Annotated in this window: 72 protein-coding genes (1 of these 72 only partly in view); 44 read left to right on the forward strand and 28 right to left on the reverse strand. The window is 59.4% G+C overall.

The features are described 5' to 3' along the window. Positions 1–322: 322 nt before the first annotated feature. Positions 323–931 carry a type VI secretion system-associated protein TagO gene (locus PG896_RS05295; RefSeq protein WP_103243504.1) on the reverse strand — a complete coding sequence of 203 codons (609 nt, stop codon included), beginning with the start codon at positions 929–931 and terminating at the stop codon, positions 323–325. A gap of 260 nt (positions 932–1,191) precedes the next feature. On the opposite strand from PG896_RS05295, the gene PG896_RS05300 reads away from it, so the two are divergent. Next, a complete protein-coding gene (locus tag PG896_RS05300; protein ID WP_103243503.1) occupies positions 1,192–1,749 on the forward strand; it encodes a recombinase family protein in 558 nt (185 codons plus the stop codon). A gap of 154 nt (positions 1,750–1,903) precedes the next feature. Continuing rightward, positions 1,904–2,209, forward strand: a complete 306-nt coding sequence (locus PG896_RS05305) for a hypothetical protein (protein ID WP_158654839.1) — start codon at positions 1,904–1,906, stop codon at positions 2,207–2,209. Between the two features lie 81 nt (positions 2,210–2,290). Here the strand turns inward: PG896_RS05305 and istB are convergent, their stop codons facing one another. Then, complete coding sequence (gene istB, locus PG896_RS05310; protein ID WP_024945936.1) at positions 2,291–3,046, reverse strand: IS21-like element helper ATPase IstB; 756 nt, start codon at positions 3,044–3,046, stop codon at positions 2,291–2,293. Between the two features lie 25 nt (positions 3,047–3,071). Beyond that, positions 3,072–4,634, reverse strand: a complete 1,563-nt coding sequence (gene istA, locus PG896_RS05315; protein ID WP_024945937.1) for an IS21 family transposase — start codon at positions 4,632–4,634, stop codon at positions 3,072–3,074. A 204-nt stretch (positions 4,635–4,838) separates the two neighbouring features. Between istA and PG896_RS05320 the strand changes: the two genes are divergently transcribed. The 3 genes from PG896_RS05320 to PG896_RS05325 all read left to right on the forward strand — a co-directional run bounded on the left by PG896_RS05320 (position 4,839) and on the right by PG896_RS05325 (position 6,967). Then, entirely contained in the window at positions 4,839–5,330 is a 492-nt protein-coding gene (locus PG896_RS05320) for a hypothetical protein (RefSeq protein ID WP_069651784.1), read from the forward strand. 168 nt (positions 5,331–5,498) lie between these two features. Further along, a complete protein-coding gene (locus PG896_RS21180; RefSeq protein ID WP_103243501.1) occupies positions 5,499–5,741 on the forward strand; it encodes a helix-turn-helix domain-containing protein in 243 nt (80 codons plus the stop codon). Between the two features lie 63 nt (positions 5,742–5,804). After that, positions 5,805–6,967 (forward strand): IS3 family transposase gene (locus PG896_RS05325; protein ID WP_103243192.1). Its coding sequence is split into 2 segments (ribosomal slippage): positions 5,805–6,060 and positions 6,060–6,967, totalling 1,164 coding nucleotides; the frame shifts between segments, so codons are not numbered across the junction. Between the two features lie 3 nt (positions 6,968–6,970). On the opposite strand, the gene PG896_RS05330 is transcribed toward PG896_RS05325, so the two are convergent. The 25 genes from PG896_RS05330 to PG896_RS05450 all read right to left on the reverse strand — a co-directional run bounded on the left by PG896_RS05330 (position 6,971) and on the right by PG896_RS05450 (position 23,583). Further along, positions 6,971–7,831, reverse strand: a complete 861-nt coding sequence (locus tag PG896_RS05330) for a hypothetical protein (protein ID WP_270835466.1) — start codon at positions 7,829–7,831, stop codon at positions 6,971–6,973. A 139-nt stretch (positions 7,832–7,970) separates the two neighbouring features. Further along, positions 7,971–9,146, reverse strand: a complete 1,176-nt coding sequence (locus PG896_RS05335) for a site-specific integrase (protein WP_270807455.1) — start codon at positions 9,144–9,146, stop codon at positions 7,971–7,973. Continuing rightward, on the reverse strand, positions 9,113–9,310 hold the full coding sequence (locus PG896_RS05340) for a hypothetical protein (RefSeq protein ID WP_042642185.1): 198 nt from the start codon (positions 9,308–9,310) through the stop codon (positions 9,113–9,115). The genes PG896_RS05335 and PG896_RS05340 overlap by 34 nt, the downstream gene beginning before the upstream one ends. Continuing rightward, complete coding sequence (locus PG896_RS05345; protein WP_109422297.1) at positions 9,303–9,740, reverse strand: hypothetical protein; 438 nt, start codon at positions 9,738–9,740, stop codon at positions 9,303–9,305. Before PG896_RS05345 ends, PG896_RS05340 begins: the two co-directional genes overlap by 8 nt. 56 nt (positions 9,741–9,796) lie before the next feature. Further along, entirely contained in the window at positions 9,797–10,399 is a 603-nt protein-coding gene (locus PG896_RS05350) for a hypothetical protein (RefSeq protein ID WP_216823891.1), read from the reverse strand. Positions 10,400–10,412: 13 nt separating this feature from the next. Next, positions 10,413–10,601 carry a hypothetical protein gene (locus PG896_RS05355; protein WP_109422296.1) on the reverse strand — a complete coding sequence of 63 codons (189 nt, stop codon included), beginning with the start codon at positions 10,599–10,601 and terminating at the stop codon, positions 10,413–10,415. An 88-nt stretch (positions 10,602–10,689) separates the two neighbouring features. Continuing rightward, positions 10,690–11,001, reverse strand: coding sequence for a DUF4406 domain-containing protein (locus PG896_RS05360; protein ID WP_270835468.1), 312 nt, complete (start codon positions 10,999–11,001; stop codon positions 10,690–10,692). 3 nt (positions 11,002–11,004) lie between these two features. After that, positions 11,005–11,565: a hypothetical protein gene (locus PG896_RS05365; protein WP_270835469.1), complete on the reverse strand. Its 561-nt coding sequence runs from the start codon at positions 11,563–11,565 to the stop codon at positions 11,005–11,007. A 43-nt stretch (positions 11,566–11,608) separates the two neighbouring features. Next, entirely contained in the window at positions 11,609–11,827 is a 219-nt protein-coding gene (locus PG896_RS05370) for a hypothetical protein (protein WP_143237264.1), read from the reverse strand. Next, entirely contained in the window at positions 11,791–12,723 is a 933-nt protein-coding gene (locus PG896_RS05375; RefSeq protein ID WP_270835470.1) for a hypothetical protein, read from the reverse strand. The genes PG896_RS05370 and PG896_RS05375 overlap by 37 nt, the downstream gene beginning before the upstream one ends. After that, a complete protein-coding gene (locus tag PG896_RS05380; protein WP_114522618.1) occupies positions 12,720–13,352 on the reverse strand; it encodes a hypothetical protein in 633 nt (210 codons plus the stop codon). The genes PG896_RS05375 and PG896_RS05380 overlap by 4 nt, the downstream gene beginning before the upstream one ends. Next, positions 13,349–14,287, reverse strand: a complete 939-nt coding sequence (gene rdgC, locus PG896_RS05385) for a recombination-associated protein RdgC (protein ID WP_270835471.1) — start codon at positions 14,285–14,287, stop codon at positions 13,349–13,351. Before rdgC ends, PG896_RS05380 begins: the two co-directional genes overlap by 4 nt. Before the next feature lie 22 nt (positions 14,288–14,309). Further along, a complete protein-coding gene (locus tag PG896_RS05390; RefSeq protein ID WP_182954176.1) occupies positions 14,310–14,486 on the reverse strand; it encodes a hypothetical protein in 177 nt (58 codons plus the stop codon). 58 nt (positions 14,487–14,544) lie between these two features. Next, positions 14,545–15,123, reverse strand: coding sequence for a phage N-6-adenine-methyltransferase (locus tag PG896_RS05395; protein ID WP_270835472.1), 579 nt, complete (start codon positions 15,121–15,123; stop codon positions 14,545–14,547). Further along, entirely contained in the window at positions 15,120–15,524 is a 405-nt protein-coding gene (locus tag PG896_RS05400) for a hypothetical protein (RefSeq protein ID WP_270835473.1), read from the reverse strand. The genes PG896_RS05395 and PG896_RS05400 overlap by 4 nt, the downstream gene beginning before the upstream one ends. Continuing rightward, positions 15,521–16,738 (reverse strand): hypothetical protein, encoded by a 1,218-nt coding sequence (locus PG896_RS05405; RefSeq protein WP_270835474.1) that lies wholly within the window; start codon positions 16,736–16,738, stop codon positions 15,521–15,523. The genes PG896_RS05400 and PG896_RS05405 overlap by 4 nt, the downstream gene beginning before the upstream one ends. A gap of 49 nt (positions 16,739–16,787) precedes the next feature. Next, positions 16,788–17,678 carry a hypothetical protein gene (locus tag PG896_RS05410; protein ID WP_270835475.1) on the reverse strand — a complete coding sequence of 297 codons (891 nt, stop codon included), beginning with the start codon at positions 17,676–17,678 and terminating at the stop codon, positions 16,788–16,790. Positions 17,679–17,687: 9 nt separating this feature from the next. Beyond that, entirely contained in the window at positions 17,688–18,710 is a 1,023-nt protein-coding gene (locus PG896_RS05415) for a YqaJ viral recombinase family nuclease (protein WP_270835476.1), read from the reverse strand. Beyond that, positions 18,707–19,075: a hypothetical protein gene (locus PG896_RS05420; protein WP_270835477.1), complete on the reverse strand. Its 369-nt coding sequence runs from the start codon at positions 19,073–19,075 to the stop codon at positions 18,707–18,709. Before PG896_RS05420 ends, PG896_RS05415 begins: the two co-directional genes overlap by 4 nt. A 2-nt stretch (positions 19,076–19,077) precedes the next feature. Continuing rightward, positions 19,078–19,269, reverse strand: coding sequence for a PA3496 family putative envelope integrity protein (locus PG896_RS05425; RefSeq protein WP_270835478.1), 192 nt, complete (start codon positions 19,267–19,269; stop codon positions 19,078–19,080). 75 nt (positions 19,270–19,344) lie between these two features. Then, the gene (locus tag PG896_RS05430; RefSeq protein ID WP_270835479.1) at positions 19,345–20,031 is read right to left on the reverse strand and encodes a KilA-N domain-containing protein; all 687 of its coding nucleotides are present in this window, start codon (positions 20,029–20,031) and stop codon (positions 19,345–19,347) included. 332 nt (positions 20,032–20,363) lie between these two features. Beyond that, positions 20,364–21,143: a tetratricopeptide repeat protein gene (locus PG896_RS05435; RefSeq protein ID WP_171269027.1), complete on the reverse strand. Its 780-nt coding sequence runs from the start codon at positions 21,141–21,143 to the stop codon at positions 20,364–20,366. A 312-nt stretch (positions 21,144–21,455) separates the two neighbouring features. Further along, complete coding sequence (locus tag PG896_RS05440; RefSeq protein ID WP_237671881.1) at positions 21,456–21,707, reverse strand: hypothetical protein; 252 nt, start codon at positions 21,705–21,707, stop codon at positions 21,456–21,458. Between the two features lie 508 nt (positions 21,708–22,215). Next, positions 22,216–22,869, reverse strand: coding sequence for a hypothetical protein (locus PG896_RS05445; protein WP_005310210.1), 654 nt, complete (start codon positions 22,867–22,869; stop codon positions 22,216–22,218). A gap of 15 nt (positions 22,870–22,884) precedes the next feature. Beyond that, entirely contained in the window at positions 22,885–23,583 is a 699-nt protein-coding gene (locus tag PG896_RS05450; protein WP_234925412.1) for a helix-turn-helix domain-containing protein, read from the reverse strand. Positions 23,584–23,636: 53 nt separating this feature from the next. Between PG896_RS05450 and PG896_RS05455 the strand changes: the two genes are divergently transcribed. From PG896_RS05455 to PG896_RS05645, 39 genes are all read left to right on the forward strand, one after another. Then, a complete protein-coding gene (locus PG896_RS05455; RefSeq protein ID WP_005310214.1) occupies positions 23,637–23,852 on the forward strand; it encodes a Cro/CI family transcriptional regulator in 216 nt (71 codons plus the stop codon). A 41-nt stretch (positions 23,853–23,893) separates the two neighbouring features. Next, positions 23,894–24,283 carry a hypothetical protein gene (locus PG896_RS05460; protein ID WP_064339873.1) on the forward strand — a complete coding sequence of 130 codons (390 nt, stop codon included), beginning with the start codon at positions 23,894–23,896 and terminating at the stop codon, positions 24,281–24,283. Positions 24,284–24,287: 4 nt separating this feature from the next. After that, positions 24,288–24,506, forward strand: a complete 219-nt coding sequence (locus PG896_RS05465; RefSeq protein ID WP_201035342.1) for a hypothetical protein — start codon at positions 24,288–24,290, stop codon at positions 24,504–24,506. A 53-nt stretch (positions 24,507–24,559) separates the two neighbouring features. Continuing rightward, positions 24,560–24,724 carry a hypothetical protein gene (locus PG896_RS05470; protein ID WP_270835481.1) on the forward strand — a complete coding sequence of 55 codons (165 nt, stop codon included), beginning with the start codon at positions 24,560–24,562 and terminating at the stop codon, positions 24,722–24,724. Further along, on the forward strand, positions 24,721–25,635 hold the full coding sequence (locus PG896_RS05475) for a DNA cytosine methyltransferase (protein WP_270835482.1): 915 nt from the start codon (positions 24,721–24,723) through the stop codon (positions 25,633–25,635). Before PG896_RS05470 ends, PG896_RS05475 begins: the two co-directional genes overlap by 4 nt. After that, positions 25,632–26,666, forward strand: coding sequence for a conserved phage C-terminal domain-containing protein (locus PG896_RS05480; protein ID WP_005310225.1), 1,035 nt, complete (start codon positions 25,632–25,634; stop codon positions 26,664–26,666). Before PG896_RS05475 ends, PG896_RS05480 begins: the two co-directional genes overlap by 4 nt. Before the next feature lie 37 nt (positions 26,667–26,703). Then, a complete protein-coding gene (locus PG896_RS05485) occupies positions 26,704–27,132 on the forward strand; it encodes a hypothetical protein (protein ID WP_103858385.1) in 429 nt (142 codons plus the stop codon). Positions 27,133–27,134: 2 nt separating this feature from the next. After that, a complete protein-coding gene (locus tag PG896_RS05490) occupies positions 27,135–27,437 on the forward strand; it encodes a hypothetical protein (protein WP_270835483.1) in 303 nt (100 codons plus the stop codon). 76 nt (positions 27,438–27,513) lie between these two features. Then, the gene (locus tag PG896_RS05495; RefSeq protein ID WP_219143841.1) at positions 27,514–27,807 is read left to right on the forward strand and encodes a hypothetical protein; all 294 of its coding nucleotides are present in this window, start codon (positions 27,514–27,516) and stop codon (positions 27,805–27,807) included. Further along, on the forward strand, positions 27,804–27,983 hold the full coding sequence (locus tag PG896_RS05500; RefSeq protein WP_270835484.1) for a hypothetical protein: 180 nt from the start codon (positions 27,804–27,806) through the stop codon (positions 27,981–27,983). The genes PG896_RS05495 and PG896_RS05500 overlap by 4 nt, the downstream gene beginning before the upstream one ends. Positions 27,984–27,985: 2 nt before the next feature. Continuing rightward, entirely contained in the window at positions 27,986–28,579 is a 594-nt protein-coding gene (locus tag PG896_RS05505) for a DUF1367 family protein (RefSeq protein WP_270835485.1), read from the forward strand. Then, positions 28,576–28,905, forward strand: coding sequence for a nuclease domain-containing protein (locus PG896_RS05510; protein ID WP_042062766.1), 330 nt, complete (start codon positions 28,576–28,578; stop codon positions 28,903–28,905). The genes PG896_RS05505 and PG896_RS05510 overlap by 4 nt, the downstream gene beginning before the upstream one ends. Beyond that, positions 28,902–29,324 (forward strand): hypothetical protein, encoded by a 423-nt coding sequence (locus PG896_RS05515; protein WP_270835486.1) that lies wholly within the window; start codon positions 28,902–28,904, stop codon positions 29,322–29,324. The genes PG896_RS05510 and PG896_RS05515 overlap by 4 nt, the downstream gene beginning before the upstream one ends. Then, a complete protein-coding gene (locus tag PG896_RS05520; protein WP_270835487.1) occupies positions 29,321–30,022 on the forward strand; it encodes a TIGR02642 family protein in 702 nt (233 codons plus the stop codon). The genes PG896_RS05515 and PG896_RS05520 overlap by 4 nt, the downstream gene beginning before the upstream one ends. A 168-nt stretch (positions 30,023–30,190) precedes the next feature. Beyond that, a complete protein-coding gene (locus tag PG896_RS05525) occupies positions 30,191–30,508 on the forward strand; it encodes a phage holin family protein (RefSeq protein WP_270835488.1) in 318 nt (105 codons plus the stop codon). Next, positions 30,508–31,056 (forward strand): glycoside hydrolase family 108 protein, encoded by a 549-nt coding sequence (locus tag PG896_RS05530; protein ID WP_210538421.1) that lies wholly within the window; start codon positions 30,508–30,510, stop codon positions 31,054–31,056. Before PG896_RS05525 ends, PG896_RS05530 begins: the two co-directional genes overlap by 1 nt. A 7-nt stretch (positions 31,057–31,063) precedes the next feature. After that, on the forward strand, positions 31,064–31,288 hold the full coding sequence (locus PG896_RS05535) for a hypothetical protein (protein ID WP_042880547.1): 225 nt from the start codon (positions 31,064–31,066) through the stop codon (positions 31,286–31,288). 1 nt (position 31,289) lies between these two features. Continuing rightward, positions 31,290–31,520: a hypothetical protein gene (locus PG896_RS05540; protein ID WP_096119258.1), complete on the forward strand. Its 231-nt coding sequence runs from the start codon at positions 31,290–31,292 to the stop codon at positions 31,518–31,520. Between the two features lie 71 nt (positions 31,521–31,591). Beyond that, positions 31,592–31,753 carry a hypothetical protein gene (locus tag PG896_RS05545; RefSeq protein WP_223945640.1) on the forward strand — a complete coding sequence of 54 codons (162 nt, stop codon included), beginning with the start codon at positions 31,592–31,594 and terminating at the stop codon, positions 31,751–31,753. A gap of 336 nt (positions 31,754–32,089) precedes the next feature. Then, complete coding sequence (locus PG896_RS05550) at positions 32,090–32,650, forward strand: hypothetical protein (protein WP_246876668.1); 561 nt, start codon at positions 32,090–32,092, stop codon at positions 32,648–32,650. A gap of 43 nt (positions 32,651–32,693) precedes the next feature. Next, entirely contained in the window at positions 32,694–32,891 is a 198-nt protein-coding gene (locus PG896_RS05555) for a DUF6835 domain-containing protein (RefSeq protein WP_043129239.1), read from the forward strand. Positions 32,892–32,981: 90 nt separating this feature from the next. Beyond that, entirely contained in the window at positions 32,982–34,679 is a 1,698-nt protein-coding gene (locus PG896_RS05560; protein ID WP_270835489.1) for a terminase, read from the forward strand. Then, positions 34,679–36,805, forward strand: a complete 2,127-nt coding sequence (locus tag PG896_RS05565; protein ID WP_270835490.1) for a portal protein — start codon at positions 34,679–34,681, stop codon at positions 36,803–36,805. The genes PG896_RS05560 and PG896_RS05565 overlap by 1 nt, the downstream gene beginning before the upstream one ends. 120 nt (positions 36,806–36,925) lie before the next feature. Then, complete coding sequence (locus PG896_RS05570; RefSeq protein ID WP_270835491.1) at positions 36,926–37,603, forward strand: Gp49 family protein; 678 nt, start codon at positions 36,926–36,928, stop codon at positions 37,601–37,603. Between the two features lie 131 nt (positions 37,604–37,734). Beyond that, entirely contained in the window at positions 37,735–38,661 is a 927-nt protein-coding gene (locus PG896_RS05575; RefSeq protein WP_270835492.1) for a hypothetical protein, read from the forward strand. Between the two features lie 71 nt (positions 38,662–38,732). After that, positions 38,733–39,950, forward strand: coding sequence for a phage capsid family protein (locus PG896_RS05580; protein WP_270835493.1), 1,218 nt, complete (start codon positions 38,733–38,735; stop codon positions 39,948–39,950). Between the two features lie 65 nt (positions 39,951–40,015). Continuing rightward, positions 40,016–40,405, forward strand: coding sequence for a hypothetical protein (locus tag PG896_RS05585; RefSeq protein WP_201955778.1), 390 nt, complete (start codon positions 40,016–40,018; stop codon positions 40,403–40,405). A gap of 66 nt (positions 40,406–40,471) precedes the next feature. Continuing rightward, positions 40,472–40,909, forward strand: coding sequence for a hypothetical protein (locus tag PG896_RS05590; protein ID WP_270835494.1), 438 nt, complete (start codon positions 40,472–40,474; stop codon positions 40,907–40,909). A 1-nt stretch (position 40,910) separates the two neighbouring features. Further along, the gene (locus tag PG896_RS05595) at positions 40,911–41,492 is read left to right on the forward strand and encodes a hypothetical protein (RefSeq protein WP_270835495.1); all 582 of its coding nucleotides are present in this window, start codon (positions 40,911–40,913) and stop codon (positions 41,490–41,492) included. Positions 41,493–41,504: 12 nt separating this feature from the next. After that, entirely contained in the window at positions 41,505–42,182 is a 678-nt protein-coding gene (locus tag PG896_RS05600) for a phage adaptor protein (RefSeq protein WP_171269001.1), read from the forward strand. A 9-nt stretch (positions 42,183–42,191) separates the two neighbouring features. Continuing rightward, on the forward strand, positions 42,192–43,757 hold the full coding sequence (locus PG896_RS05605; protein WP_270835496.1) for a hypothetical protein: 1,566 nt from the start codon (positions 42,192–42,194) through the stop codon (positions 43,755–43,757). An 84-nt stretch (positions 43,758–43,841) separates the two neighbouring features. Next, entirely contained in the window at positions 43,842–44,123 is a 282-nt protein-coding gene (locus tag PG896_RS05610; RefSeq protein WP_270835497.1) for a hypothetical protein, read from the forward strand. Between the two features lie 217 nt (positions 44,124–44,340). Continuing rightward, on the forward strand, positions 44,341–45,888 hold the full coding sequence (locus PG896_RS05615) for a hypothetical protein (RefSeq protein WP_270835498.1): 1,548 nt from the start codon (positions 44,341–44,343) through the stop codon (positions 45,886–45,888). Then, on the forward strand, positions 45,888–50,987 hold the full coding sequence (locus PG896_RS05620; protein WP_270835499.1) for a phage tail tip fiber protein: 5,100 nt from the start codon (positions 45,888–45,890) through the stop codon (positions 50,985–50,987). The genes PG896_RS05615 and PG896_RS05620 overlap by 1 nt, the downstream gene beginning before the upstream one ends. Next, positions 50,980–51,348, forward strand: coding sequence for a hypothetical protein (locus tag PG896_RS05625; RefSeq protein ID WP_270835500.1), 369 nt, complete (start codon positions 50,980–50,982; stop codon positions 51,346–51,348). Before PG896_RS05620 ends, PG896_RS05625 begins: the two co-directional genes overlap by 8 nt. Positions 51,349–51,358: 10 nt before the next feature. Beyond that, positions 51,359–51,940: a hypothetical protein gene (locus PG896_RS05630; protein ID WP_270835502.1), complete on the forward strand. Its 582-nt coding sequence runs from the start codon at positions 51,359–51,361 to the stop codon at positions 51,938–51,940. A gap of 60 nt (positions 51,941–52,000) precedes the next feature. Then, the gene (locus PG896_RS05635) at positions 52,001–52,381 is read left to right on the forward strand and encodes a hypothetical protein (RefSeq protein WP_270835503.1); all 381 of its coding nucleotides are present in this window, start codon (positions 52,001–52,003) and stop codon (positions 52,379–52,381) included. Continuing rightward, positions 52,381–52,638: a bacteriocin gene (locus PG896_RS05640; RefSeq protein ID WP_270835504.1), complete on the forward strand. Its 258-nt coding sequence runs from the start codon at positions 52,381–52,383 to the stop codon at positions 52,636–52,638. The genes PG896_RS05635 and PG896_RS05640 overlap by 1 nt, the downstream gene beginning before the upstream one ends. Before the next feature lie 6 nt (positions 52,639–52,644). Further along, positions 52,645–53,622, forward strand: partial view of a hypothetical protein gene (locus tag PG896_RS05645; protein ID WP_270835505.1) — the 5' portion only. It continues 426 nt past the right edge of the window; only the first 978 of its 1,404 coding nucleotides appear in the window; its start codon is at positions 52,645–52,647; its stop codon lies off the right edge, out of view.

The raw sequence follows: 53,622 nt of genomic DNA on the forward strand, positions 1-53,622 counted from the left end.
GCAGGATGATGGAGGGTCAGACCCCCTACAGCATGTTCAAGAAGGGTCTGAAATTGATACCGAAGGAAGTGCGCACTTAAAGTAGCGTAAACAAGACACCGGTTTGAGGCCGGTGTCAGGTGATAACTAGATCTGTACAGCTGGGGGGAGGTGACAACCAATCTTTAGTTTATCATTTCAGATCAATCGGTTAGATGACCTGTTCCAGCGAATCATTTCTGTGACCCTTCACTATGACACCAAATTTTGGACGCCAGTTCAACTCCCTAATTGTCATTTGAATTATGTGGCTTAGAATTCAGCGAATCCAAATCACATATTATTACCATTTACAAATTTCCCTGAGGGGTTTAATTGCATTTTCTAAGCCTGAAGTATCAAAAATAGCCGTTACTGGGTTTTCATTGTACGGTGTTATTTGGGCTACAAGCTTGTTTGATGTGAACATTTCTTTTAAGAATTGAACTGGCCTTGGATGAAAGGACGCTTTACTATCACTGGACAGACTCCATTCCTGAGTAACAGCTTTATTGTTACCTACTCTAGTTAGAACATAGGCATCACCCCCGAGATAGTCGTCCCAGGCAATATATAAATCTGTACTGTTACTTTGGCATCTTGCAATAATGGAAATGGGACTTCCTGAGCGACTAACGCCGGAGTCCGCATCCAAAATCAAAGTCACAGTTTTGGAGTCATCAACTGGATTTTCCTTAACCGATACATACCACTTACCCTTGTCAGCTATAGCTGTAGGAACTACCTGCGGGCCTTCAAGTTTATTATTTTTTGCCAGTTGATCAAAGCACTCCAGTCGGTGTAAATCCCCCTCAAGAGCTGCACATTTTGCAAACTCTTTTTCATCTAAAGCTGCATAAGAATTCGTTGCTAAAAGTAATAAAACTGTTAAGTGAATAGGTTTGCTATCCATGCCATCACATCTCCTATTTATGAAAATAGCTAATTATACGTAGAGCTTTGCTCAGTAACTTTGCGCAATCTAACATTTTGCACGCATTTATCGGCATCAGATAGTAGCTAGTGAACAGCACGACTTGTGCGGCTCATAAATTGTACCTTTTGAGCCACCCAAACACCCCATCGAAAAGAGTGGCTCAAAAGTGTTGATTTCAATATGAGCTATCACTACATTGTGAGCTATAGTTTTTGAGCTATCAGTGGGGAATTGTTATGGCGGTTATCGGGTATCTGAGGGTGAGCACTGGCGAGCAAAGCGTAGAGGCTCAGCGACACAGCATTGAGCAGATTCACAAGGTAGAAACGTGGTTCGCAGACGAGGGCATATCTGGCGCAGTGAAGGCATTAGAGCGCCCGGAATTCTCCGAGCTGTTCAAGTTTGTGCGGAAGGGGGATACGCTAATTGTTCCCGCTGTTGACCGTCTTGGGCGTGACACCATCGACGTTCTATACACGGTTGAAGCGCTGCAAGCCAAGGGCGTGTCGATTATCAGCTTGCGGGAGGGGTTCGACCTATCCACGCCAATCGGTAAGGCAATGCTGACCATGCTGGCCGCTGTCGCAGAGCTGGAACGCTCAAATATCAAGGCCCGTCAGATGGCCGGGATCGCTAAGGCCAAGGCAGAGGGCAAAGCATTAGGGCGTGAGAAGACCATCGACGATACCGCCGTTGCTATCTGGCGGAAGGAAAACAGCGCAAGCATCCAGGCGACCGCCGAACATTTTGGGATTTCACCCGCCAGTGTGAAGCGAGCCTGCAAAGCAGCGTAATGACGACCCAAGCAGCACGCGAATAAAGCAACAACATACCGGCCAAGCGCCGGTATTTTTTTGTCTCGAATATGGTGATCGGTCATCTGTTTGTGTAACATGAAATCATTGTAACTTATTGAGATTTATAGGCTTATACATGAAGGTTTCAATATTGAAGCGTCAGCTCGCAGAGCGGATGGGTGAGGATGCGCACTATCTGGAAGGTAGGGACAAAGCGTTTTTAGCAGAGCTTGCCGGTATACCGGTTGAGCAGATTGAAGACGACGAGATCATCACTGGTGAAGGGGAAACCGGCTGGATTGAAGAGCGTGAGACCCATCTAGATTTGGCGGACAGGATGCGCATGGAAGTTAAGGAGGAAATCGAGAAGCAGCGTCAGCGCACTATTGAGCGTGGAAGCCTTGGCGGCTCGTATCGTATAGCGGCGGCATTGGCCCGCAATGGAGGTAAAGCATGATTGGCTAATAACATCATGTCGATCAGCCAATAACATCATGCCGATCACCATTTTTCTACCCGCAGGAACTGCGTCTTTCTTTTACTCTGCCTGATCGGCATCGGTCAAGTTGATGCCCTGTTTTCGCATCGACTCACCTGTCAAACCTACTCGTACCGCTCTGTGGATCAGCCGGTCCAGGATCGCTTCTGCGAATGTGGCCTCTCCGATCATCCCATACCATTTCTCTACCGGCAGTTGGCTCGCAACCACTGTCGAGACCCTCCCGTAACGGGTATCGATGATCTCCAGCAAATTACTGCGCTCGGCCGCATCCAGCATCTCCATGCCCCAGTCATCCAGGATCAGCAAGCCCACATTATTCACCTGCTCCAGCAGCTTCGGATAACTGCCATCCGCCTGCGCCAGTCTCATCTCTTCCAGCAGGGTTTTCAGCCGGTAGTAGCGCACCGCTACGCCTTGCCGGATAAAATAGCGGCCCAACGCACAGGCCAGGTAACTCTTCCCACAGCCTGCCGCCCCCGTCAGCAGCAGGTTTTGCTGATGAGCCAGCCACTGCCCTTCCAGTAGCTGGCGGATCTGCGCTTTGCTTATTCCCCGGCTGGCACGGTAGTCCAGCTGCTCAATTTGACCGGACAATCGAAACCGCGCTTGCTTCTCCAACCGGTTAACTTTGCGCTGCTCCCGTTGCACCAGCTCATGACTCAGCAGCAGTTGCAGCCGCTCTTCAAAGCTCATGTCCTGATACAACGCGCTCTGTGTCTGTTGCTGACTCAGCGCCTGTTTCACACCGCCCAGACGCAGGGTGCTCAGTTGTTCATCGAGATGTAATTGCATGCTCTTTTCCTTGTTGAGTGATGGATTAGTGGAAGTAGTGTTCGCCGTGGACATTGTCATGATGGATGTCTTGCAACGGATCCTGGCGTGAGGTGGCAACTGGTTGTTGTTCCAGCCCGTGTTTGAGCATGTTGCGGATGTGGTGCAGCCGGTTGGCGCCGGTCAGATAGCCACGTAGACAGGCGGCCTCCAGCCGCGCCTTGCCATACTTTTTGCTCTGTCCCAGCAGGGCCTGACAAGGTCGCACGGCTTGGGCCGGATGCGCTGCCTGGCGGATAAAACTATCCACCCAATGCGTGGTATAGGGCCCGATGGACGCGGCCCAGCTCAGTAGGCGTTCAGGTGAGCACTCCAGCAGTGCCTGGTGATGCGCTGGCATATGGGCGGGCAGACTGCTGTGCTGGCCTTTGCGATGACTGCGTGGGTGCTGAGCGACGACCTTACCCGCGTGATACAGGGTGACCGTACGCTCCGCCAGATGGGCTTCCAGCCGCTTGCCCTGCAAGGCATAAGGGACCGAGTAATAGTGCTTCTCCAGGTCGACGTGGTAATCCTTGCCGACCAGCACCGACACCACTTTGGTGTACTGGTAGGGGTACGCTGGCAAGGGCTTGAGTGCTGGCGCATCGAGCTCGGCAAACATGGATGCGCGGCAACCGGGCAGCTTCTGGAAGGGTTTCTCATTGAGCCGGGTCAGTAACCCGGATATCCGTTGGTTAAGCTGAGCCAGGCTATGGAAGGTCTCATGGCGCAGTACCGCCAGGATCCAGCGGGTGACGATCTGTACCCCCACCTCGGCCTTGGATTTATCTTTCGGCTTGCGCGGCCTGGCGGGCATGATCGCTGTGCCGAAGTGAGCGGCCAGCATCTGGTAGGTGGGATTGAGATCCGGGTCAGTATTGCGTGCCACGCTGACCGCACTCTTCAAGCAATCAGGCACCACCAGTTGCGGGACGCCGCCGAAAAACTCAAAGGCCCGCTTGTGGCTCATCACCCAATCCTCAAGCTGTTGGGAGCGGGTGGCTTCAGCAAAGGTGTAGTTGGAGGCCCCGAGCACCGCGACGAAGACCTGGGCCCGATAGAGGATCTCACCGGTATGAGGATCCACGATGGGCATGGTCTGGCCACAGTAATCGACAAAGAGTTTTTCGCCCGCGATATGGGTCTGGCGCATCGACGGTTGCAGCACCGATGCCCACTCCTTATAGAGCCGACAGAAATGGTTGTAGCTGTAGTGGGCACCGTTATTGCGCTCGGCATACTCCTGCCACAGTAGCTCCAGCGTTACCCCTTTTTGACCGGGCTGTTTGAGCTCCTGATGGAGCACGGCCCAGTCAGGGAGCGGTTTGTGGCGGGTTTTGGACACCGCGCGGGTGCTGAGGAAGGCACGCTCCAGGGTGACATCATCCCAGCGCTCACAGAGCGGCCAGGTAGTGATATCCAACTGAGCAGCGCGATTGAGGTAATAGGAGACGGTGCTGGATGAGATATGCAGGCTGAGGGCGATCTGACGATGCGCCAGTTGAGCCTGATATTTGAGACGAAGGATTTCTTTGAGTTTTCTCACGGTGATAGGCCTCGCAGACATGCACTTTCCTCTTTTGGGTCCAGTTGGAAAGTGCGGGTTTAACGAAGCGGGGAGAAGAAGTCATCAATAACATTCATGCCGATCATGGTTTCCCATAGAGGAAAAAAGTGATCGGCCTGGGATGTTATTGGGCGATCGGCATGGATGTTATTGAGTGATCGGCATGAATGTTATTGAGCGATCGCCATGCGTGGGAATACGCACATGATCCCGGAAACGCGTTTCGAACAGGCGCATGGTGTGACAGCGGGCAAGCTCTCATACGCTTTGGAACTGATGGATAAGGGGGACGTTGTGGCGGCTCGCGATGTAATCCTTGAGGTTCAAAAGACCAATGAAGAGCAGGCCCGGGTTATTGATACCCGGCTTTATGGGGCTGTTCGTAATCTATGCGAGGCGAGGCGTATGGATAGCCGGAGATTTTTCGCATTGCAGCAGGTGTTAGGGTTGCGCGAGATCGTCCGCTCCTTGCTCGTATCACCTGCCGGGGTGGATCTGATCTCTATGCATGTGCCAGTAGAAAATGATTTTTTCGTCTCCATGCTGTCTAGGATCCCACAATCGGCGGCAGTAGCCCCCATAGCCAATGACAATGAGCGGGCGGCAACCCTGACATATCAAAATGGGAATGCGCGTTTATGGACGATGTTCTGCGAACAGCAGCAGGGTTTGGAGCATGGAGAGGGGAAAGCATGAAGCCGCAAAAAACAGTCCAAGTAATACGGCTATCCCGTCCAGTCGCGGAACGTGTGGCGATATGGGCCAGTGCTCTGAATATGTCGCCTACGCAAATTGTGGAGCTAGCAATCACCCGATGGGAACAATTGACCCCGTGTGATGCGCTCGGAATAGAGGGGGGCCGCGATGCGTCGCACCTCCCCCGCCCTTGAAGCGCAGGTCGCCGCAGCTCTCGCGGCAGGATGGCCTATTGTTGCTATCGCCGAGCAGACGGGAATCAGCCTATCCACAGTGAAACGGATCAGGGGGCGTTCAGGTGTTCGCCCCGACTCGATGCGGGAGGAGTTGATAGAGGAGGCCCGCGCCGGATTGCGGGCCTCATTGTCTTCTGAGTTCGCAGCCTCGGAGGGCGCTCGCCTCGTCCTGTAGTGGTCTAATCATCCCGGACACCGTTTTAGGTGGTACAGTCGCCACCATTATTTGAGGTGTTCAATGACAAGATTACGTCGCTCATTTACTGCCGAGTTCAAGCTGGAAGCCGCATCCCTGGTGCTCGACCAAGGCTATTCAGTCCCCGAAGCCAGCCGTTCACTGGATGTCGGCGAAACCGTGCTGCGTCGATGGGTTCAGCAACTTCAATCAGAACGAAGTGGCGCTACACCTGCTAACCGGGCGCTGACCCCTGAGCAGCAAAAAATTCAGGAGTTGGAAGCCCGCATCAACCGGCTTGAACGCGAAAAGGCCATTCTAAAAAAGGCTACTGCTCTCTTGATGGCGGACGAACTCGAACGTACGCGCTGATAGACCGATTAAGGGAGCAAGCCCCCACCACCCTGGTCTGTTGCGCTTTCGGTATACCAACCGCCTGTTTTTACGACTATCTGGCTCGCAGGCGCACAATTAACCGTGAACGGGTGCAGCAGAGAAGTGAGTTACGGTGTTTGTTCAAAGAGAGTAGAGGCTCAGCTGGCAGCCGGGCCTTGATGTCAATGATGCGGGCACTGGGGCATCAGATTGGTCGGTTCAAGGTGCGTCGCCTGATGAAGGAGGCCGGGCTGGTCTCCAAACAACCGGGAGCTCATCGTTATCAGGTCGCGCGGTCTGAACGACCGGATATTCCTAATCTTCTGGCGCGTGAATTTGATGTCCAGCAACCCAATCAGGTGTGGTGCGGCGACATCACTTACGTATGGGCAGGTGGCCGCTGGCATTACCTGGCCGCGGTGCTCGACCTCCACACCCGACGGGTCGTGGGCTGGGCGATGTCCGGCAGGCCTGATGCTGAGTTGGCCGTGAAAGCGCTCGACATGGCGTATCAGCAACGGGGCTGCCCGTCTGGCGTGCTGTTTCACTCCGACCAGGGCAGCCAATACGGCAGCCGGGTATTTCGGCAACGGCTGTGGCGCTATCGCATGACCCAGAGCATGAGTCGGCGTGGCAACTGCTGGGATAACGCGCCGATGGAGCGGCTGTTCAGGAGCCTCAAGACGGAATGGCTTCCGACCACGGGGTACATGAGCCTGCGGGAAGCCAAGCGGGATATCAGCTACTACCTGATGGATTACTACAACTGGCGGCGCCCGCATCAACACAATGATGGGATACCGCCAGCAGAGGCCGAAAATCGGCTTAACTGTGTGTCCGGATTTAGTTGACCACTACAGCCCCTGCTCGGACAGGGAGGGCAGGCCCCGCTTGCCTAAGCCCAGATACCAGTTACGCCGCAGCACGGGATCCTCGGGGCGCTCTTTCCAAATTGACAATTTCGGGAGATTCTTAGGGATCGTGCGAATAACCTCTCGATAGTGGGCAATATCGGCGGCACTAAGCGCCGCGCTGCCCAGCGGGCCGAGAACATCGAGGAAACGGGCAAGATTGCTCTGGCGTTGGCTCAGGGTCTTGGGTTTGAGCTTTTCCACATGTTCGCTGTGCTCGTTGAATCGGGCCACCAGCCATTCCAACGATTGACTGCACGCAGAGGGGGCAACCAAGGCTCCACCGACGGGCACCGGCTCGGCGTTGATCGTTGTTGGCAACGTGGCGAGAGCGTCAGCCATCCGCCGGGATTCTATGAGCTGGCCTTGTGTCCGTTGGGCAATGCCAACCGCTGTACGGGCCAGCTCCTTCGCCTTCTGAGTCACTGTCTGAGCAGTCGCCAGCTCTTTGCGAGAGCGTAGTGCTGCAAGGCGTTGCTCGTTAATCTGGTCTTGCAGTGCGGCCAACTGTTCCCCGAGCCGGATTTGTTCTCTTTTCGCGGCGATCTTCGCCTTCATGATTTCTGAGATTTCAGCCATGTCTACTTCCTGATCGGCTTCCTGAACTAATGCCAATAATTCGTCGAGCAGGAGCCTGCCAAGTTGGAAAGCATGGATCCACAATTCTCCCGTTTTAGCGCGACTTTTTGTGCCAAGTGAGAAACGGGTCTCACGAGGAGCGCCGTACTGGCGGAGGGAAGGGGGGAAGATCAGGCGGTAGCAGTAGACACCACAGCGGTTTTTGATGAGACCGGGATAGAGCATATGTGACACCTCAGTGTGCCACTCCCTGACCAGCCATAAAGAAAAAGCCCTGACGAATCAGGGCTTTAGAAGGTGGTGGAGCTGGGGGGATTTGAACCCCCGGACCGTGCAGCTTTACCAATTGAACTATAAGGCTTTTTTATTTTCCAGTTGGATTTTGGATCAGGATTGGCGCTTTTGCAGTCTGGCCGTCGTACTCGGCAAGGTAGGATCCGTAGTGCCGAAACAGCATTTCTGGCCCCTTGTGTCCCATCTGGGTGGAGAGCCAAAACAGGTTGCAGCCGCGGCTGATGTTGGCGGTGGCGAAGGTGTGGCGGGTTTGGTAGAGGTGGCGGTAGCGAACGCCGGACCGCTTGAGGGTGTAGAGCCAGGCTTTCTTCCTGATGGCGTCGGCCCCGGCCCAGGGCTGGTTGAGCTTGGGGTCGTCAAAGACATACTCCCCCCGCATGAAGGTGAAGCGCTTCTGGCTGGTCAGCGCCGCCAGCGCCTCGCTGGTCAGCTCGATGGTGCGAGTCCCGGCCCTGGTCTTGGTGGTCTTGATGACCCCGACCACTTTGGCGCGCGACACCTGCACGGTGTTACCGACCCAGTCGATCTCCTCCCAGCGCAGGGCGCACAGCTCTGACGGCCGCATCCCGGTTGCGAAAGCGAAGGAGAACAGGTTGGCCCACTGCTCATTGATGCCGTGGGCTGTTGAGATGATGGCGGCCACTTCCTCCGGGGTGAAGGGGTCCACGTCCTTGGCTCCTTGTTCGGGAACTGAACTCCCGTCCAAATATCGGGAAACGGTCACCAGCGAAACAGGGTTTGATGCGAGCAAACCATCCGTGACCGCCTCGTCTATGGCGCTGCGCAGGAACGACAGCCGGTTGCGGGCCGTCTTCGCGGTAGTGCCTCCCCTGATCAGCCAGTTTTTCACCTGGGCGGGGGTCAGCTCCGAGACGGTGATCCCGTGCAGATCGGCCAGCGCCTTGTGGCATTTGCGGTATCCAACCATCGTGGATGGGCTCAGCCCCCGGCGCTCGCAACGCTGCAGGTACTCGTCCAGGTAGTCGGCCACCTTGGCGGCGATCGAGGCGCCGCCGAACATCCGCAGCTTCTTGGATTTCGGGAAGTAGTCGGCATAGGCGAATTGGCCCCGCTCTATCTTGCCCTGGATCTCCCCGAGCAGGCGGGAGGCGTAGCGCACGTTGGCGGTGGTGTTCGGCAAGTTGGACAGGGGCTCACGACAGCGAACCCCCTTGAACGTGAAGGTGATATTGATCGTATCCCCGCGGACCGTTACGCCGCGTGGGAGCTGTTTTTCATTGCCCACTTGGTTACCTCCGCGATGTTGACCCAACGCTCCTTCACCCCGTCCACGTTGACGATGTGCACCCCCAGCTGCCAGATACCGCGCTGGATCCGCTTGTTGATGGTGTCCCGGTCGGTGAGCTCGATGGTGCTCAGGTAGGTGCTGAGCGGGATGGCGTCAGGCATTCTCATTATGATGAGCTGGCCCTGAATGTGGCTTTGCGCCGGGTCTGCTGCTGTTCCCATGGTTGTTGGTCCTCGTCAGTCTGGTGATTTCATCCCGGCCCGCTCGGTTGTAGAGGAAGCATTCGACCTGCTTCCTGCTGCTGGCCGCCTGGTCAAGGCGGTACTCCCCGAACGCCGGGCGTTTGAGTTGGTGCTGGTTGGCCAGCCGGCCAATGGCCTGGGCGCTGACCCCCAGCTCCTTGCCCAGCTCGGTGGCGCTCCAGAGCTGGCCAGCAACCCGGGGCGCTTCGATGGGCAGATCGAAGTGCGCCAGGATGCGGCCGATCTCGGCGAGCTTGGCCGATCGGGAAAGGGTGGGGGAGCGCACGGCGCTGACCAGCTCGTTGAGAAGCTGGCTGTCCTGGTCGATGGTCAGTTGAAGTTGCTGCATGGCGTGGCCCTCCTGTCCCAGAGGATGGGGCGCCGGTTGTATTGAAGGAAGGGCCGCTATTTGGCTGGCTCACCAACCACCAGATCATAAGTGGCTGAGAAAATGTCAGGCTTGCATGGGTAGAACTCCCCAGCAACCCCCTTGATAATGAAGTCTCCTTTGGACGCGACCATGGTTCCTTCTGGGGTGTGAATTTTTAACTCATACGATTCGTTGTCCCACTCACCACCACGTCCCATCCATGACAGGATTTCTGTTGCATCACCAGTCCACTCACCATTGAACTGCATCGCCTCCACAACTACAGGCTTTTTTCGATACATTGCCATCGTTTTTTCTCGATTAGTCGCTGCGGAAGCGACCACGTCAGCAGCCATGGCGTTAGCCAGTTCTGGAGCCAATACTGTCGTGGCGCTGATCAGCCTGTACTCGCCAGCCTCATGCTCGCTCGGCCAGCCGACCAGTTCGGCATGAACCTTGATGAGGCCGGACTTTGGCAGGCCAGAGCCGAGAGCATCAATAAACTCCTTGTCGCCATCCTCGGCTATATCATCAAGAACCATCTTCCGCACATCTGCTTCATGTGCTGACACCTCAAGAACGGCACCAGCCGACCAGCTCACACCAAGGGCTATCAGGGCTTTGAAAGTCATATCCATGGTCTATTTCCCCTTAACTTTGCAGCGGTTGCTGCTTTGGTTCGATTGTCACCACCCCGAGATCGCACTCGAACTGGATTGGCTGGCCGTGGTCTGCTGCGACCCAGCACATCACCCGACTCATGCAGCTCAGGGCCTCCTCGGTACCGAGCGCCACCATGGCGGCGGCGATCTGCTCGGCGAATTCCTTGTTGTCAGCCATCAGCCACCTTTCACAAACAGGTCGGCCGCCACGATGACGGCCAGAATGTTAATGGCCAGGATTGCGAGCCCGGCGGCCCGCTGTCTGGTCATGCCGCCACCTCGTCAGCCAAGTGCGGCACGGGGAGGATTATGGTCTTGCCGAGCTTGATGGCCAGAGCGTGCTCTGCTCTGGCGCCGGCGCTGCGCTCCCAGCCAGGCAGCATGACCAGCTGATCTGCCATCTTGACCATCTCGATGCAGATGGCCATGTATTCGTGTTGCTCCAGCCCATCCGGCAGGATCGCCGGGTTGAGAGCGACATGCCCGAGGGCGCGTAGGCGCTCTGCTTCCAGGTTGAAGGCGTCGCGGTTGAAGTTGGGCAGGCCTGACATAGGCCCGGCGATGTAGATTTTCGCCATGAATTACTCTGCCTCCCCATACTTGGCCGCTGGCACCGTCTCACCTACTGGCTCGCCACAGCTGCACTGGTCGCGCACCACGCGGCCAAAGATGCCCTCAATGGAGATCCCGGTGCGGGCAGCGATGCGCTCCTGAATGCCCTTCTTGGTGATGGACACGGCCATGCGCATCATCTGGATCAGGCTCTGCTCGTCCTTGGTTTCGATGCACTGGCGGATGTGCGCCATCAACTCGTGCGGGACCTCTCCCGGGAATTCTGGCTCAGCCTGCACGTCGGCAATGCAGGAGGTGGTGGATGCCTTTACCATGCTCACCAGCTCGGTGACCGTGGCGGGGTTGGCGGCGGCGATGAAGTGGGCGTTGGCGCGGAACATCTCACCGTAGTGCCCGCCTTTTTTGGCAGACGGAAGAGAACAGATCAGCTGGTAGCCACTGCCATTCCAGTCAGCAGGATCCTGCCTGACGCTCCAGTCTCCGAATTGCGGGGTTTCAGCGGATACCGCCCAAGGCCCAGGCGTTGAGGCTTTGGCCAGCTCCAGCAGCTTTTCCAAGTCAATATTCATGGTTGGTCCTCATTGAAAAGCCCCGGACTTGCCGGGGCTATGGTTATGCCCGCCAGCCCCGGTACCCGATAAAGCCGGGATCCATGACTTGCCTGAACGGCAGGACGGGGAGGTGGGCTATCAGGGTCTTGAGCTGGGGGTTATCGGGTTGGCTGTCGATGGTGACCCGGGCGCCGGGGTTGATGCGGAGGTATCTGGCGCGGGTCTCTTCGGCTTCGGTGCGGGTCAGGCCGGGCTGGATGATGGGGGCTCTATAGCGCACGGCTCACCTCCTTCCGGCTTGGGGGCGGCAGCGAGCAGAGCATCGCGGCAGTCAGCAATGAACTCTTCGCGTGGGCGCCGATAGTTCGCATGCAAAGAGGAAAATCCCTTGCGCTTGCTGCACAACATGCCGCTTGTCCACCCAGCGTCCAGCTCCGCCTCGATCTCTGTGATTGCAGTATCCACATCATCGCTCAAGCGCTTGAATGTGTGGTTGTCGCGCATGTAATAGACCGGTTCCGGCACATGGCCAGCCAGCAGCGCGTCGATGCGCTGGAGTTTCCCAGTCCAGTTGTTTACACCCTCCTCGTTCTTGCAAATCTTGCAGTTGTGCAGGTGAATCTCGGCACCTTCACGCAGTTCATGCAGCAGATCCAATGCCCCCTTGAGTCGGCTCTGCAGCTGGTCGTTCTGCTCCTGCAGTTCGCGGTAGTCGGCGGCGACCGGTGAGGTAGTGGCATCAGTCCATTCGGTGTCAGGACGATCCTGATGCAGGCCGGCCAGCACTCTGTCGCGAGCACCCTTAACCTGATCCCACGCTTCCGCGCCGTTCTGCGCACCTCCAGGTGCGTCTAACCCTACGCAGATGTCGTGCAGCTCATCCATCATCATGGCGAGTGCGTTGCTGCCGATGCGCTCCAGCGCCTGGCCTGCCAGTGCCGCCTCGATGCGCTCAAGGAAGGCATCAACAGCCGGCAGATCGTCGATTGCCACCCCTATCGCCGGCACTATTTGGGTTACCTCTCGCAACAGGTCGGCCAGCAACTGGCAGCGGTCGCCCATCTTCATGACCGTATCAGCCAGCCCGCTTACTTCGGAAAAGGGGACAAATGCCCCCTCTTTGCGTTCTTCCATAACCGGCCCTGTGGCGGTCAGCTCAAGGTCGTATCGCTTCACGATTGCTCTCCTTCCACAAATTCGAGGGCGGTGGCCACCTCCGGCAGCAGCTCGTCCCAGGTGGCGATGTCGCCGTTCATGTGCCAGCCGGCCACGCCCTGGCTGTTGTTCATCACGCCCACCACGCCATTCAGCGCTTCGCGCAGCACATCCCGCTGCTTGGTCATGGCGGCCAGCTTCTGCGCCGGGGTGAGGCCATGGGTGCGCTGCATGGTGATGGTGAAGGGGCCTGTTTCCGGATGGCTGCCGCTCAGCTCCAGGTAGTTGGTGGCGCCGTTGGCCTTGAACTGTCCGGCGAACGATGCCGCCACCATCTGCAGCGCCATGCCTGACATGGAGATGTTGAGCCCGTCATTGGTGGTCATCTCGTTGAGGTAAGCCTGCTTGGCCACAAACTCGGCCAGGCTCACGCCCTCCAGCTCCTTGGTGTCGTAGCCGTCCAGCAGGTTGTAACAAGCAACCAGACGCCCTGCGAAGGCTACCAATTCAGGGGAGTCCTCTGTATGCCCTTCCATCCTGACCACCACCTCGGCAATCGCGCTGTGCCCATCAACATCGATGGTAGCGTTGCAGTCGTTCAGGTCGTGACGCTGATCCAATCGCAGCACGGCGTTCTTGAAGTCGCTCATGCCGCCTTCTCCTCTGCAGGGGCTTGGTAGTCCATCATGGTGCAGAGGTCGGTGATGGCCTTCGACAGCAGGATGAGGTTTGCAGCGTTGCACTGGCGCCAGTGGTGGGCGTAGTCATCGGCGTCATCGTCCGAGTCGTAATCCGGCATGGCGATGGCTCGCAGGCTGAAATCACTGTTCAGCTTGAAGCTGATGGGTTCGTGCCACAGCTCCAGCTCTTCCACCTGGTAGCCAGCTTCCAGCAGGGAAACCACATCGGATGCGCGATCCCCGTTGAGATCCATGCCCTTGAAGGTCACCATCTCTTGCGCGGTGTCGGCAGACTTGAGCTTGACGAACTGGAGCGGGGAGAAGGGGCCGAGCGCTTCCGGGCGCTCTGCACTATCGGTCAGGTAGTCTTTCAGGCGGTTGCTGATCCCCATCTTGATGTCGTCGATGTGGATGGTCTGGGTCTTGAGGGAGCCCATGCACTTCACCAGCAGGTGCATGACCACCTTGAGCGGGCGCTTGGTGGTGGTGTTGAGGTACAGCAACTCGTTGCTCTGGTCGTACAAGGCGTGAGTGAGCGTGGTTTCATATTCAGCCGTGGCGGCCATCTCAACAATCAATTGGTCCTTCATGGCCAGTTTCTCTTTGCGGGTAACCTTCTCACGCAGACCGGAGGTGACCAGCGCATCAACACGCTCTTTAAGCTTGCGGTTGACGATCTTGGTCGGGATGAGCTTGTTGTCTTGGCGCACAACGAATGAGAAGCCAACGCCTGGCAGGTTGGTAACCAGCTCGCCGGTCACCTGATTGTTCTCGAACCCGGCGCAGCTGAGCTGGTTTTCAGTGAGCGGGGTGAAGGCAAGCTCGGCCAGGTGTTCGCGCATGGCGTTGATGGCGGGGAGCTTGGCGCTGTAGACACTGGCAGATTTGAGTACGGAGTGATTCATGGTCAGGGATCCTTTTGGTTGGTTAGGTGCGGGCTTTTGCCAGCAGGTCGTGGATCTTCTTGGCTGCGGCCTCGGCGGTTTGCCTGTCGCAGGTGATGCCGCCTGGCAGAACGAACTTGCCTGGCTGCTTGGGATCGGGCATGACGACGCCCAACCCGATGACTACTGCACCGCAGTAGGGGTTTTCCGTGGCTTTCATGGGGTTCCTCGACTTGCCCACCGTTTCTGTGGGGATGGCGGTGGATGGGTTGGGGGTATCAGGCGGCAGCGCTGATGGGCTCTGCTCCTGCCAGCAGCAGTGTCAGCTTGCTGACATCGCGGATCCGGCATTCGCCGCGCCAGTTTGGGGCGAAGATGAGGAGCATGGAGCCCTTGGGGTTGCCCTTCATCTCCTCGCCGGTGGCCTTGTTGATGAAGCTCACCCGGCCGTTGCGCCACTTGCCATTGGCATCGTGGTAGCCGGTGATGTGCCGCACCTCGCTGGCGCGCATACCGGGATACCATTCGGTGCTGGTGTCCTGGGGGACCAGCATGACGGTGCCGATGCCGCACCCATGCTGCTCGATGGCCTTTTCCACCCACGGCCCGATATCGGAGTAGGGCGGATTGAGCCATGCCCAAGGCGAGCGCACTGACGGGCTGATAAAGTCGCCCCAGTCCACGCTCAGGGCGTCGATATCCGGTGTCAGGAACTTCTCGCAGAGCGCCGTTTCCGGCAGGGCGGCGGCATCGAGGGCGAAGTTGAACTCCCGATCCAGCGCCCGGAACAGCCAGAGCGGGGTCTGGGTCATGTCGCGGGTGGCTTCTGGAGTGGTAGAGCCGCGGTAGTCGCTCATGCTACCTCCCCTCCTGCTGCATTTACCTCAAGGAGCTCTCGGCCAAGTTTGGTGATGGTTGCCTTGGCGCGACCGTGCCGGATCCGAGCCTTCTTGCGCTGTTGGATCAGGGTGTGGGCCTTTCGGCAGTGCCCACAAATCCCGCTGCTCGCGATCTCGTCTAGGTATTCGGCAGCCTCCTCGCTGGTTAGCCGGCGCTCTGACTGGTGGCCGCCATAGTGATCCTCGGTGGTGGTCGCCGTGTAGGCTTCGATCAGATGCGGGCGTTTCGGGTAGTCGGCCTCCTGCGGGCACTGTCCCAGCTCAAAAGCGATCTCGTCGGTGAGCCTTTCGACTTCCTGTCGCGTCTCGCCATACCGGAGGATTGCCTGCATGGCTCGGTTCTCGATCTTCGGTTTCATGCTGCCTCCTGGTGTTGCTCTTCCTGCTTGCTGGCGGCGAACTGCTCCTCCCACAGCTTCACCTTGAGCTCGCAGGCATAGACGATCTGGCCGACCAGCTTCTGGCCGATCCCCTTCACCTTGTCCAGCTTGTTCCCCTGGTGGCTCATCACCTTGTAGAGGGTGTCGATCCCGGCCTCTTCCAGCGGCTTGATGGTGCGCGGCGGTAGGCCGCATTCATGGATGCTGACTGTCTTGGCCCATTCGGTGCGGGGTTGCAGGTGGGGGTGGCTCTGCTCCAGCGCCTCCTGCATGAAGGCGAAGATATCCCGGGTCATCTTGTCCGGTACCCCAGCACCATATGGAGTCGGGTAGATGGGGTTCATCCACTGGCTCAGCATGACCGAACAACCGGAGCCATCGGATTTCATGGCGTGCAGCTTCCAGTTGAGGTCATTGATGAGGTAGGGGAGGTTTGACTGCAGGCCGTGATCCACCAGGTAGACATTCCAGAGCGTGCCGTCCTCGCCCTTGTAGGTCTTGGCAAGGTGCTTGAACCAGACCAGCTTGGCATCACGGCAGATCTCGAGCTCCATGATGACGCCGTGGCGGCTTTCCAGCTCACGATCCTGCTCGTTGATGGCATCCAGCAGGTCTTTGATGCGGCGCTCGAGTTTCAGCACCTCGGCGCGGTAGGCGGCCTCATTGCTCTTGTGCTTGGCGATCGCGGTGCGCTGAAGCTCCAGCTGGTCGTTTTTCTCCTTGATGCGGCGCTTCATTCCTGCCGGGTCCATGGCCTTGAGGTCAGCCAGCTGGCGATCGGTCTGGCGGGAGGTGAATTGCAGGGCGCTGAATTTGGCCTCAATCTCGTTCAGGGCGCGCTGCGCCTTGTAGAGCTCGCCTGCTTTGGCTTCCAGCTCGGCGGCGCCTTCTTGCCGTGCGGCAACGATGCGCTGCTCGGCTTCGGCTACCTGCTGGCGCAGCTGGCTGACCAGGGCAGCCTGGGTGAGCAGCTCGCCATCCCGGCCTTCCAGCTCGCCGATCAGGGTGTTGAACTCGTCGATGTGGGCGTTGGCCGCCTCGCTGATCATGGTCAGGTTGGCAGTGAGCAGGGTTTCAAAGCTGCCAATGGCGGCTTTGGCCGGGCCATCCGGCATCAGCAGGATGTTGCGGATCTGGCTGGTGAGGGTGTGCAGGGCGAGACTGGTCGCCTCGCTGGGGTTCAGCGTGGTCATGGTTGGTCCTCTGGGATTGAAAAGGCCCGCAGTGAGCGGGCCTTGTTGGTTATTGCTGGGCGCTGTGCCCGGTACTGAGCTGCTTCTTGCGCTCGCCGGCGATCTGCTTGATACCTGCGATGATGTTCTGGTCGCCGGTTTCGTTGGCCCAGGTCCAGGCGGTGGTGTATGCCTGCTGCCATTCGGTGGTATCACATGCCCCCTCGATGGCGGCGCAGTGGTCGGCGTAGGCGTTGGCGTGGTCGGCCTCGTCCGACTGTGGTTCAGCGTCAATAACGGCCGGGGATGCCTGCTGCTCGGTGGGAGCTGTTTGGCGGGCTGACTTGATGCGATCCAGCACGGCGCTGGTGCGGCTGGCTGGTTTGGCTGCTGGGACGCCGGTAGGCGCAGAATTGAGTTCTTTCTCCACCGGGTAATCTTCGACCTCTTCGGCCACCTTGAGACCCCTGAGCACGTCGGCAAACACATCGCGCAGCGCAAAGGCTCGGGCGCGGATGGAGAGCATCCGCTGCAGGTTCTTCTTGTAGGTGTCCTTGTTGAGGTGGCCAGCGAGGCGCGCATCTTCTTCCGAGAAGGTGCGGGTCTCTTCCGGTTCGCCACGGCGTTTGACGCTACATATGGCTGTCTTGGTGGCAGCGTCCCAGTCCTGCTTGATGTACTCGCAAAGGCCGGAGCCGCGCACCAGTGCTACCAGGGCGTCACCCCATACCGCAGGCACGTTGTTGATGACGGCGATATTTTGCAGGGCTTGCAGCGGCTTCAGGCCAATTTCAGAGCCCCACTGGCAGGCGACCAGCACATCCCCGGCTTTCCCCTGATAGGACTTTGGCACAAGGTTGGAGTTGGCCAGCATATCTGCCAGCTGCATGGCCTCTTGCAGGTTCTGCGGCTCCATGAGGAATCCGCCCTTGTTTTGAGTGATGGTTGCAATGTTATTCATGGTTACCCCTTAATTGACCCGGAACGTGCGGGAAGTGGATGGCTTGGTGTATGCGGCATAAGTTGCCGGGTCTGCCTTTTTGAAGGCTGTGGAGTCAAAACGATTGGTGGTGACCGGCTTCCAAGTGGCCATGGTTGCGCCGTTGCGACTGAGCACCTGCGCCGAACCCATGAAGCCCTGGATCTGGCCGTCCACCTCCTTCCTCTGGCTTTCCAGCTCGGTAATCGCCTCGCTGAGCTCCTTGCGCTCGATGATGAGCGACATCACCTCGCTGTCAGCCTCAACTACTTCCGCTGCGGCATCTTGCTCCACAGCCTCAAGCTGAGCTGCCCCCTCCGGCGGCAGGTCGGCGATCACGCAGTCAAACCAGAAGTTGGTTGCTGCTTCAACCATTGCGGCGATCAGATCCTCATTGCGCGGAATGGTGTAAATCCGGTAGTCACGCCCATCGATGAGCACGGCCAAATCAGACTCTTGCCTTCCTGTCACCAGCATGTAGTGCTGGCACTGGAGCAGATAGCTCTCTGGCACTTCATCGCACGCTGTGATGAGGTTACCGCGCTCGTCGTAGACGTTGCCTGGGCCGAAACCAGCCTTCTTGGCGGCGAACCCGCTGGCGGTCTTGCACTCCAGTACCTTGTGCTCACCGACCATCCGATCAACGTTGCCTACCATCCAGGGGGCCACTTCTGCTTGGTAGTGGGTGTCATCGACTGTCACCAGCTGCCCGGTACGCTCGGCGTATTCATCGGCAACCACCGCTTCCAGTTTGTGCCCCCAGTGAATGGCGGGCTTGTCGGACAAGTCATCCGGGGTTTTGCGACCGGTCTTGATCAGCCAGAGGTCGAACGGTGTCTGATACTTGTTCAGGCCAAGGATGGTTCCGATCTCGGATCCTCCGATGCCGAGCCGGCGGCGCAGGTGCCACTGCTCGTCTGGACTCAGGGCTGCTTGGTCGATGTCTGCCAGCAGCTTCTCGCAGTAGGCTTGGTGTTGCTGGCGCATTGTCAGTGTGTTGGCGGGTGCGTTCATGCTGCATTCCTCCTGTCCTGGTACTGCTCCCACTGCTCCTCGCTCATGGCGGTTTGCAGGTCGGCGGTGTGACAACCCCATGCTTCCTCGGCCATGGCGGCCAGGGCAGCGTCCATCAACTGCTTGGTGAGCTGCATCAACGGGGCGGGCTCGACCTCGGTCATCAGCAGTAACATCGCCTGGTTGAGCTGCAGGTCCTGGTCGTGGTTCACCTCGCGCAGCAGGGTCGATAAGTCAGTTTCGAGCTGGCCAGCCAGCAGCAGAGGGCGGTTGGCTGCGGTCCACTCGGCGATCCACTCGGCCTTGGCGTTGGCCTCGGCTTCGCGGCTCTCCAGCAGGGCGAGCAGGGCGGTTTCGTTGGTCATGGCTACATCTCCATTTCCAGTCGCAGGGTGCGCCGTTCGTGATACTCCTCGATGGCGCGGCGGGTGGCGGCTTTGGTCTTGGCCATCCGCTTTTGCTCGGCGGATGGGGCGGCATCTACGTGGTACTTGCGGCGGGTGGGTGGCACCATTGCGCCGCGAAAGCCCATCACCTGGGCTTCGGTCAGATTTTTCATGGTCTGGGTCCTGTGGTGGTTAAAAACAAAAACCCCAGCACGAGGGCTGGGGTTGTTGGTTGAAACTGGCGCTGGTTAGCGTGGCTGCATCAGCGATTTGGTGCGCCGGGTGACGGAAGCCAGGGTCAGCTTCATCAGGTCGGCCAGGTCGTCATTGCTCATCAGGTCGAGCATGCGCTGCATGTCGCGCGGGTCGGTGGGGTCAATGACGTGGGCGCAGTCGGCAACCGGCCAGAGGGTGAGGCTATCCCCGCCGTGGCGGCCGCTCATGCTGCCGCTGTCTGGCTCGATGCTGAGCATGTAGCGGGTGGCGCCCAGCTTGTGGCAGAGGGCCTTGGCTAGTTGCTGCCCGCTGCATTTGTGCAGTTCGCTGGCAACGGGCGGGAAGGGGATGTCATTATCAGTCAGCTCGGCAAGCTGGCGGTGCAGCGCTTCGCTTTCGCTGCGGCGGGCGGCTTGAGCGGCAGCGTAAACATCGACTTCATAAGTGGTATCAATCCAGCCCGCATATTTCATGGCGACCAATTCAACAGCCCATGTGCCCGGCCTGTTACCACCCCTAGTGGTTACCAAAGCGGGCAGGCCCGCTTTGGCTTCTACCGCCGCAATAAAGTCGCTATGGAAGCGCTTGAACTCGCTGGGCTTGTGCGATGCGGTGGCCTTGCCTTGGGCGATGGCGGCTTTATGCAGGTCGTTGAGGTTGTACATGCCGTTGGCAGTAATAGATATGGAGTGATTGGCAACAGTGAGCTGAGTGTTCATAGTTGATTTCCTTCGGTTCAAAAATGAATCGCCACCGAAGAGACCAATCTTACTGGTGACGAACTGAGCAGGATTGGTCTTACCGGGAACCAAAGAAACCGGCGCCCCCTAAGGGGCTCCTGCCCAGCCCGTCATAACTGAAATTGCGGGTACTACTGGGCCGCACATAAAAAAACACGCTGGCGCGTGTTGTGCGCTTTAGTTCATCGGGAGACCAATCCCGGCAACGGATTTTGCCGTTGCTTTTATAGTATCTAGAAACATTGGCATGGTTGTCAATCCATGAAAAAGCCCAGCAGTTGCTGGGCTTGGTCTGGTGGTCGTTGTGGCGACTACTTTGGTTGGTATTTTTCGAAGTAGCTGGCGGCCAACTCTTGGCCTTTGGTGAGTTGGTCTGGGGTAAGGCGTTGTGCAGCATTGTCACGCGCTTCGCTGGATTGCTTGGAACCATTGGCTGCTGCTACGGAATACCAAGCATATGATTTAACAAAGTCCTGTGGAACGCCCTCCCCGCGAGAGTATATGGCGCCAAGGTTATGTTGCGCCATTTCATCACCACGCTCAGCAGCTTTGCGGAACCAGGTAACTGCTTGCTTATAATCTTGCGGCATTCCTCGACCTTCGCTGTACATCACCCCCAAGTTATACTGTGATCGCACGTGACCAAGTTCTGCGGCCTTGCGAAACCAAGATGCCGCTTGCTTATCGTCTTGTGAAACCCCTAACCCATTGACTGACATGAGACCCAGACTGAACAGTGATTCGAGCTCCCCTTGCGCGGCCGACTTGTTGTACCAGAATGCAGCTTGTTTATAATTTTTAGTGATACCTCTGCCATCTTCGTACATCCGCCCCAAGAAGTACTGAGCATCAGCATGGCCTAGATCTGCAGCCCTCTGGTACCAAATTACAGCTTGCTTATCGTCTTGTGGCACGCCTTTACCTATGTCATAGCTAAGCCCAAGGAAGTATTGATCCTCTCTGTTGCCAGCCTCAGCTTGTTTGATGACCCTTGCCATGTCAGCAGCACTGGGTTCTGCCTGCGCTACTGGCATCACCAGCAACGTCAACCCCAGCAACACCGCTCCGATCCAACCCCCGACTCGATTCATAACCCCTCCTTGTTTCGAAGGGGGCATTATGGATCTGTTTGGGGCGGCTGTCAGCCTGCAACCCCCTGATGCAAGGGGCTCCAGGCTGGCCACTGTTGCCAGTGGCCTGCGTTCACGTTCACGCACCGCCTTCCGGATTGAACGGGGTATCGGCGCATCCTTACCGGCATTGGGATTCGTGGTTGTGAGCCGGTTCCAGACTGTTAAAGAGCGTGCCCAGCCAAATTTGGCGTGAGCGAAGCCAAAGCCACCTTGCGGTGCTTGCGAAAGAGGCTTTGGCTACGGCGCTATGAGGGAAGCGCCAGACCCGGGTCAGATGGCGTTGCGGTGGAACTCGGCCCGCCAGTGGAGGAGGGCGCGGCATTTCATGGCGGTCAGGGTGCGCACCTTGGCAGACTGGGCGGCGCGGGCGGCGACGAGCTGGTGCCGCTCGGTGGCCATCATGGCAACCGCCAAGCGTTGCTTGATGGTTCGGCGGCGGGTGGCGTTGCCGTTCAGGCGGTCGGCGATGGCGGCAACGATCTGGTCGGCGCGTTTTGCGGCTCTGGAAATAGTGACTTTCATCATGTTATCCTTGCGTCTGTTGGCGAGTTGGTCCTCGCTAATTCCCAGTTGATTCGTCATGCTGGGTCCTGATTGCTGGGGTTGGTCCCTCGGCTTTCACTGACCGGGTGGTACCCGGTCCTTCGAAGCCCGCCTTGTGCGGGCTTTGTCGTTCTTACGCGCTGGTCAGGCGCTTCACTGCTGCCCTGGTTGGGGCTGGGTCCTGTTGCCGGGTGGTACTAAATTCTTTGCTGGCTTTTTACTCCGCCAGATCCGGAGGTTTGCCGGTTACGTCTCCGGCCCGGGCTCTCACCGTTCGTGTGGCATTACCCAAGACCTTCACCACGATTGGCCACCTTCCACGCTGCCCCTTGTTGTTTTGGTCTTGGTCGTTCTCTCAAGAGGACGATGAGAGAATCGTAATCTTTAGTGAACGGGCGGTCAACATCGATCTCTAAAATAAACGATATTTTTTTTGAGCAACAAAAAACCCGCCGAAGCGGGTTCATAAAGTGGTCTACATCATCGGTTACTTTTTAGATGCCGCCATACAGTAGCGACACCATTTTGTTAGCCCGTCAGGCTGATTGCTGTTCTTGTCAAAATTTGTTTTGAGCCTGCGCTTTTGGCAGTGGGGGCAGGTTTTATGGTGGCGGTCATCAGAATGTGAGAGATCCATACATGGCGAACACCACTTCGTCAGTCCATCACTACTGTTTGGGTTTGGTCTGAAATGTGAGCGCGATAGAGACTTGTTGCACTTCTGGCAAACCTTGCTCTGGCTGGTGATCTTGGTGACCTTCACCGCCTCTATGGTCACACCCCTTGGCGTGACGTCATGATAAGTGGTTGTCAGGTTATTGCCTGCCGCATTGGAAGGTGAGGAGGGCATAAGGGTCTTTTGTTGGGGCGTGTTGTCCGTTACAACCTTCTGGTTAATGTTTGGCGCTGAGCATGGTTGGCCTTTGTTGGCACTCATGAATCTATCAACCCCCTCTTTCTTCCAGTCCATGCTTCGCGAATCAGTTTCCCTAACCCTTTCGTAGGTGACTTGCCCAGTTGGAGTTTTTACTGTGTGACTCTCCCGTATGGTGGTCACATCCTTTGTTTTCGTCTTGTTGTTAAACCAAACGTAGGCACCTATTCCAAGTACGGCCAACAACAGCACATCAGAAACCTCCATGTCTGCAATTACTCCTTATTTTATTTCGCTGCGTCTCAGTTCTGACAACTTACCAAGCACGATAGCCTCACTGGATGTGACCGTGCCAAGCCTGGGATCATCTACACCGTAAACCCACCCATCAATTCCTGACATCGCCCTTAGCAGGCGTGCTTGGCCGCTCTTTTCCAGCCTAATCAGCATTACGGCGCCTTCTTCTGGGGTGCGATCGGCCAGGCTGAATATGCAGATATCACCGGCCACAATGCCTGATTTTGATAGGTGATCGTTTGTGGCCTCGATGGCAATGCTGTGGCTTTGGTTCTCTGCCACCACATACCGCCCGCTATTCATGTTCGGCAGCATATCTGTTGCCAGGTTCCCCACGTCATCCAAGGTCCAGACCGGCACTTTATCCGAATTGAACTGAATGTCGTTCAGCAGATCACCACTGCTGCGGCCGGTGTATAGCCATATGGGATCAACCTTCAGCACCCTGGCAATGGAAATCAGGGATGACACTCGCATTTCACGATTCGGGTTATTGATGGTGTTGCTAATCACGCTCTTTGATAAGCCGGTACGGCGCGCAAGCTCAGACATGCTGATGCCCAACTCTTGCAGCTTTTCCTCAAGGCGTTGCCCGAAAGTTTTCATCAATAACCTCTTGTTCTCTTTAGAGACTAAATTGTAATTCCTTGACTGATCACTTTGGGAGACGATGAAGATTGACATCGTTCTCTATAGAGGACATCATTTGCATGTCACCATGCACAGGACCCAGACCAATGAAGAAACATGAAGTAATCGGCTATTTCGGCAACATGGCCCGCGCCATGAAAGCGATTGGCATCTCCCGCAGCCTTGCCGTGAAGTGGGGGGAGGTAATTCCAGCCCAGCATGCAGTCAGCTTTGTCATTGCCAGCAATGGCGAGCTGCGGCTGGGACTGGAGGATTACCCCCTGATCAAGGAGCAAGACCATCCTACCCAGCAGGCCGCCTGACCACCGGCCAGCTTTTCTATCCAACATAGAGGACCAACCCCATGGGAAGAGTATCGCTCCCCGATCATGAAAATATGAGCACCCGCTCCCCGCTGCGGGTGCGCGGCACCCCAGCTCAGCGCCAGGTATGGCAGGAAGTAGGCGCCGAGTGTGGCATGACCGAAACCGCATTTGCCCGCACCTCGTTGCTGATCCTGCTCAAGGCCATATCTCAACATGAGCCACAAATCCTGGCGAGGGCCGTGAAACGGGCCAATCGGAGCTTGCTGGAGCAGGGTTTTCCGCCCGTGACCGTCGAGGAGATCCTGGAGGGCTCCGGCCTGCCCGAGCGCGGCCTGCTCCAGTTCAGCCAAGAAGACGAGGCCGCCTACAACGAGGAGCGCCCGCTGCGCCCCCTGCAAAAACTCATCAACTTTGTCCTCGGGAGGTAACCCCATGACTATGCAACACCGTCCGCCGCGCCCGGCATCCCAGCACGTCAGCGATCGCGACAACATCATCCTGAAGTCGGTCATGCACGAGCTGGCCCTAGCCCTCGACGAGCCGCTGATCTCGACCGCTCACGCAGCCGGCACCGACCGCCAGGCCGTCCGCCTGGCCCGCGAGCTGGAAGCCCGCACCCTGGAGCGTGCCGAGTCGCAGCCCAGCGCATAAGCAGCCCCTGCCCGCCTCACCAGCGGGCAGCTTAAACACCACAGGACCCAACAATGACCAATTCAACCATGGCCCATGGGGGCCACCCCTTGCCGCACTCTTTGCCGCATGACCTCAACCACTGCCCGCTGTGTGGCGGTGAACTGCAATCCGGTAACGATGACCGCGCCTTTGAGTGCCCGGCTTGCGCCTACACCGAGCAGGAGGTGGCGGCATGAAAGCAATCGACCTTTTTGCTGGCCTTGGTGGCTGGTCTACCGGCGCCGTTATGGCCGGTTGCGAAGTGCTTTGGGCTGCCAATCACTGGCAGGAAGCTGTGCACTGGCATAGTGAAAACCACCCAGACACCCAGCATATCTGCCAAGACCTGCACCAAGCTGACTGGACGCAGGTACCGAGCCATGACCTGTTACTCGCCTCGCCATGCTGCCAGGGGCACAGCAAAGCTCGCGGCAAGGCAAATGGAAATCCGCAGCACGACGCCAGTCGCTCAACGGCGTGGGCTGTGGTGTCCGCCCTTGAGTTTCACCGGCCGCAAGCCGCCATCGTCGAGAACGTTCCTGAGTTCCTTGATTGGTCGCTGTATCCGGCATGGGCTGCTGCCATGCAGGCGCTGGGTTATTCCTTGGCTCCGCATGTGGTCAACTGCGCCGATCTCGGGGTGCCACAAGAGCGGATCCGCATGTTTATCGTCTGTACTCGCTCAGCAAACCCATTAATCCTGAACCTGCCGAAGCTGGACCATGTTCCAGCGTCGCAGTTCATTGACTTCAACGCTGGGCGCTGGTCACCAATAGCCAAACCTGGGCGGGCGGAAGCAACGCTGGAGCGTGTTGCTAACGGTAGGGCAGTACACGGAGACCGGTTCGTGATGAGCTACTACGGCAACACTCGTACTGGGCGAAGCATTGAGCGCCCGATCGGCACCATCACCACCCGCGATCGCTGGGCTGTCGTGGACGGCGACCGTATGCGGATGCTCACGGCAGAAGAAAACCTGCTGGCAATGAGCTTCCCGCGCGATATCAAGCGCCCAGACAACCACCGGCTGACTGTTCATATGGCTGGCAACGCCGTGCCGCCACTGGCTGGCAAGCGGATCATTCAGGCTCTGGTGGAGGCAGCATGAACACCGTTATCCAATTCCCGGGGGCAGGCGCCCCCATTTCCAAACCTATCAGCAGAGGTAGCAACGTGAGCGAAAATGCCCGCAATGGCTTCCGCCTCGCTTACTCCTCGATGCTGAATGCCCCCTGGTACAAGGATGTAGCCAAGAAGTCCGTGTGGCTGCATTTGCTGCTGGATGCGGCCTACGAGAGCCGTGAAGTCACCTTCAATGGCAACCGCCTCACCATTCATCGTGGTCAGCTGGCTTGCTCTGCTCGTTCGCTCGGGAAAGCGTGTGGCGTATCTGAGGATCAGGCTCGCCGGGCGCTGGACTATTTCGAGGAGGAGGGAGCGATCAGCAGGACGACCAAGCAGGGCAAGAGTGGTTACACCATCATCAGCCTGCTGAATTTCGACGCTTATCAGCGCGGAGTTTCGCAACACTTTAGCGCGGAGTATGGTGCGGAGTTTGAGGGCGCGCCAGATATGGGGTTAGAGGGTGATCGCCAACTCAGCGGCGCGGAGTTAGGTGCGGAGTATCATGCCGAAGATCTTATCATTAATAACAATATAAACTCTGAAGATAATAAACAGATCTCTTGTTCTGTTTCTGACGAAACAAAACCGGCTAAAAAAACGGCAGAGCCATCAGCGGATTCTCTGGCTGTGCTGAACCACCTCAACGCCGCATGCAATCGCCGCTATCAGGCCAAGCCAACCACCCTGCAGAACATCAACGCCAGACTGGCGGAGGGCTACTCCGTGGCCGATCTGCAACTGGTGATCGACTTCAAGCGCGAGCACTGGTCCGCAAACCTGAAAATGGCCGAATACCTGCGGCCAATGACCCTGTTTGCGCCGCAGAAGTTCGCCGGGTACCTAGCTGGCGCCCAACGCTGGGTTCAGATCGGTCGCCCGCGCTGCCTGAACGGCGAGTGGGAGGGCTTCGAGGGTAAGCGCAAGCCGATGTCCAACATTGCCGCCGCCCAGCAGCAGGCGCGCAGTCTCATCGAATCGGGAGCTGTCAGCTATGACGACGACACTCCCCTCTAACGTGACCGCACTGCCAGCCAACCAGGATGCGCCCGCCATGAGCGCCCGCATGGCCGCATTCATCGCTGAGGAGCTGCTGCCGCTGATGGCCGGGAGCTGGCCTGCCAGCGCCAACCAGCTGGATGCCAATGCCCGCGGTGTGGCGTTGGCTTGGGGTGGCGTGCTGCGCGGGTTCACTCCAGCCCAGATCCGGGAGGTGGTGCAGGACATGGCGGCCGATGTGGAGCGCCAGTTCGCCCCGCGTCCGGCAGAAGTGCGGGCAGAGATACTGCGCCGGCAGCCAGCCACGGCCGCACCAACCAGGGCACCGCGGCTGGAGATGTCCATCAGGGCATGCGAGATGGAGGCGACCGTGATTGTGTTGCAGCGTGACGGCGACGTGACGAGCGAGGCGGTGCAGGTTGAGCTGGACAGGATACTCACCGAACGCCGCCAGCGCGGTTACACCATCACAGGGAGGATTTAGGGATGTTCAACCAAGACGTGATCGCCGCGGTCGTGGCCGCGAAATTCTGCCGGGTGGTGATCTATCCCGCCGTGCGGTGCTGGTGTGGGGAGCGGATGCAGCTCGAGGTGGCCGACGAGATCGATGCGCTGGGATACACCGACCAGCGGCGTGGCGCAGGGCATTGGCTGGTGCAGAGCACGACGCCGGAGCGAGTGGCGGAGGAAGCCGCACGGCTGAGAGCCGCGCCAGTGCTGGTGTTGCGGTGTGATGCTTCGTTTGGGGCTGTGGATAACTTCGAAGGGGAGGGCCTTGCCAACCAGTGACACAGGGGGTAGCGCCCCGTACCATTGCCAGTGCCGGACCTAGACCACCCGGCTGTTTAACCAAAGGACCTAGACCATGACCAAACCACATACCCGAGATCTATCCATCGCGACCCAGCTGGGGCGCGTGATATCCATCATGAGCGACGGCAAGGCCCGCACCCTGCGCGACATCGAGCGCGAGTGCTGGAGCCGCTACGGCCACGCCGACACCCAGGCCGCCATCAGCGCCAGACTGCGTGAAGTTTGCTGCTACGGCTGGGTGAAGCATTCCAGCAATCAGGTCATCGACGGCAAGCAGGTGTGGCATTACCGCATCGAGCTGTCTCCCACCACCGAGGCCGTAGCGGCTAAGGCGGTGGCAGCATGAGATTCACCCACGCTATCGCAACCGTTCTGGCCGCCACTGCTGCCCAATCGCCCTGGTTCAACCCGCTTGATTTCAAGCCTGGCCATGGCTTCTGCATCCCCAACCCGCGCAATGACCGGGCCGCACAGCGTCAGCGTGCCGCCTCCAAGCGCCGCAACAAAGCCAAGCGGGGGTGAGGATGGAACTTACCCTTCTGAAAATGTCCGGCGGGGTGCTCGCCCCGTCCACTCCGGCCGATGCTGAGGCCATCAAGTTGATGCCGATCGGTACCACCATTCTGGCCAAGGGCAAAGGGCGCCGCAATCTGGCGTTTCATCGCCGTTTCTTCGCTCTGCTCAACCTGACGTTCGATTACTGGGAGCCAACTGGCGGCATGGTCTCGCCAGCAGAGCAGGGGATCCTGTCCCGGTTCGTTCGCTACCTCGCCCAGTTCGGCGCCGGCAGCGTGTTGGACAAGGCCAAGGATGAGTTTATCGACCAGCTGGCCAGCAGTCGTGTTGAACGCCATGGCCCCCAGGCTGAGAAGTCGTTTGAGGTGATGCGCAAGTGGCTCACCGTCGAGGCCGGTTATTACACCGTGGTGATGCTGCCGGATGGCGGCATGCGCAAAGAGGCCAAGAGCGTCAGCTTCGCCAAGATGGAGCAGACTGAGTTCTCCGACCTGTACCGGGCTGTGTTCGGGGTCTGCTGGCGCTATGTGCTGAGCAAGCAGTTTGCCACCGAGGAGGAGGCTGAGAACGCCTGCGCCCAGCTGATGGGGTTTGCCGGATGAGATTCGAGACCAGCCCAATCCGCTCCAGCGACCTGCGCGATGGCGCTCGCGGCCAGCTCTGCAAGATCCAGCTTGCTGGGGTCTGCATCGGTGGCACCGAAACCACCGTGCTGGCTCACCTGCCAAGCGCCCCGCATGGGATGGCGCTCAAGGGGGATGATTTGGTGGCGGTTGAGGCGTGCTGCGCTTGCCATGACGCCATTGATGGCCGTATTGCCTACGACTGGCAGCCCGGGGAGCGTGAAGAGGTTACCTATAGCGCCCTGACCCGTCAGCTGCACAGCTGGGTGGTGCGGGGGCTTGTCAGTGTGAAGGGGGCGGCATGATCCACCTCTCTGCTATCGATGCCAGCCGCCTGCTCGGCAACAATCCGAAAGCCAAGGCCGTGGTGAACAAGGTCAAGAAGGCGCAGCAGGTGGACACCCTGCACAGCAAGGTGCTGGCCCAGCTGGTCGGCTTCCCTGACCCAGCCACCGAGCTGTTGTTTCACCCCAAGCACAAATGGCGCTTCGACTACGCCTGGGAGGAGCAGAAGCTCGCCCTTGAGGTCCACGGCGGGATCCACTCCGGTGGCCGGCATACCCGGGGGAAGGGGTTCGTAGAGGACCGGGCCAAGATGAACGAGGCCTCCCTGCTCGGGTGGACGGTCATTGAGGCCACCCCAGAACACATCAAGTCCGGCCAGCTTCGTGCCTGGCTGCTCTCCGCTTTCAATCAGGACCCAGACCAGAGGACCAATCCATGACCCATGCTATCGAAATGGCTCTGCGCCTATTCTCGCCGAAGGGGGCGCTCCATGAGCCCACCGCCGGCAGGCAGTTCAATGCTCTGGGCCGGGACGAGTTTATCGGCGCCCTGCAGGTTGCTGCAAAGAACAACCCCCAGGGGCTCCAGTTCCTGATGGCAGACCACCTGGGGGATGAACAAGCCCTTGCGTCGCTGCTGACGCACTTCAGCGCCACGCTGGACAGTGACGAGGCCGGTGGTATGGCCATGGCAATCCTGCTGCGCCGCCCGCTGCCTGAGCAGCTGGATCACCTGGTACTTTGCCACCCTCACTATGACAAGGAGCGCCGCCGGGCCGCCGTGGTGATGGAGAAGGCCAAGCGCGCCCACCGGTCCGGCAATGATCACGAGTACCAGCGCCTTCTGGCTGAGCGGAACGAGATCCTGTCCCTGGCCAATGACCACTGTGTCGCCGAGATGATGCAGTCAGGGCGCTGCCCGCACTGCAATGGTACCGGGATCCGCCCGCGCAAGGGTGACGGCTGCCCGAAGTGCCACGGCACCGGCCGGGTCGTGCCACACGTAGAGTTGGTGTCGCGCCGGTTCGGGCAGGAGATGAGGCAGGCCGTAGAGCGTGCTGTTGATGAGGTGATCCACCAGGCGTCAGATCTGGCCAAAGTCATGGGCCGACAAGTGAGGGAGATGCGGGCGGATTAGGCGCGGAGCGTTCGCCGCCGAGCAGGCGCAACCCCATGAATAGACGCAGTGATTGAATCTACCCCTCCCCGGCGTTAGTATTGCTCAAAGATGGCCAGAGTCCCCGTGACCCTGGCCTTTTTCATTTCTGGCCCGCCTCGTGCGGGCTTTGTCGTTTCTGGAGGGGCGATGACGCCTGACAAGGATCCACAGAACTACAGCGTGCTCGCCTATCTGGCATTCGGCGGGCTGAGCGTATGGGGGGGGCTTGTGACCTACATACAGACGGTGAAACGCGAGGGAAGGAGATTCCGATGGGCTGAGGCGCTGCTCCAGGTGGTGGTGTCAGGGTTCGCCGGGATGTTGACCATGCTGCTGAGCTGGTACATCGCAGCCCCACTCCCGTTGTGCGGCTTCATGGCTGGCCTGGCTGGTCTGATGGGGTCTAGGGCTCTGGAGCTTTACGAGCGTCGGGCTACTGGCTGGATGAATGGGGGGAAGGGGTAATGAGTATTCGCCTGCAGGTTATTGATGAGGTGATCCAGCGTGAGGGGGGTGACAAGTTCACTGATCGCGCAGAGGACCGCGGCGGCCCGACTCGCTGGGGGGTGACTCAAGCCACCGCTCGCCAGTTCGGCTACACCGGCCATATGCGCGACTATCCAAAGGCTGAGGCGGTAAAGGTCTACACCTCTTATTGGAACCAGATGAGCCTCTCATCCATTGAGGTGATTGATGCCGATCTGGCCACCTACCTGTTTGACTATGGGGTCAACTCCGGTCCAGGTCGGGCAGCAAAAGACCTTCAGCGCCTGCTGAATGTGTTGAACGACAGGCAAAGGCTCTATCCGGACGTGAAAGCAGACGGGGCCATAGGGCCTCGTTCTCTTTCTGCGCTGGAGGGGTACATCAAGGCGCGCGGTACCGGTGGCAAGCGGCTGCTGGCCGAGGCTGTGAACTCCCTTCGAATTGCCCACTGCATCACACTGGCTGAGCGCCAGGAGTCGCAGGAGGCCAATGCCTACGGCTGGCTGAGCCGGGTTTGTAACCTGTGAGGTAGATATGGAGCACATCGTTGAGGTGGTCATCAACTGGATTGTCATCCTGATGGCTGTAGTGGGCGGCGCGTCCATGGTGGTGCAGGGGCTGGCCAAGATCGCGGCCGTCACCCCGTCCACCCGGGACGATGAGGTGATCGGGAAGGTGCAGGCCTTCTTGGTTGGCCTGACCAAGGTGCTGGACAAGCTGGCTATGAACCTGCCGGCTGAGAAAGCCAGGAAGCAATAACATGAACAGCTTGCTCCAACTGCTCGACATTCTAACGGCCCTTCTGGGCCGTTGGCTTAAGCGGGAGAGGGCAAGGGAGGTGCAGGAAAGCCATGACAAGAATCATGCGGACCCACAGGGGCGTTTTGCTGAGCGTTTCGGTGCTGCTTCTGGTCAGTTGCCAGACAGCTCCAAGCCAAACAGCGAACTGCCCGCCACCCACACCCAGGCTGACATGGAACCCCGCCGCTAATGGCGGGGTTTGTCTTTCTGGGGAATCCACAGCCGACCTACTGGACTATCTCGATGCACTGGAGCGATGCGGTGGTTAATGGCATTACCGTGACCGGGGTTGTTACTCAGGTGAGGGAGTATGACGGGAGTCAGGCCCTGGTCACCCTGAATACTGGCGTCTCCGTCGTAGTACCGGCTACCCATGAGCCTGTACCTGGTGATGCCATCGTCGAAGGCGAGCTATCCATCTAAATGGCAAAGACCGACTGGGCACAGCTCAATGCAGAGTTCCTGCAGGAGCATGAAGCGACCGGCATCAGTGCGAAAGACTGGTGCGACAGCCGCGGCCTGAACTACAACTCGGCTCGTCGCTATTTGAAATCTCGGGGGCAATCCCCTGCGCAACCTGATAAATCTCGCGTAGCTGCGCAATCTGCGCATTCCGAAGTGCGCAAAACTGCGCAATCTGCGCAAAGTGCGCAAGCCAAGGGGAATGAGGCCAAGGCCAAAGGGGGAGAGGGAAGAGAGGAAAAGTCATCCTCATCCACACAGATCCCTGACGACTCAGGCCAAGCGCCGAAAAACAACATGGGGAGCGGCAGGGATGGCAGCGGCCGCTTTACCGAGGGACACAAGGAGTCGGTAGGTAATTCTGGCAACCCGAACCCGCCCGCCAACATCAAGCCGGGCATGCAGATAGCCAAGACCCACGGCGGTTACGCCCAGTTCCTCGATGCCGAGGAGCTGTTCGACCAAGCTCGCGAGCTGCAACTGCGCGACGAGCTGGACTTCACCCGGGCTCGCGTCATTTCCGTCACCAAGCTGCTCAAGGGTCTGCAGCAGGACCTGGTTAACGCCAGCGAGATGACCGACCGGATCGCACTCTACGACAAGATCCTGAAAGCCGAGCAGGCCCTCGACCGCAACATCCAGCGGATTGAGTCCATCGAGCGGACCCTGAGCGCCCTTCGCATCGACGAGGTGAGCGTGCCGAAAATTGAGGAAGATACTCGGCGCATCCGGGCTGCGGCCCGCAAGCTGACCGCCGAAGCAGATCGGCTTGAGAAGGATGGCGGCAGTGAGGCAACGCCCGTCAGCGAGATGGTCACCGAGCTGCAGGGGATGGGGACTGGCGGGCTGATGTCGTGATAAAATGCGAGCCAGAGTTCACCCCCCCATGCAGGAGCCAGCCATGAAACAAAGAGAGCGTCAGGCCGCACAACGGATTTTGGCTATTGAGGCGATCGCCAAACTTCGCTCGGTGTCAGAGCTGTTTGGCGTAGAAGATGTGGGGCTTGACGATGAACGTGCAACGGCTGACTTCAAGCGTTGGGATGAAAAGATCACAGAGCTTGAGCGGTGGATAAAAGATGAAAGCCCGATCGCCTGAGCCAACTTCCGCATGGCAAGAACGAAAGTAGCCACAGCTTCAACAACACCAACCCGCTTCGGCGGGTTTTTTATTGCCCAGAGATCACCCATGACCGAATTCGATACCTCCGCCATGACTGAGCAGGAGCAGATGGCCTACATCCGCTCGAAGCTCGGCGATAAGTGGTGGCGGATGAACAACCTCTACATGATCGAGAACGAGCAGGGCCAACTGGTGCGCTTCCGGCTGCGCCCGGCGCAGGAGCTGCTGTTCCGGACCATGTGGTACCTGAACATCATCCTCAAGGCGCGTCAGCTCGGATTCTCCACGGCTATCGACATCTATCTGCTCGACGAGGCGCTGTTCAACAAGAACCTCAAGTGCGGGATCATTGCCCAGGACCTGACGGCTGCTGGCGAGATCTACCGCACCAAGATTGAAGTGCCGTTCGATAACCTGCCTGGCTGGCTCAAGGCCCAGTTCAAGGTTGTGACCCGGCGCGGCGGGGCGAATGGCGGGCACATTCTGTTCCGGCACGGCTCCAGTATCCAGGTGGCCACCTCGTTCCGCTCCGGCACCGTCCAGCGCCTGCATGTATCCGAGCACGGAAAGATCTGCGCCAAATACCCGGAGAAGGCCAAGGAGGTGCGAACCGGTACCCTCAACGCAATCCACCCAGGCGCTATTGCCTTCATCGAGAGCACGGCGGAAGGGGTAGGCGGCGACTTCCACACCATGAGCATGAAGTCGCTGGAGCTGTCTCGCTCAACCGGCGAGCTGACCCAGCTGGATTGGAAGTTCCACTTCTTCGCTTGGTGGCAGGATCCGAAGTATCGCGCCGACGTCCCCGCTTCCGGTGTGGTGATGAGCAAGGCACAAGCGGAATACTTCGCCGCGGTGGAGAAGGCAATGAGCTGCACCATCAGCGACGAGCAGCGCCAGTGGTACGTGCTGAAAGAGGGCACGCAGCGTGGGGAGATGAAGCAGGAGTATCCCAGCACGCCGCTGGAGGCGTTCCTCACCTCCGGGCGCCGGGTGTTCGACCCCATCGCCACGATGGAGGCAGAGGGCGATTGCATGGCCCCGCTCATCGTCTATGACATCGACCCGGTCACCGGCAGGCGCGAGAAGGCTCGCAAACCGGAGAAGCTGGACGAGCAGGGGCAGCGTTCGCTCGAGAACATGCTGCTGGTCTGGGAGCTGCCAGACCCCGACGAGGATTACGCCATCGGCGCCGATGTGGCGGAAGGACTGGAGCACGGCGACCGCTCAAGCCTCGACGTGACAGCCAAGAGTGACGGCCGGCAGGTGGCACACTGGTTCGGGCATCTGGATCCCGGGCTGTTTGCCCAACTACTGGCCCACGTCGGCCGCTTCTATGGCACCGCAGAGCATGGCCCGGCCTACATCGGCCCAGAGCGCAACAACCACGGTCATGCCGTGCTGCTCAAGCTCCGCGAGATCTACCCGACCCGGCGAATCTACACCCAGGAGCACATCGACCGGGACCGCGACGACGAGACCCCGCGCCTCGGCTGGCTCACCACTCGGCAGTCCAAGCCGATCCTGGTTGATGGCCTCAAGGCCCTGCTGCGTGCCGGGCAGTCCGGGATCCGCTGGATCGGTACCATTTCCGAAGCCACCACCTACGTCTACGACAAGAGCGGCAGCATGAACGCCCAGGACGGCTGCTACGACGACCAGCTCATGAGCTACATGATTGCCCAAGAGATGCGTGCCCGGATGCCGGCCCGCATCGTCAAACCTGAATCCTCCCGCAAACCCAAGCACTGGATGGCCAACTGATGATCAACGCCCAACCCAAGGCCCCTGAAAAAGGCGGCCTCGATACCCCGCGCCTGCTCAAACTGATGAGCGATATCAATGGCCAGCCGGACTGGCGCTCTATCGCCAATCGGGCGTGCGCCTACTACGACGGCGATCAACTGCCGCCCGAGGTGGTGAGTGTGCTCAAGGCTCGGGGCCAGCCCATCACCATTCACAACCTGATCGCGCCGACCATTGACGGCGTGCTGGGGATGGAAGCCAAGAGCCGCACCGATCTGATGGTGATCGCCGATGACCACGACGACGAGCTGGAGCAACTGGCCGAGGCCGTCAACGCTGAATACGCCGATATGTGCCGCCTTGGCGGACTAGACCGCGCCCGGGGCGAGGCCTACGGCGGCCAAATCAAGACCGGCCTGGGCTGGGTTGAGGTGTGTCGCCGCGATGACCCGTTCGGTCCTCGTTACAAGTTCAGCAATGTCCACCGCGACGAGGTTTATTGGGACTGGCACAGCCGGGAACCTGACCTGAGCGACTGTCGCTGGCTGATGCGCCGCCGCTGGGTCGATCTGGATGAGGCCAAGACCATGTTCCCGAGCAAGGCACAGGCGCTGGAGTGGGGCGTCAACGACTGGGAGGGGGTCGTGAGCCTGACCTCCATCGAGGGGCTGGACCCCAATCTGGTCAGCGCCTATGACGAGTGGAGCCAATTCAGCGGCAAGGAGATCGAGTGGTGCAGCAGGGAGCGAGACCGGGTGCTGCTGCAGGTGGTCTACTACCGCACCTACACCATGCGTCAGGTGCTGATGCTGGACTCCGGTCGGGCACTGGAGTACGACAAGACCAATCAACTGCACCTGGCTGCTGTGGCCATGGGGCGCGCCAAGCTGGAGCGCTGCCCGGTGGCCGTGATCCGGGAATCCTGGTTCGTCGGCCCTCATCATCTGGTTGATCGACCCTGCTCTGCTCCCCACAACATGTACCCGCTGGTGCCGTTCTGGGGGTATCGCAAAGACCGCACCGGCGAACCCTATGGGCTGATTGCTCGAGCCATGCCGGCGCAGGACGAGGTGAACCTGCGGCGTATCAAGCTCACCTTCCTGCTGCAGGCCAAGCGCGTCATCATGGACAAGGACGCCACCAACATGAGCCGGGATCAGGTGCTGGAGCAGGTAGAGCGCCCGGATGGCTATATCGAGCTCAACCCTGACCGCGCCAACAAGACCAGCGTGAGCGACGCCTTCAAGGTGGAGCAGGATTTCAACGTGGCGGCCCAGCAGTTTCAGGTGATGCAGGACTCGGTGAAGCTGATCCAGGACACCATGGGGGTGTATGCCGCCTTCTTGGGGCAGGGCTCGACCGGACAATCTGGTGTGGCCATCAGCAACCTGGTGGAGCAGGGGGCAACCACGCTTTCCGAGATCAACGACAACTACCGGATGGGCTGCCAGCAAGTGGGGCAGTTGGCACTGGCATACCTGCTGGAAGACATGGCCAGCAAGCGCAACTACAAGGTGACAGTGAACCGGGATGACCCGCGCCGCCGCAAGGCTGTGGTGATTAACGTGGAGCAGGAGGATGGCAAACTCACCAATGATGTGACCCGGCTGCGGGCACATATCGCACTGGCGCCGATCCAGCAAACAGCCGCCTACAAGCAACAACTGGCCGAGCGGATGACCCAGGCTATGTCCCAACTTCCGCCCGCGGCGGCAGGTGCTTGCTTTGACCTGCTGGTCGAGCTGATGGATGTACCGCGCAAGGCAGAGTTCGTGGAGCGGATCCGCAATGCCCTGAACATCCCGAAAGACCCGGACGAGATGAGCGACGAGGAACGCGCAGCCGCCGAGCAGCAAGCCCAGCAGGCCCAGATGCAGCAGGAGCTGGCCATGCGCGAGATGCAGGCCAAGCTGGCCGAGCTGGAGGGCAAAGCCGCCAAGTGGCAGGCAGAGGCTCAGCGCATCGCCAAGCTGACCGACTCTATCCGCTTCGAGGACGCCCTCAAGCAGGCCCAGACCGGCAAGACGCTGCAGGAGATGGAGCAGTTGGCAGCCCAGCAGCAGGCGATGCAGACCGAGCAGGCAGCCCTGCAGGCGCAGCTGCTGGATAGCATCCAACAGCAGATCGACGCCATCGCGCTCTGATAGTTGCTTTCCTGACCTGCCAGCGTTACGATTTCCCCAACATGGCCCAGTCTGTCGAGATTGGGCCTTTTTCATTTCCAGACCCGGCCATTGTGCCGGGTTTTTTATTTGGAGCTGGACATGACCGACAAGGTTGAGTTGAAAGGTGTACTTGAAGCAGCCCTCAGTGAAGATGGTGGCATTATCCTCATCCGTAACGCGATGGCCGAGTTCCAGTCGCACAAGAAGGTTCATGCGGCAGTAATCTCCGAGATTCATCCGTGTGATGATCATGGCAGCCTCATGATCGACATCTCCAGCCCCCTCAATGCCGATATCACCATTCCCTACATGGTTACCCCTGACATGGTTGCCCGCTTTACCCCCAGCATTGGTGACTACATCGTGCTCTATGAGAACGACTATGTGTCATTCAGTCCGAAAGATGTGTTTGAGGGTGGATACCTCATGATCGAAGAACCGGCCGTGTGCGCCAGTGAAGAAGATGCCGAGATGGAGCGCGAGATCCAGACTCTCGGACTGACCGCGCCGCGCGTCACCCCTGACCAGATTGACGCTCTGATGAGTGGCGTTCGCTATGAGGTGCAGGTTGTCACCGGCACCACCACCACGCTGGCCACCGCCATTGCTGCCAACGGCTTCACCCTTGCCATCGGCATGACCGCCTGTGCGGACCCGGCCAACTTCAACGCCGAGTTTGGCGCCAAGTACGCCATCAAGGATGCCGAAGCCAAGGCCCGCCAAGAGCTGTGGAAGCTGGAAGGCTGGCGGCTCAAGTGCCATTTAGCGAATCTTTAGCGATAGACGGCAACCCTTGCCCGCCTTGTGCGGGCTTTTTTGTGCCCAGCCCCAGCCGGGGAGCGCTTTCACCGAGAGCCTTCCCCCGCTTGGGCAGCGATACCACCCACTGAAAACCCACGAGGACAACCATGGATAAGAACATCGACAACCTGACCGGCACTGAGAGCCTGGACGAACTGGAAGCCATGCTGGAAGCGATCGAGCGTGAGCCCGATGGCGAGCTGGATGATGGCACTGGCACCGAGCAAACGGACGTACAACCCGCGCCGTCGGCGGGCGAGGTGGCAGCCGGTAACGAACAGGGCAGCACCGAGCAGGGCGGTGAAGGGGCCGCGGAGCCTGAGAAGGTGATACTGGCCAAGAGCGGTCAACACACCATCCCGTATGAAGTGCTGGAGCAGGCGCGCAATGAAGCCAAGCAACTGCGTGAGCAACTGGCTCAGTCGCAGCAGGCCCAAGCCGAGCGGGACAAGCTGCAGGCGCTGATGGAGAAGCACGGGATCAACCCCGATGTTGACCCTGACGACATCAGCCAAGAGGAGCTGGCACAACTGGCACAGGACTACCCGGATCTGGGCAAGTCCATCGCAGCCATTGCCAGCAAGCTCCAAAGGCTGGAGCAGCAGGCTGCACCGCGGCAGGTTCACCTCGCCATTAATCCGGTTCAGGCCGCACTGCAGGCGGTACCTGACCTGATGAACTGGCGGGAGAAGGACCAGGACCGCTTCGACTTCGCCATCATCGTCGATGAAAAGCTCCAGGCTGATCCCGCGTGGCAAGGCAAGTCGCTGGATGAGCGATTCGCAGAGGCGGCACGCCGCACCAAGCTGGCCTTTGGTGACGAGGTTACCCCTCCCACCAAGGCACCCGGCAAGGAGGCGGATAAGCCTGCCGATTTCATCCCGTCCAGCCCTTCGGCACTCGGCCAGACCCATCATGCCGCCCCCACTGGAGTGGAGCGCTTTGGCGCCATGTCTCAGACCGAGCTTATCGGCGAGATGGGCGCCATGACGGACGCCCAGATGGAGGCGCTGCTGGAGCAGGCCGGGTTCTAACCCACCCCCCATTTCAATAAGCCAACCCCGACCACTGTGTCGGGGTTTTTGTTTTCATGTAGGAGAGGACCATGACCCAAGTCACCTCGGCGCAAGCCAACAAGATTTTGCAGGCCGCACTGTTTACGGCGGCCAACCGTTCCCACTCGCTGGTGAACATGCTGACCGAAGAGGCCCCCAAGGGCGCCAAGGTCAACGGCGGCAAGCAGACCAGTGCAGGTGCGCCGGTAGTTCGCATCACCGACCTGACCAAGCAGCGCGGCGATTCCGTGGATATGCAGCTGTTCCATCAGCTCTCCGGTCGCCCGAGCATGGGCGATCAGAAGCTGGATGGCCGCCTGGAGTCCCTGTCCTTTGCTGACTTCGCGCTCAAAATCAACCAGACCCGTCACGGCGTGGATGCTGGCGGCAAGATGAGCCAGCAGCGCACCAAGCACGACCTGATCAAGACCGCCCGCACGCTGCTTGCTGATGGTTACTACGGCCGACTGGTTGATCAGCGCGGCTTTGCCCAGCTGGCCGGCGCCCGCGGCGACTACTACGCGACCGATATCATCCTGCCGCTGGCGGATGACCCGGAATTTGCCGATATCATGATCAACCCGCTGACTGCGCCCACCTACGAGCGCCACTTCTTCGGTGGTGATGCGACCAGCTTCGAAGCTATCGACGCGGCTGACCGCTTCAATCTGGGCTGCGTGGACAACATGTCGCTGTTCCTGTCCGAGATGGCCAACCCCATCCAGCCGATCCGCATGGTGGCGGATCCGTCCGGTGGCGAGCCGCTCTACGTGCTCTATGTCACCCCGCGCCAGTGGCACGACTTCTACACCTCAACCTCCGGCAAGGACTGGCAGGCGATGCTGTCGGCCTCAATTGAGCGCAGCAAGGGATGGAACCACCCCATCTTCCGCGGTGAAGGTGCGATGTGGCGCGGCATCCTGGTCAAGCCCTACAAGGGCATGCCGATCCGCTTCAACCAGGGCAGCACCGTCAAGGTGTGCGCCGCCAACTCCGCGACCGGCGTGGAAGTGGACAAGGTAGCAGGCACCACCATCGACCGCGCCGTGCTGCTGGGTGGTCAGGCGCTTGCCAATGCCTTTGGCTCTGGCGAGAAGGGCGGCTCTTTCGGCATGCACGAAGAGAAGACCGACCACGACAACAGCACCGAGATCTCCATCAGCTGGGTGTCCGGTCTGCAGAAGATCCGCTTCAAGCAGCGCAACGGCAACATTCAGGACCATGGCTGCATGGTGCTGGATACCGCGGTGAGCGCCATCGCCCGCTAAGCCGCTGACCCATGGGGCTTCACGGCCCCATCACATCACTATCTGACCAGACAAGGAGCCATATCATGGCCAAAACTACCCTGATCGCCCGAGCTTACCGCTGGTTTGTTGGTTCGTTCGGCAACCTCTCTATCTCCCCGACCCTGGTGGCCAAGCTGACGGCTGTGCCGTCTGGCGATGTTGTCGCATACGGTGACAAGGTGGAGCCCAACCTGAAAGTGGTGGGTGTGACGATGTTCAGCACTGCGCTGGGCGCGAGTACCACCATCACAGCCAAGATCGGCACGACCACCATCATCAACGCCGAGAGTACGGTGGGGGCGGTGGCAAAGTATTACCCGGTCGATGACTTGCTGACCGAGCCTGACCAGGAGCTCACCCTCACGGTTGGCGGCGGCGCTGCGACGGGCACGGTCAAGCTCAAACTGCATTACGAGGTAGTCGGCAACCTGTAAGGCTGCCGATCACTGTCCGCCCGGCCCTGTGCCGGGCTTTTTCGTTTCTGAATAGGAGTCATCGCCATGAACGACAAGATTGCCGTGGTTTACATCGGCGACAAGCCGAGCAAGAAGGATACCGTCACCGGCAGCCGCCTGGTGTTCCCGCGCCATACCGCGGTGGATGTGGAGAGTCACATCGCCATGCAACTGCTGGAGTTCCCGAGCGTCTGGATCCGCCATGAGGCACTGGCAGGCGAACTGGAGCGGCAGGAGGTCACTGCCCAGGCTGCTGCCGACGAGCAGGCGCGCCTCGCCGCTGAAGCTGCCCGCCTGGCGGAAGAGCAGAGCATGGTGGTCGGTGAGCGTGACCTGGCCAAGATGACCTCTGCCCAACTGGCCACCTTGGTGGAGGGGGAAGACCTGGATATCGAACCGCAGGGCCCGCAAGAGAAGGTTCCCGAATACCGGGTGCGCGTGCGTGACGCCCTGAAGGCCAAGCTGGCAGAGCAGGGGGAATAGCATGCAGATGGTGTCGCGTGAGCAGTTCCTGCCCACCGTCAGGCTGCACATCACCGGCCCGCTCGAAGTCATGCTGGGTGAGGCCGTCACAGAGGCGGCCATCACGTTCTGCCGGGAGTCGGCCTTGCTGACCCTTGACCGACTACTGCCCAGCGCGTCAGCCGGCAGCCTGGTGGAGGTCTGCAACATCAGCGGGATGACATCGTGCAATGTGCTGCACCTGACCGGTGAAGGGGGCGCGCCATTTGTCAGCGGGCGAGACTTCTTCGCCATGTCGGCCAATGAGCTGAGCATCCTGACGGATCTCGGCGATGCGCGGATCTGGTATGTGGCTGCCCCGGTCAAGAACGCCACCGAGCTCCCAGCCCAGCTCTACCACGATCACGCCGATGCCATTGCCCATGGCGTCGCAGCCTTGCTCTATGCCCAGCCAGACCGCCCCTGGTCTGACCCTAAGCGAGCAGGATACCACCGGGCTGAGTTTGTCGAAGGTTGGCGTCGCGCTGGCCGGTTCCGCAAAGAGCACAGCGCCCCGACCCAGGTCGAATTCCACAACCCGCCCCGCAAACACTCTTTTTTCTAAAGGACTCCACACATGGCAACCGTTACCGTTGACTCGATCCTGAAGCGGGTAAATACCCTGCTCAATGATCGCACCTGGGTTCGCTGGCCCAAGCAGGAGCTGTTGGACTACTACAACGATGCCGCAAAGGCGATCGTGTTGATGCGTCCTGACGCCCACACCAAGAACGTTCAGTTCAACTGCGCCGCTGGTACCAAGCAGACTTTGCCTGCAGATGCCCTGCGGCTGATCGAGGTGCTGCGCAATGCTGACGGCAAAGTGATTCGCTTCGTGCCGCGGCGCGCCCTCGATGACAGTTACCCTGACTGGCATGCAGGCAAGGATGGCACCAGTGTGGCCGCCTACACCTATGACGATCGGGACCCCAAGAACTTCTATCTCTACCCAGGCCCCGCCGCCGCGGTGAAAGTGGATGTCATCTACTCCGTGGCGCCGCAATCCAAGGTGCTGACGGATGTGGAAAACGTGGGCACGCCGGCGCTGGCCGATCTGGATGACATCTACATCAACCCGCTTATCGACTTCATCATGTACCGGGCCTTCTCGAAGGATTCCGAATACAGCGCCAACTCCAATCGGGCTGTCGGCCACTACAACGCCTACCTGCAGCAGCTGGGTGAAAAGACCCAGGTTGATACCAATATGGAGCAGCGCAAGACCGAAGGCTTCTCCCGCGTGACCGGGCAGTAAGGGGGCAACATGGCTGGAGTGTGGAAGCGTGACGGTACGGTGGCCGTCACCAATGGCAACAAGAAGGTGACCGGTACCGGGACCACCTTCGCAGACACCAAGAACGGGGTGGCCAAGGGCCACCTTTTTTGTATCACCAGTGGCACCTCGGTGGATTTCTACGAGGTGGACTACGTGGTGTCCAACACGGAGCTGTATCTGGTGCAGTCATACCGTGGCACCACTGCCACGGGCAAAGCCTACGAGGTCATTACAACCTTTTCGGATTCCGTGCCGGAGTTCGCCCGTCGCCTTACGGCTACCCTGAGTGCCTATCAGCAGCAAAGTGATGCCTTCCAGGCGCTGCTGACGAGCACTGCCACCACTATCGAGGTGACCGCGCCGGATGGCACCAAGCAAACACTGATCCCGTGGAAGCGTGTGACCAGCGAGGGCGAGGGGCAGACGGCCCGCGCCAAGGTCGAAGCCGACCGGGCAAAGACCGAAGCGGATCGCGCCGCTGCGGCCGCCAATGCCACGGCCGAAGCCGGGACCGGCTCGCTGATGCGCGTGGGCGGCGCCACCATCCTCGATGCGGAGCGCTACGCCCTGGAGCGGGCAACCGGCGGCCGCCAGACCATCATTCGCGACAGCGCTGGCAACGCCAATGCTATGTTCGTGCTGCCGCGCTTCAGCTACGCCGACCTGGGCATGACTGCCGATATGGGCACTGGCGATGTGACGGCGTTCGATTTTGGCAGCGGCAGCATCAAGAGCGAGATATTCATCGGCGCCTATCTTGCGTCCGGCTCCGGCTCTGTCAGCGCGCCGCGGCAAGACCCGCGAGCATCACTAGATCATACCGCAGCCCGCGCCGCTTGTGCAGCGAAGGGGGCGGGGTGGCACTTGATGACCGCTCACGAGTGGGCGGCCATTGCACTCTGGTGCATGGCCAACGGCTACGAGCCAATCGGAAACACCAACTGGGGTCGCAGCCACGCCAAAACCTGGATGGTAGGCGACCGGGCCGACAATAGAGCGCCGGGTGATACAGCCGGCACGGGGCGAACCCAGACCGGCTCGATGGGGTCCGAGGCGACGCATACTCGCACGCTGGGCGGGATTGCGGATCTGGTCGGCAACGTCTGGGAGTGGCAGGACGGATTTCTGCTGCAAGACGGCCGCTTCAAGCTGTCTGCCTTTAACGCCCAGGCAGAGGCCGCCTGGGCCTTTGCCGATGCCTACCTCGATGCCTCATCCCCCACGGGGGGTAGCCCAATCCTCTCCAATGCCATCACCAATCGGCTCGGCGCCATCGGCGATAATGCCAACGCGGGCAACTCCGCAAACAGCGACTGGCGGATCATGGCCAAGGCGGGGGGCTATGTGTCCAATCAGGCGATGAAGCGGCTGCTGCTGGAGCCAGCCAATGCATTGCCACAGGGCCGCATTTATATGCGTAACTTCGGCGAGCGACTCCCGTATCGTGGCGGCGATTGGAACAACGGGGCCCTCGCTGGCCTGGCTGCGCTCTTTCTGGACTCTTCGCGCGCGTACGCGAGCACGAGCTTTGGGTTTCGCCCCGCCTTTGCCTGAGCCTTGCGCCTTGGGTTTTGTTGGCGCCACGGTAGTGGCGCTTAATCGGTTGATGCCTGTTTAACATTTCGAGAGGGTAAATAGATGAGCTACTTATATGACGGCGAAACGCACGACAACTACGATCCGGCCTTTATGGCGGAGCTGGGCATGAGTGAGGAGGTCATAGCCTCCGTGCTCGCCCAGAACAACTATGAGCTGACAGAAGGGCAACTGGCGCGTCGCCAGCGCGCCTACGTGGCGGAGTCCGACCCCTTGTTCCTGGAGTGGCAGTACGACAAAACGCCGGAGGCCGAGCAGGCATGGCGCGACAAGGTGGCGGAGATCAAGCTGCGCTACCCGGTGGCCCGTGGGGCGGAAGAGTGATCGTCCGTCTCGAGCCCATCACGGCGAGCGTGGTCGCCGTGCTGCTGCAACCAGCCAAGTGAGCCTTGCCTCCTGGCGCTGTCAGCGTTAGGATTTACCCATCATGGCCCCGCTCTCCCGAGTGGGGCTTTTTCGTTTCTGCCTCTCCGAGATCCCCATGCCCGTACTCGATATCGTCACCATGCGAGGGACTATGCCGCGCGTGGAGCCACACCTCTTGTCTGATGAAGTCGCGGTGATTGCGCGTGACTGCCATTTTGACCATGGCGTTATCTCCCCGCTGGAGGATGACGCCAGTGCTGGTGTGGAATTGCCCATCGTGCCTACCACCCTTTTTCACTATGGCCAGCACTGGTTTGCCTGGAACAAGGTGGTGGAGGCCATCCGCTCCCCGATAGCTCAGGACTCGTATGGCCGGGTTTACTACACGGATGGTGAGTATCCCAAGGTGACTCATGCCCAGATCGCCACTGGCGGCAGCAACAAGCCGACGGCATGGTATCGGCTAGGCATTCCAGCCCCAGGTGTTCCGGTCGGGATTGGCACCATCACCCCACCTGTTGGTGGTGTGGATGATGACCTGACAGATGACGAAACCCGCTTCTACGCGGATACCTTCGTTACTGCGATGGGTGAGGAGGGGCCTCCGGGCCCTGTCAGCGGAAAGGTGAATATCGGGATCCCAGGGTCATCCGTCACCTTGATGCTGAGCCCACCGACAACCCAGAACAGCAACATCACCAAGCGCCGCATCTACCGGTCTGTGTCCGGAGGGGGTATCGCCGATTACCTGTTTGTGGCCGAGCTGCCCATCGCGCAGGCGTCGTTTGTCGATTCCCTGGCGGATGGGGAGCTGGGCGCTGTGCTGGAGACCTACGACTACACCATGCCGCCGGATGGCATGCGTGGCTTGTGTCAAATGGCGAATGGCATGTGTGCGGGGTTTGCTGGCAACTCCCTCTACCTGTGCGAGCCTTACCTTCCCTACGCCTGGCCGGAGAAGTACAGGCTGACCACTGAGCACGACATTGTGGCGATCGCTGCCATCGACACCACCTTGGTGATTGGGACCAAGGGGTACCCCTATCTTGCCCAGGGTGTGAGCCCGGCATCGGTGACCACCCAGAAGCTCAGCCAACTGCCGCAGTCCTGTGTCAGTGGTCGCTCTATGGTTGCCATGGATGGGGTGGTGCTCTATGCCTCCCCGGACGGGCTGGTCGGTATCGGCGCCAACGGTGGGCTGGTGGTCACCGAGCAGGTCATCACCAGAAAGCAGTGGCGCGCCATGAAGCCCGAGACCATGCGGGCATGGCACCACGAGGGAAAATATGTGGCCATGACCGACACCCACGCATTCATCTTTGACCCGAAAAGTGGCGACTTGCGTGAGCTGACGAACCGGTGGGATGCGGCTGTCTCCGATATGGAGAGCGACTCCCTCTACGTTGCCAAGGGCCGAAGCTTGCAGATTTGGCGGGGCGGGAGCGCCAGCAATGGCCAATTCATCTGGCGGTCCAAGCCATTTATGGAGCCAGAGGGTTCGTCTTTCAGCTGCTGCCGGGTGTTGGCTCAGGATGTTGGCCTGGTCGGGATCAAGTTGTTCGTTGACGGGGAGCAGGTGATGGAGTTGTCCCCTGGCAACCTGGTGCCAGGGGCGTTCAGGTTGCCGCCAGTGCGGGGCCGGTTCTGGCAGATAGAGGTCTTTGGCACCTCGGTGGTGAGCCGCATCACTCTGGCGAGCAGCATGGCGGAGATGGTGAACTGATGGCCAAGAAACCCGCTTATCGCGCCGGCCGTGACCAGGCCGCAACAGCCGAGAACGTGGAGCTGCTCACCGGGCAGCGTGGCGATCGCCTTGATAAGGCAGTCACGTTCCGGGAGCTGGAGGCATTGGGGCTGTCTACGCTGCACCCTGGTGCTGGCGGCGTTTATGTCCCGGGCAAGAACCCAGAACTTTTCCCTCCGGGCCAGATGGAGTTTCCTCATGCCCCGGTCAACGTGATCGCCAATGGCGCGTTTCACACGGTCTTGGTGGAGTGGGATCAGCCGCGGTACCGGGGGCATGCTCACGCCGAGATCTGGCGAGCGGAGAGCAATAACCAGTCCGATGCCACCCTGGTGGGAACTTCGTCCGCAAACCTCTTCTCTGACGCCATAGGCAAGGGCGCCACATTTTACTACTGGGTTCGCTTTGTCAACGGCAAGGATGATAGGGGGCCCTTCCAGGGCATGCAGGGCATCGTGGCGGAAACCAGTCGGGATGTGCAGGACATTCTGGACGAGTTGCAGGGCAAGATTGAAAAGAGCCACCTGGTTCAGTCGTTGCTCAACACCATAGAGGATGTTCCTCAGCTCCAGTTGGATGTGTCGATCCTAAAGCCAAAGGTCGATGAAATCGAGGTTATCCGCCCGAAAGTTGACGCCATCGAGGGCAAGATCCCCAGTATTGAGCAGGACATTGCGATCCTAAAGCCAAAGGTCGATGAAATCGAGGTTATCCGTCCCAAGGTCGCCGCCATCGAGGGCAAGATCCCCGGCATCGAACAGGAGCTGGCCGGGCTGGATGAGCGCCAGAAGGTAGCGCAAGAGCTGCTGGATGATGCCCAGCAGCAACTGGGGATGTCGAGCATTGAGATCGGCCTAGCGCAGGATCGCTTGAATGCGAAGATCGATAAGTACAAGGGGGATTTTGACTCGTTCCGCGATGCGGTGTTTGTCGTCGATCCTGAAACCGGCAGCATCACCATGGATGCCGTCAATGCGGTGCGAGATGAGCTTCACACTTCGATTGCTGAAGTGCAGCAAGATCTTGATGCCGTAGCCGGCCAGATCACCAGCAAGGCGGATAACGTCACGGTTGATAGCCAGGGGCGGCGCATTACCGAGGCCGAGCAGCGCATCAATGGCCTTGATGCCAGCCTGAGCCAAACCGTCACCCGGGGGGAGTTCACAGGCGAACAGCAGCGGGTCACCCAGATCGGGCAAGAGCTTGATGCTACAAAAGGGGAGCTGACTCAGAAAGCGACCAAGCAGGAGGTGGATGCCCAGGGTGTGCGACTTGCCAACGCAGAAAGCAAGCTCACGGTGCACACCGATGAGCTGAGTTCACAGGCACAGCGAATCGACGGCTTGCAGGCGACCGTCAGCAGTAGCAGCGAAGAACTGGACGCCAAGATCACTGAGTTGGCTCGTGTGACGGCAGATGCCAACGGAGTGGCCGCACAACGCATCGATGGCCTGCAGGCCACCATCAGCAGCAGTGATGAAGAGCTGAACGCCAAGATCACCGAGCTGGCGCGCGTGACAGCTGACGCCGATGGCGTTGCCGCCCAGCGAGTCAGCGGACTGGAGGTGAGGGCCAGCGAGGCGGAGGGCAAGATCCTAGCGCTGGAGGAGGTTATCGAGTCGGAGGGCGGGATCACTGCTGGGCGGTTTGATGAAATTCAGGTCGAGATTGAACTGGCAAAGGATAAGGCGGAGGGGGCTGCCGATGTCGGCCAGGCTGCCATTGATGCCGCGCTGGCCGGCGATGAGCGGGATAGGGAAAATCGCAGCGCATTTGGCACCATTCGCACCCAGCAGCAGGTGATCGTGGATGAGCAGTCTGCTCAAGCCAAGCGCATCACCGATATGAACGTCAAATTTGAGGGGAGGGATGCTAACACCCAGGCACGGATCAGCGGCGTGGAGGAAGTTATTGCCAACGCCGGTAGCGCGCTGGCCCAGCGCATCGACGACCTGAGCGCCTCGACAGACACAGCCCTTGATGAGACGACCGCCACCATCAAGGCACTGGAGAAGGTATCGAGCGACGCTGACGCTGCGCTTGCACTGAGCCAGGATCAGATGCGCGTCGAGATGACCGAGGCTGATAACTCGCTGAGTGCGGATATCGCCAGTGAGTCTGAGGCCAGGCTCACCGCCGATGAGGCCATTTCGAGGCGGATGTCGGAGGTCGAGGCGCAGTTCAGCAGCGACCTCGAGGATGCGAAAGCGAGGGTTGCGGCCGAGGAGCTGGCTCGGGCAACAAAAGACGAGGCGCTTGCCCAGCAGATCAGCACTGTTGATGCGGCGTTCAAGGCTGCCGATACGGCGCTGTCTGCCTCCCTCTCCGAGTCGAGCAAGGCCCTGGCAGATGCAGACCGAGCGCTTGGTGAACGGATCAGCACCCTTGATGTGACGGTCGGAGAGAACTCGGCCAGCATCACCGAGCTCCGGCAGGCCGTGGTGAACAATGAGGAGTCGCTCAGCCAACGCCAAGACAAGATGGAGTCGGAGATCGGTATCGGTGCCATCAGCCAGGTTGAAGGTGCCTTGGCCGGGGATGAACGCGACCGGGAGAACCGGAAAGCTCGCGGCGTCATTCTCCAGCAGCAGAGCACGCTGGCGAATCAGCAGGAGGCGCAGGCCAGGACCATCGAGCAGCTGACGGCAGAGGTTGATGCCGAAACGGCAGATCTGAAGGCGCAGATCACCAATGAGCAGTTGACCAGGGCGACGGCTGATGAGGCGTTGTCACAGCGGATCAGCACTGTAGATGCGGCGTTCAAGGCCGCCGATGCGGCGCTGTCTGCCTCCCTCTCCGAGTCGAGCAAGGCCCTGGCAGATGCAGACCGAGCGCTTGGTGAACGGATCAGCACCCTTGATGTGACGGTCGGAGAGAACTCGGCCAGCATCACCGAGCTCCGGCAGGCCGTGGTGAACAATGAGGAGTCGCTGAGCCAGCGCCAGGACAAACTGGAGTCAGAGGTAGATATCGGCGCCGCCAGTCTGGTCGAAGGCGCCCTGACCGGGGATGAACGCGACCGGGAGAACCGCAAGGCTCGCGGCACCATCCTCCAGCAGCAGAGCACGTTGGCAAATCAGCAGGAGGCGCAGGCCAGGACCATCGAGCAGCTGACCGCAGAGTTTGATGCCGAAACGGCAGATCTGAAGGCGCAGATCACCAATGAGCAGTTGGTTAGGGCGACGGCTGATGAGGCGCTGTCACAGCGGATCAGTGTTGTTGATGCCGAGTTCAAGGCGGCCAATGCGGATACCAATGCTGCCGTGGCTGCTGAAGTGCGGGCGCGGAGCGATGCTGATAGCGCGCTGGCTGAACAGTTGTCCACCTTGGATGCAGAGTTCAAGGGGGCGGAGCAGGCCCTGGCGGCCAGCATCGATGAAGTGTCCCGTGTTAGCGCTGAAGCAAACCAGTCCCTTTCTGAGCAATTGAGTCAGGTGAAGGCCACAGCAGAATCGGCGGGCACCGCTGCGGCAGGAGCCCAGAGTAGTGCAAACAAGGCAAAAGAGGATGCAGCGGCTGCTGCGGGGATAGCCAAAGGAAAGGGCAAGGTGATCATTCAGCCGGTTGCCCCAGGCGCCAGCGACCAGCTTGCTCAGAACCTCTGGATTGACACCAGCAACGGCACCAACACTCCGAAGCGGTGGAGTGGGTCAGCCTGGGTTGCAGTAACAGACAAGGTCGCGATCGATGCAGCTCAAGCCGCCGCCGCAGCTCAGGCAAGCGCTGATCAAGCCGCACAGGGTGTTGCGAGAAATACTGCGGCCATCAACAACGAAGCGAAGGCGCGGGCTGACGCAGATTCGGCCATGGCCAAGCAGATCCAGCAGGTCACGGCGAACTATCAACAGGGGGATCAGCAACTCGCCGGCCAGATCACGGCGGAGTCGGTTGCCCGTGCAAATGCCGTGCAGTCGCTTGGTAGCCAGATCAATACGGTCTCGGCGGTCGCTGGCAGCAAGAACAAAACCTTTTTCCAAGCCACCGCACCAAGCACGGGCATGGGTACCGGAGATCTGTGGTTCGACACTGACAGCAACAATCGGCCATACCGATACAGCGGCACGGCCTGGATAGCCACCGACGACCCCCGGATTGCTGCCAATGCCGCCGCCGTTCAACTCCAGAGCCAAGCTATTGCCGACTTGCAAAATGGGGCCCAGGCCATGTGGACGGCCAAGGCCAGTGCTGGCCAAATCACTGCTGGTATTGGTCTGATAGCCAAATCGGACGGCACCAGCCAGGTCGTGGTGTCTGCCAGTCAGTTTTTTGTGTTCAACCCGAACAGTCCAAGCACCACCGCGCCACTGTTTGCCATCGACAATGGCCAGGCGGTCATTGCCGAGGCCATTATCCGCAAGGCCACCATCCAGATCCTGAACGCTGAGAAGATCACTGCTGATTATGTGAAGGCCGGGGTCAGCATCAGCTCACCGTTGATCAACGGAGGTCAGATCGATATGGGCAATGCCTTTATGTCTGGCGGGGCTGCTGGCTTTGGCAAGGGCGGCCCTTATGGAGGCTGGGGATGGGGTTGGTACACGATTATCTATGCGGACGGCAGCATCTATACCAACCGACTCCGTGCCGAGGGTGGTTATGTGAAAAACATGACCATGAACAACTGCACGATTGAGCAGGATTGCGTTGTGAAGGGAACTGTCTACGCAGATCGGATAGTCGGCGATGTGGCGGCGATAAAGTCGCTATACATGCAGCAACCAAGCGGCCCATTCAGCATGTTCTTTAATGTAGCCGCAGCAAATTTTACCAGGGGGGTTATTGTCACAGGCATAAACATCAAAGCGGAGGGGTATGACTATGGTGGCGGCAGCGGCCCTCCTTCAAAAGGCACCAGCACTTGTACGGCAGTGTTTTACATGAATGGAGTGGAGTTTGGTCGAGAGTCTGTGTCTGCGACAGGCGACTCAAGGAAAGACTCTGCCACGGCAAGTGCAACTGTTACGTTGCCTGCCGGGGTTCGCGGGCGGTTTCAAGTTTCGATACTTGGCAATGTGTCAGTATCACTCGTTGGTGCTGTAGCAATGGTGTTCAAACATGGTAGCGCCACTTTTGAGTAACCATACGCATCACATCAACCGTATCGCCAGCGATACCGGCAACCCAAGGCTATCCGCCGAACTGCAAGACGCCATCCGTAACCGGGTGGCGTTTTTGTTCTTGCGTGGTGATGACGGGTTTGTGCTCAAGCCACAGGCAGAAGATGGCGTGATCGGCGTCCTGGTTTGGGTGGGGTGGGGGGATGGTGGGGCACCTGAGCGGCACCTGCCGGAGGTGAAGCGACTGGCCCGCATGATAGGTGCCCGCTGGTTGCGCTTTCACTCTGCGCGCAAGGGGTGGCTCAAGGTGGCGCCAAAGATGGGGTGGGTACGTCAGCCAGACGATGCTGACGGCCTGCATGTATTTCAGATCAACCTATGAGGTGTAGGTGATGGGTAAGGGTGGCTCGACCGAAATTCAGGAGACCGAGGCCCAGAAAGCTGCGGCTGAAGTGGCCATGGAGCAGTGGAATCTCTACAAGAACGAACTGCAGCCGTATGAGGACCTCTTCATGGAGAAGGTGGATGACCTCAACAACGAGAGCGAGTACGACAAGCTGGCTGGCACGGCCGCGCTGGGTACCGCTCAATCCTTTGGCGAGGCACGCGCCGGGCTGGCCGACTCTATGGCGGCAGGCGGCGTGGATCCGACCAGCGGCAAGTACCAGGCTGTCATGTCCAATCTGGAGACGGATCAGGCGCTGAGCCAGACCGATACCACTAACCGCGCACAGTCCAGCCAGCAGGACAAGTATGTTGCTGGGCTCAAGGATGTGGTGAGCATTGGCGCAGGGCAGAAGGCTGAATCGCTGGCTGGTTTTGGCGATGTGGCCACAACCAGCTTGAGCAAGGCAACCAGTGATGCACAGAGCTCTTACCAAAGCCAGCAGGCGACAGCTGGTCTGGTTGGTACGTTGGCTGGAGCTGGCACGGCGTATGGGCTGGCCAGCCTGAAAGCGCCGGCTGCAACGTAGATCAAGAAAATCAGCCCGACAGCATCCGTGCTGCAGGGCAAGGGTTACTAAGGGGGTTCCATGGGTTACGCCGCAGACACTTACGCCAAAATCACTCGCGAGAGCTACCAGGACTGGAAAGACCGCTTCTACCCGAAGCAGAAGGAGCTGATGGAGCTGGCCACCAACGACCAGTTGCTGCAGGAGCAGCTAGGCCGGGTGGAGGAGAACAACGCCAACGCCCTGCGTTCGGCCCAGCAGGCCACGGCCAACCGCAATGCGCGGATGGGGGTGAGCACCAGCAGCAATGCCAATGATAACAGCCAGGGGCTGCGCATGGCGCTGATGACGGCAGGCACCGAGAACGGTCTGCGCGAGCAGGAGCAGGCGCGCCAGATGGGGATCTTGACCGGCGCCGATGCCGGCACGCGTGAGGCAATCAAAACTGGTGGAGGTATGTGATGGGGTACGGACTGCTTGATATTGGCGCCCAGACGCGCCAGCAGGGTATGGCAGGGTTGCGTGATGCGGCCAATCGGGAGCAGGAGATTGAATCTGCCAACAAGAGCCTCAAGGCGGCGCGCAAACAGCAGACCATGAGCACCATCGGCACTGGCACATCGATGGGCGCCATGTTGGGCATGGCGGGTTCACTCGGTGGCCCTCTGGGCGCACTGGCAGGTGCTGGGGTTGGGTTTCTGGCAGACAGCTTGTTTTAGGGGGGCATGATGAGCGTATCGGGATTGGCGGAAGGTTTTCTGGCTGGCTTCAACACCATGGACCGTTATCAACGTGGCCAGAAAGAAGATGAGCGGATGGATAAGGCCATGAGCCTGCGTGATGCCATGTGGCAGAACGAGCAGGAGCGGCAGAAAGTGGCAGATGAGCGCTACCAGAGCGAGCTGGCGTACCGCGAGGGGCGCGATAAGCTGGCGGATGCCAAGTATGACAAGCAGTTCGCCCTCACCGAGCGGCAGATGAAGGCGTCAGAGGCGCGAGCCGGTGCTGCTGAACGGCGAGCGGCGGCACAGGAAGCTCGGCAGCAGCAGGAGTATGAGTGGCAAAAGACACTGCGGGACAAGCAGCTTTTCCAGCAGGAGAACCTGCCGATTATCCAGTCTGGCTGGCAGGCTGTGACCGAAGGCAAAGACCCGGGCCAGCAATTCTGGAGCGTGGTGCGCGACCCGCGCGCAGGCTCATTCAATCCGGAGCGCTATCTGCAGCAGGACTACGCCGAGGCTGGCAAGACTTTTGTCACCTATGCGGGCAACCTGGTGCGCCAGGCGCAGGAAGGAAAACTGGATCCAACTACGCCCGAGGGGCACGCTGCCGTCAATAACCCTGACTTCATCAAGGCGGCCGGCACCCTCTATCAGGATGAGGTCAGCAAAGGCGTGGGCGACATCGATCCGGAAAGCGGCAAGACCATCACCGGCAAGCAGTTGAACAACATCATGATCACCCCGGACGGGCGTGGCGTGGTATTGGGAGTGGAAGTCACCTATGACGACGGCAGCAAGGCCGTGCGTCCGGTCACCAACAACCGCACCTCGGCACCTGACGATCAACCCAAGGTCATCCCCATCAACGACTTCTTGAAGCCTGCCTACCAGCGGTCGGCCCTGGCCAAGCACATGATCGGCAATGCAGATCAGTTGCGCACCTCTCTCGGTCTGACGGCTGGGCCTGACCAGGTGGGTTAC

This window comes from Aeromonas sp. QDB30 (assembly GCF_027707645.1).
GTDB lineage: Bacteria > Pseudomonadota > Gammaproteobacteria > Enterobacterales > Aeromonadaceae > Aeromonas > Aeromonas caviae.

Bases quoted from the DNA above. Each gene is read 5' to 3' on its own strand.
- PG896_RS05295 (WP_103243504.1), bottom strand. From the start codon at position 931: ATGGATAGCAAACCTATTCACTTAACAGTTTTATTACTTTTAGCAACG.
- PG896_RS05300 (WP_103243503.1), top strand. From the start codon at position 1,192: ATGGCGGTTATCGGGTATCTGAGGGTGAGCACTGGCGAGCAAAGCGTA.
- istB (WP_024945936.1), bottom strand. From the start codon at position 3,046: ATGCAATTACATCTCGATGAACAACTGAGCACCCTGCGTCTGGGCGGT.
- istA (WP_024945937.1), bottom strand. From the start codon at position 4,634: ATGTCTGCGAGGCCTATCACCGTGAGAAAACTCAAAGAAATCCTTCGT.
- PG896_RS05320 (WP_069651784.1), top strand. From the start codon at position 4,839: ATGATCCCGGAAACGCGTTTCGAACAGGCGCATGGTGTGACAGCGGGC.
- PG896_RS21180 (WP_103243501.1), top strand. From the start codon at position 5,499: ATGCGTCGCACCTCCCCCGCCCTTGAAGCGCAGGTCGCCGCAGCTCTC.
- PG896_RS05330 (WP_270835466.1), bottom strand. From the start codon at position 7,831: ATGCTCTATCCCGGTCTCATCAAAAACCGCTGTGGTGTCTACTGCTAC.
- PG896_RS05340 (WP_042642185.1), bottom strand. From the start codon at position 9,310: ATGCCTGACGCCATCCCGCTCAGCACCTACCTGAGCACCATCGAGCTC.
- PG896_RS05345 (WP_109422297.1), bottom strand. From the start codon at position 9,740: ATGCAGCAACTTCAACTGACCATCGACCAGGACAGCCAGCTTCTCAAC.
- PG896_RS05350 (WP_216823891.1), bottom strand. From the start codon at position 10,399: ATGGATATGACTTTCAAAGCCCTGATAGCCCTTGGTGTGAGCTGGTCG.
- PG896_RS05355 (WP_109422296.1), bottom strand. From the start codon at position 10,601: ATGGCTGACAACAAGGAATTCGCCGAGCAGATCGCCGCCGCCATGGTG.
- PG896_RS05360 (WP_270835468.1), bottom strand. From the start codon at position 11,001: ATGGCGAAAATCTACATCGCCGGGCCTATGTCAGGCCTGCCCAACTTC.
- PG896_RS05365 (WP_270835469.1), bottom strand. From the start codon at position 11,565: ATGAATATTGACTTGGAAAAGCTGCTGGAGCTGGCCAAAGCCTCAACG.
- PG896_RS05380 (WP_114522618.1), bottom strand. From the start codon at position 13,352: ATGAGCGACTTCAAGAACGCCGTGCTGCGATTGGATCAGCGTCACGAC.
- rdgC (WP_270835471.1), bottom strand. From the start codon at position 14,287: ATGAATCACTCCGTACTCAAATCTGCCAGTGTCTACAGCGCCAAGCTC.
- PG896_RS05390 (WP_182954176.1), bottom strand. From the start codon at position 14,486: ATGAAAGCCACGGAAAACCCCTACTGCGGTGCAGTAGTCATCGGGTTG.
- PG896_RS05395 (WP_270835472.1), bottom strand. From the start codon at position 15,123: ATGAGCGACTACCGCGGCTCTACCACTCCAGAAGCCACCCGCGACATG.
- PG896_RS05400 (WP_270835473.1), bottom strand. From the start codon at position 15,524: ATGAAACCGAAGATCGAGAACCGAGCCATGCAGGCAATCCTCCGGTAT.
- PG896_RS05405 (WP_270835474.1), bottom strand. From the start codon at position 16,738: ATGACCACGCTGAACCCCAGCGAGGCGACCAGTCTCGCCCTGCACACC.
- PG896_RS05410 (WP_270835475.1), bottom strand. From the start codon at position 17,678: ATGAATAACATTGCAACCATCACTCAAAACAAGGGCGGATTCCTCATG.
- PG896_RS05415 (WP_270835476.1), bottom strand. From the start codon at position 18,710: ATGAACGCACCCGCCAACACACTGACAATGCGCCAGCAACACCAAGCC.
- PG896_RS05420 (WP_270835477.1), bottom strand. From the start codon at position 19,075: ATGACCAACGAAACCGCCCTGCTCGCCCTGCTGGAGAGCCGCGAAGCC.
- PG896_RS05425 (WP_270835478.1), bottom strand. From the start codon at position 19,269: ATGAAAAATCTGACCGAAGCCCAGGTGATGGGCTTTCGCGGCGCAATG.
- PG896_RS05430 (WP_270835479.1), bottom strand. From the start codon at position 20,031: ATGAACACTCAGCTCACTGTTGCCAATCACTCCATATCTATTACTGCC.
- PG896_RS05435 (WP_171269027.1), bottom strand. From the start codon at position 21,143: ATGAATCGAGTCGGGGGTTGGATCGGAGCGGTGTTGCTGGGGTTGACG.
- PG896_RS05440 (WP_237671881.1), bottom strand. From the start codon at position 21,707: ATGAAAGTCACTATTTCCAGAGCCGCAAAACGCGCCGACCAGATCGTT.
- PG896_RS05445 (WP_005310210.1), bottom strand. From the start codon at position 22,869: ATGGAGGTTTCTGATGTGCTGTTGTTGGCCGTACTTGGAATAGGTGCC.
- PG896_RS05450 (WP_234925412.1), bottom strand. From the start codon at position 23,583: ATGTCAATCTTCATCGTCTCCCAAAGTGATCAGTCAAGGAATTACAAT.
- PG896_RS05455 (WP_005310214.1), top strand. From the start codon at position 23,637: ATGAAGAAACATGAAGTAATCGGCTATTTCGGCAACATGGCCCGCGCC.
- PG896_RS05460 (WP_064339873.1), top strand. From the start codon at position 23,894: ATGGGAAGAGTATCGCTCCCCGATCATGAAAATATGAGCACCCGCTCC.
- PG896_RS05465 (WP_201035342.1), top strand. From the start codon at position 24,288: ATGACTATGCAACACCGTCCGCCGCGCCCGGCATCCCAGCACGTCAGC.
- PG896_RS05470 (WP_270835481.1), top strand. From the start codon at position 24,560: ATGACCAATTCAACCATGGCCCATGGGGGCCACCCCTTGCCGCACTCT.
- PG896_RS05475 (WP_270835482.1), top strand. From the start codon at position 24,721: ATGAAAGCAATCGACCTTTTTGCTGGCCTTGGTGGCTGGTCTACCGGC.
- PG896_RS05480 (WP_005310225.1), top strand. From the start codon at position 25,632: ATGAACACCGTTATCCAATTCCCGGGGGCAGGCGCCCCCATTTCCAAA.
- PG896_RS05485 (WP_103858385.1), top strand. From the start codon at position 26,704: ATGAGCGCCCGCATGGCCGCATTCATCGCTGAGGAGCTGCTGCCGCTG.
- PG896_RS05490 (WP_270835483.1), top strand. From the start codon at position 27,135: ATGTTCAACCAAGACGTGATCGCCGCGGTCGTGGCCGCGAAATTCTGC.
- PG896_RS05495 (WP_219143841.1), top strand. From the start codon at position 27,514: ATGACCAAACCACATACCCGAGATCTATCCATCGCGACCCAGCTGGGG.
- PG896_RS05500 (WP_270835484.1), top strand. From the start codon at position 27,804: ATGAGATTCACCCACGCTATCGCAACCGTTCTGGCCGCCACTGCTGCC.
- PG896_RS05505 (WP_270835485.1), top strand. From the start codon at position 27,986: ATGGAACTTACCCTTCTGAAAATGTCCGGCGGGGTGCTCGCCCCGTCC.
- PG896_RS05510 (WP_042062766.1), top strand. From the start codon at position 28,576: ATGAGATTCGAGACCAGCCCAATCCGCTCCAGCGACCTGCGCGATGGC.
- PG896_RS05515 (WP_270835486.1), top strand. From the start codon at position 28,902: ATGATCCACCTCTCTGCTATCGATGCCAGCCGCCTGCTCGGCAACAAT.
- PG896_RS05520 (WP_270835487.1), top strand. From the start codon at position 29,321: ATGACCCATGCTATCGAAATGGCTCTGCGCCTATTCTCGCCGAAGGGG.
- PG896_RS05525 (WP_270835488.1), top strand. From the start codon at position 30,191: ATGACGCCTGACAAGGATCCACAGAACTACAGCGTGCTCGCCTATCTG.
- PG896_RS05530 (WP_210538421.1), top strand. From the start codon at position 30,508: ATGAGTATTCGCCTGCAGGTTATTGATGAGGTGATCCAGCGTGAGGGG.
- PG896_RS05535 (WP_042880547.1), top strand. From the start codon at position 31,064: ATGGAGCACATCGTTGAGGTGGTCATCAACTGGATTGTCATCCTGATG.
- PG896_RS05540 (WP_096119258.1), top strand. From the start codon at position 31,290: ATGAACAGCTTGCTCCAACTGCTCGACATTCTAACGGCCCTTCTGGGC.
- PG896_RS05550 (WP_246876668.1), top strand. From the start codon at position 32,090: ATGGGGAGCGGCAGGGATGGCAGCGGCCGCTTTACCGAGGGACACAAG.
- PG896_RS05555 (WP_043129239.1), top strand. From the start codon at position 32,694: ATGAAACAAAGAGAGCGTCAGGCCGCACAACGGATTTTGGCTATTGAG.
- PG896_RS05560 (WP_270835489.1), top strand. From the start codon at position 32,982: ATGACCGAATTCGATACCTCCGCCATGACTGAGCAGGAGCAGATGGCC.
- PG896_RS05565 (WP_270835490.1), top strand. From the start codon at position 34,679: ATGATCAACGCCCAACCCAAGGCCCCTGAAAAAGGCGGCCTCGATACC.
- PG896_RS05570 (WP_270835491.1), top strand. From the start codon at position 36,926: ATGACCGACAAGGTTGAGTTGAAAGGTGTACTTGAAGCAGCCCTCAGT.
- PG896_RS05575 (WP_270835492.1), top strand. From the start codon at position 37,735: ATGGATAAGAACATCGACAACCTGACCGGCACTGAGAGCCTGGACGAA.
- PG896_RS05580 (WP_270835493.1), top strand. From the start codon at position 38,733: ATGACCCAAGTCACCTCGGCGCAAGCCAACAAGATTTTGCAGGCCGCA.
- PG896_RS05585 (WP_201955778.1), top strand. From the start codon at position 40,016: ATGGCCAAAACTACCCTGATCGCCCGAGCTTACCGCTGGTTTGTTGGT.
- PG896_RS05590 (WP_270835494.1), top strand. From the start codon at position 40,472: ATGAACGACAAGATTGCCGTGGTTTACATCGGCGACAAGCCGAGCAAG.
- PG896_RS05595 (WP_270835495.1), top strand. From the start codon at position 40,911: ATGCAGATGGTGTCGCGTGAGCAGTTCCTGCCCACCGTCAGGCTGCAC.
- PG896_RS05600 (WP_171269001.1), top strand. From the start codon at position 41,505: ATGGCAACCGTTACCGTTGACTCGATCCTGAAGCGGGTAAATACCCTG.
- PG896_RS05605 (WP_270835496.1), top strand. From the start codon at position 42,192: ATGGCTGGAGTGTGGAAGCGTGACGGTACGGTGGCCGTCACCAATGGC.
- PG896_RS05610 (WP_270835497.1), top strand. From the start codon at position 43,842: ATGAGCTACTTATATGACGGCGAAACGCACGACAACTACGATCCGGCC.
- PG896_RS05620 (WP_270835499.1), top strand. From the start codon at position 45,888: ATGGCCAAGAAACCCGCTTATCGCGCCGGCCGTGACCAGGCCGCAACA.
- PG896_RS05630 (WP_270835502.1), top strand. From the start codon at position 51,359: ATGGGTAAGGGTGGCTCGACCGAAATTCAGGAGACCGAGGCCCAGAAA.
- PG896_RS05635 (WP_270835503.1), top strand. From the start codon at position 52,001: ATGGGTTACGCCGCAGACACTTACGCCAAAATCACTCGCGAGAGCTAC.
- PG896_RS05640 (WP_270835504.1), top strand. From the start codon at position 52,381: ATGGGGTACGGACTGCTTGATATTGGCGCCCAGACGCGCCAGCAGGGT.